The organism is Paenibacillus yanchengensis (assembly GCF_042684845.1).
GTDB lineage: Bacteria > Bacillota > Bacilli > Paenibacillales > Paenibacillaceae > Pristimantibacillus > Pristimantibacillus yanchengensis.
On sequence record NZ_JBHUMH010000057.1, the window covers coordinates 57,672 to 111,491 of the forward strand.

Sequence of the window (53,820 nt, forward strand, 5' to 3'; positions counted from 1 at the left end):
CTCCACATATATCACAAATAAGATGATGATGCATATGTTCGTGATCTTCGCCGCGGAGATCGAATCGAGCAACGCCATCTCCAAAATTCATCTTCGCTACAATATTCAATTCCGCAAGTAACTCTAACGTTCTATAGACGGTAGCTAATCCAATTTCGGGAAATTTTTGTTTTACTAACATATATACATCCTCAGCGCTTAAATGATCTCTTTCGTGCTCTAATAATACACGAACAATGATTTCTCGCTGAGTCGTTAATTTATAGCCATTTTCCATTAAGCTTCGTTTTACTTTATCAATCTCAGTTGATATGCTCATTGAATAGATCCCCCTCTCTTCCACGTACATCACGTCTTCTTTTATAATAATTCTAATCTAATGTTATGCTATTTCAATAAAATGCGCAACCACTTCTCGTCACATTCAAACTTTTATCCGTATTTTCTAATCATTTTTGAACATTTGTGAACAAAAAAACAGTTGAACAGGATTTCCTCCTGAACAACTGCTCTCCTATTTATCTTCGATTATTCACCATTAATAAAGTAGATTACTTCACCAATCGTAATATTGGCTTGCCCTTGCGTAAGATCAGTCATCCACTCAACAAACGATTGTTCATCGTCTACCTCCGGCAAACAGCGTACAATTACACGATCGGTAAATTCCGCTTCCCCCACTCGAGTACCGCGATTATGTAGCTCATTTTCTAATCTACCATACCACGTATAATCAACATCTACTAACACTTCACGATGCAAAACATATTCGATTTCTTCGGCTGCTTCTATGCCAACTACCGCTCCGTCTGTATAAGCCCGAACAAGTCCACCTGCACCAAGCATAATGCCACCAAAATATCGTGTAACGACAACAACAACATTTTTTAACCGTTTATTTTTGATCACTTCCAAAATCGGTTTACCTGCCGTACCGCTTGGCTCCCCGTCATCAGATGCTTTCTGATGTTCGTCCCGCTCCCCTACAACGTAAGCGGAGCAATTATGAGTAGCCATTCGATGCTGTCGTTTAATTTGATCAATAAAAGCAATCGCTTCTGCTTCTGTTTCTACAGGCTTTGCGTGTCCTATAAATCGTGATTTTTTGATAACTATTTCTTCGTTTGCTTCACGTCTTACTGTCGTATAACGTTTCAGCATAATATCATCTCGCTACCCTTCTATCGGGATCTTCTCTTTTACAGACGAGCTTCAAGTTCCGCTTTTTCTTTTTCAAATCCTGGTTTACCAAGTAGTGCAAACATATTTTTCTTATATGCCTCTACTCCTGGCTGATCAAATGGATCAACACCCAATAAGTAGCCACTTAACGCACAAGCTTTTTCGAAGAAATATACTAAATAACCAAATGTATATGGTGTCATATCATTAATATTAACGATCAAGTTCGGAACTTGCCCATCTGTATGAGCTAACAACGTTCCTTCAAAAGCTTTTTTGTTCACGAAATCTAATGTTTTTCCAGTTAAGAAATTCAATCCATCCAAATCATCTTCATCATGACCAATCGATAGATGGTGTGCAACTTCCTTCACTTGAATAACTGTTTCAAAAATATTACGATTTCCTTCTTGAATGAACTGGCCCATCGAGTGCAAATCAGTAGAAAAATCAACCGCTGCCGGATAAATTCCTTTATAATCTTTTCCTTCACTCTCGCCAAATAATTGCTTCCACCATTCCGATACGAAATGTAGACCCGGCTCATAGTTAGCTAAAATTTCAGTTACTTTTCCTTTGCGATATAGCGCATTACGAATTGCTGCATATTGATATGCTTCGTTCTCTGCCAAATTAGGATTCGCGTATTCTGCTGAAGCTGTTGCAGCACCAGTCATCATCGCATCAATATCAATTCCTGCTACCGCAATTGGAAGCAAACCAACAGCTGTTAATACAGAATAACGTCCACCTACATCGTCTGGAATAATAAATGACTCGTATCCTTCTTCAGTAGAAAGCTTTTTTAGTGCGCCTTTGGAAGCATCAGTCGTTGCATAGATACGTTTGCGTGCTTCTTCTTTTCCATACTTCTTCTCTAGCTCTGCACGGAATAGACGGAATGCAATGGCAGGCTCTGTCGTTGTACCAGATTTTGATATGATGTTAACAGACCAATCTCTACCTTCCAATAGCTGCATAAGATGTGTTACATAAGTTGAGCTAATATTATTTCCTGCGAACAATACTTGCGGTGTTTTGCGAGCATCTTTCGGTAATATATTATAAAAAGAATGCGAAAGCATTTCGATTGCAGCACGAGCTCCCAAGTAAGATCCACCAATACCGATAACGATTAGTACTTCAGAATCGGATTGAATTTTGCTTGCTGCTTGTTTAATACGGGCAAACTCTTCTTTATTATAATTAGTTGGCAAATCGATCCAACCTAAATAATCAGAACCAGCACCAGTTCCATTATGCAGTTGCTCATGAGCAAGTTTAACCGCATCTGTAAAATAATCTACTTCATGTTGTCCGACAAACGATAATGCTTTACTGTAATCAAAGTGAACTGCTTTAGTCATGGAAATAAATACCCCCTCATTTTACTTCTATTAAGAATATCGGATTTGTCTTACAAAAACAAGGTTAAAAACTACAAATAACGATTAATAGTATGGTGATATCATCAAATAAACGATTACTCCGCTCAAACTAACATACAGCCAGATCGGCATAGTCCAACGAGCAATTTTGCGATGTTTGTCTACTTGATTGGCAAGCCCACGAAATAACGATAATAATGCCAGTGGCACAACGACAATCGCCAATAATATATGCGTAATTAAGATGAAAAAATAAATCCCTTTGGCAATCCCATCTCCACCGTATGATGTTGATTCAGACAAAAAGTGATACGTCACATACGATAGTAAAAACAATGTGGTAGTGACAAATGCCGCTAATACAAAGCTACGATGCATTCGAATATTTTTCTTTTTAATCGCAAATAACGCAATGACCAAAAACAAAAACGTAAAACTGTTAAATATAGCATTCAACAATGGCAGCATTAACAGATCAAAACCAATTTCTCCACTATAAGCAGGTAGAAAAAATAGTACAGCGACAAGACCGACAATTACAACGGTCAATACCGCCACAAGCGGTGTGTAATTTTTTTCTTTCATCTACGACGTTCCTCCAATGATTTATGTTCACATCTTATACTTTAGCTTAAATCTCACTCCCGTTACAATCGCTTTTTCATCGTTTTTGTCACAATCCCATGAATTGTTACAGAAGAACAGTTCACTTTAGACAATATCCACATATATTACTACAATGAACAATTTAATTAGCCCTGTATGGAAAGGAGCTCTTATGCAAACAAAAATTTTACTTGCTAGCCCTGTTAACCAAAAACCAATCATTTTAGCCTATTTTCTATTTGCTCTGCATTGTTTAGAAAAACAAGATTATCAGCTTGACATCCTTTTTGTTGACGATAACGAAGACGAAGCATCAAGCTTATTGTTAGAGCAATATAAAGAGGCGCGTGAAAATGTAACGATCATTAAGCATGAACAAACGAACGCTGAAAGCTATTATCGTAATGACCACACTCACTTTTGGAATGATAACTTAATTAATAAAGTAGCCACTATCAAAAACAACGTAATAGAATATGCACTCAAGCATAACTATGACGCATTAATGCTTATTGATTCCGATATTATGATCTTTCCCGATACTATTAATCGTCTGTTTGAAACAAATAAACCGATCATTTCTAATATTTTTTGGACGAAGTGGCAACAAAACACCGGTGAGATGCCACAGGTTTGGTTAATGGATGAATATTCATTTTATCGCAAAAATGGTAGTCAGTCAGTCGCTGAACAAGAGGTTTTGCAGCAAACGACCGAATTTCTTCACCAAATGCGTATTCCTGGTGTATATGAAGTAGGCGGATTAGGCGCATGTACTTTAATTAGACGCTCCGCTTTAGAAAAAGGAGTTAACTTTAAACGCATTGATAATGTATCTTTTTGGGGAGAAGATCGGCACTTTTGTATTCGCGCTGTCGCCCTTGGTATTCCATTGCATGTCGATACTTCAGAACCTGCTTTTCACATTTATCGCGAACCCGATCTAGCAGGGGCTGAGCAATATAAAAAGAAAATTTTAGATTACCAAGCTCAACAAACAAAAGCAACAATAAGTTTATGTATGGTCGTACACAATGACGAACAAACGCTGGAAAGATGTTTACATTCCGTTGCTACTTTTGTAGATGAAATAATTATCGTCGATTTGGGCTCTACTGACCGTACAACACAGATTGCCGCTTCCTATACCAACAATATTATTTCTTTCGAAGGAAATTTAGATTATGCCGCCGCCCGCAATTTATCATTTAGCAAAGCTACACAAAAATATGTCCTATGGCTTCACCCTGATGAAGTTTTATTAGAAGAAAATAAAGCTACTTTCAAACAATTACAAGAGGAGCTTGCAACTGCTGTTGCTAATAATATTGATGCTATCGCTTTTCTTACACCATCCACTAGTGAACAATTAAGCGAACGCCCCAAATACTTCCACTCCTATCAGTACCGTTTAATCAAACAAACCAATGAACCGCTATGGACCAGCGCTGCATACGAATATTTAACGTTACCTGACCATTATCAAACGAAAAAAAGCACCGTTAAAATTTCGCGAGAAACTAAAGATGCTCCTAAAAAACGCTATTTACCTATTTATCAACAGATGATCGCTGACAATATCCCACTTACTTCTCGAGACCAATACTATTATGGAAATGAATTAAAATACAATCAACAATATGCAGATGCCATTCATCAGTATGAACGATTTTTGGAACAAAAAGATATACCTAACAGTGAAAAAGCACGAGCGTGCTATTCGTTAGCCGATTGCTATCAAATAGAAGGCGACAAAAATATGCAGTGGTATGCACTATTTCATTCGTTCCGACTCGGTATTCCACAACCGGAAGCTCTATGTCGGATTGGCGCTATGTTGATGGAAGAGAAGCAATTAAAAGAAGCGAGTTATTGGTTGAATGCAGCATTAGATATTATAAAATCCACATCAAATGACAGTGACTTAGCACCAGATAGCTCGTATTGGACGTGGTTTCCAGCTTTGCAGCTTACACTTTGCCATGAACAAATGGGACAATTGGAAGAAGCACTTTCTTATATCGAATTAACCGTTTCTTATAATAATACACTTCCTTTCTTACTCGAAAAACAAGCGCAATTAAAACATGCACTTGATCTACAAAATAAAGATACTACTGATGAAGAGGATATACGTGATGACCAACTCGATGCCTAAAGTAACATTGTCTATGATTGTTCGCAACGAAGCTAATCGCCATTTACGTCAAGCACTAACAAATCATCGCCAATTTATCGATCAGGCTGTCATTATTGACGATGGTAGCAACGATCATACAGTAGCGATGTGCAAAGAAGTACTACACGATATTCCGTTAAAATTAATTTGCAATCCGCACTCTACATTTCATCATGAAGTAGATTTGCGTAAGCAGCAGTGGCAAGAAACCATCGCTACAAACCCAGAATGGATATTAAATTTAGATGCTGATGAATGGTTTGAAAATAACGATGGTCACGCATTAAAACTATTTTTGCAGTCAACAAGTAGCGATGCCATATATTTTCGTTTATTTGATATGTGGAACAATACGCACTATCGAGATGATCACTATTGGAGAGCACATCACTTATATCGTCCTTTTTTAGTTCGCTATAAACCAAATATAGACTATATATGGAAAGAGTCTGATCAACATAGCGGTAGATTTCCTCTATCCATTTCCGACTTCCCTTACCACTTGCATCAACTGCGCATCCAACATTTCGGTTGGGCAAGAGAAGCAGACCGACAAACAAAGTTTCAACGTTATATGGAGCTAGATGGTGATGGAAAAGATGGCTGGTTAGAACAATATCATTCCATTTTGGATGCTACCCCAAACTTAATTCCCTTTGACTAGCGATCCCACTATCTCAATCAACCATTAAAATACCAATAAGAAAAGCCTCTTTACTTGGTAAGTGGAATGATTTCATTCCCTTCAGTAAAGAGGCTTTTTGACGTTACTACAGTAATGCTTTCACTCTAGTAACAATGTTTTCTACTGTAAAACCATATTCTTTTATGACACGATCACCAGGTGCAGATGCGCCGAAGCGATCAATCGCTACGATATCTCCATCTTCCCCAACATATTTGTGCCAACCGAATGGATGTGCCATCTCAATCGCTAATCTTGCTTTTACTTCTGGTAAAATAACCGATTGACGATATGCTTTAGGTTGTTTTTCGAATAGATCCCAGCTAGGCATACTAACAACTCGAGCAGCGATTCCTTCCTGCTCTAATTGTTGCTTAGCAGCCAACGCTAGTTGAACTTCTGAACCTGTCGCCAATAATTGGACTTGTGGCTTACCATTCGCTGCATCTGCGATAACATAAGCACCTTTTTTCACTTGTTCCCGAGCTTCTTGCGCAGTACCTGGCAATATCGGTAAGTTTTGTCTCGTTAGTACAAGCGCTACAGGATTCTCTTTGTTTTCTAAAGCATATGCCCATGCTGCTGAAGTTTCATTAGCATCAGCCGGACGGATAACCGTCAAATCAGGAATAATTCGCAAAGAAGCTAGTTGCTCAATCGGCTCATGAGTAGGACCATCTTCACCGACTGCAATACTATCATGAGTAAGTACATAGACGACTGGCAACTTCATTAGTGCCGCCAATCGAATAGCTGGACGCAAGTAATCGGTAAAGACAAAGAATGTTCCACCGAACACTTTCACACCAGTATGTAAGCTCATCCCGTTCATAGCTGCTGCCATACCGAATTCCCGTACACCAAAGTATACGTTCCGTCCTTCATAACTGTCTGGCTTAAACTGTGTAATACCTTTCATGTGCGTCATCGTTGAACTTTCTAGATCCGCTGAACCGCCAATTAGCTGAGGAACAGATTGCGACAACACTTGAAGTGCATTACCAGATGCTACACGAGTCGATAGCGGATTGCTGCCTTCTTCGTATACTGGCAATTGCTCATCCCAACCAGCAGGCAAGTCGCCGTTTACTGCAATCTCAAATTGCTTTGCAAGTTCTGGATATGCTTCTTTATATTGTACAAACAATTGATCCCACTTAGCATTTGCTTGTTCGCCAGCAGCTTTTATTTCGGCAAAATGAGCGCTAACTTCGTCTGGCACATGAAACTCATGATCTTCTTGCCAACCATATACTTGTTTCGTTAGACGAGTCTCTTCCGTTCCAAGTGGTGAACCATGTGGACCAGCACTACCGCCCTTGCCACCTTTATTTGGACTTCCATATCCAATAACCGTCTTCACTTCAATAAGGGTTGGTTTTCCTTGCTCCGCTTGAGCATCTGCTACTGCTTGTGCAAGCGCAGCTAGATCATTACCATCAGTGACACGTAGCACTTGCCAGCCATATCCTTCAAAACGACTTTGTACTGTCTCTGAATAAGATAAATCTAATGCGCCATCCAATGAAATATCATTCGAATCGTACAGCACAATTAATTTACCCAACTGCAAATGACCAGCAAGTGAAGCCGCTTCGTGAGAAATTCCTTCCATCAAATCACCGTCACCACAAATAGAATACGTATAGTGGTCGATAAGAGAATAGTTAGGTTTATTGTATACAGTTGCCATATGTGCTTCTGCCATTGCCATTCCAACCGCCATCGCTACCCCTTGACCTAGTGGACCAGTAGTCGCATCGACACCTTTCGTGTGTCGGTATTCTGGATGTCCTGGAGTTAATGATCCCCACTGTCTGAAATTTTTCAATTCTTCCATTGGCAACTCGTAACCGCTCAAATGTAACAAACTATAAAGAAGCATCGACCCGTGTCCTGCTGACAGGACAAAACGATCACGATTTACCCAGTCTGGATTAGCAGGATTATGCACCATATTTTTAGCGAATAACTGATAACCCATCGGTGCTGATCCCATCGGCATTCCTGGGTGACCAGACTTCGCTTTTTCAATCGCATCGATAGATAACGTACGAATAGTATCAATCGACAGTTGATCGATTGATTTTTGTTGTTGAATCATACAAAATCCTCCAATTACACTTTTTTCTATTTATATACTTTGCTCATTGTAACACTGCTAATTAATTGAAAACAACCGTCTTATTCTGATGAACCAATATCCGATCTTCTAAATGCCATTTAACTGCTCTAGCTAAAACAACTTTTTCAATCGTACGTCCCATTCGTTTCAACTCGTCTACATTGTGTCGATGCGTTACTCGCTGCACATCCTGTTCAATGATAGGACCACCATCTAACTCCTCCGTCACATAATGCGCAGTTGCACCGATTATCTTTACTCCTCGTTGATAGGCTTGCGCATATGGTTTACCTCCTATAAAAGCTGGTAAGAAGGAATGATGGATGTTAATTATTCGATTCGGGAACTGCTCAATAAATTTTGGAGATACAATTTGCATATAACGAGCGAGTACTATCATATCTACTTTATCCGCAATTACCTCGATTTGCTTACGTTCCGCTTCGGCTTTCGTATCTGCTGTTACAGGTATATGATGATAAGGTATACCGAACGATTCAACTTGTTCCCTCATATCGTTATGGTTACTAATAACCATAGATATGTCTGCATCTAATTCCCCGGATTGCCATTGCCAAAGTAGCTCCATCAAACAATGATCTTCCTTTGAAACAAAAATTGCGATTCTTTTTTTACGACTTGCTCGAAATGTATGCCACTTCATATCAAATCGATCAGCCACTCTTGTGAAATCTTCTACAATAACTGGTAACTCTCGATCCATATCCTTTAACTCAAACTCAAAACGAATAAAGAACATGCCGCCTTCTGGATCCATCGTATATTGATCGGATTGAATAATGTTAGCTCCATGCTCGTATAAAAACTGCGATACTGCAGATACAATACCTGGTCGATCTGGGCAGGAGATTAGCATTCTTGCTCGATTAGCATTTTTATTGTTTACAGCTGCAACTACAGAATTATATTGCGCCGGCATAAATTTCAACTTCCTTTACATTAATTATCCATTACCTTTACATAAATTATTCATTACTTGATAACGAAATAATTTCTTACAAGTCGCTATCTATAAATAAAATGAGTCTATTATCTAAAAGTTAATTTCCTTTAGCAAACCAAGCAGTAAGACGATGATTAACTTGCTCTTCTGTTAATTCTGCATTTAAAACTTGTTCAGCTAAAATCATGTCATACAATCGCTCCATCGGTTCACGCGGATCAGCTTTTCTAGCTTTTGCATCTCCACGTAGCACTTCCCATGTAGATAATATATATTCACGAGCAACAATTTCTTTCGTCTGGAAATAATGCTCTATTTTCTCCACGTCTTCCAAAAAGGATTCGCCAAAGCGTTCCACTACCTCATCACGCATTAAAGCAATTTCCACTTCATACATTGGACGTTGTTTTTTACTATCTTTTCCTATCCAAGGAGTTTCCAATATAAATGGACGCCCTTGCAATAGCTCATGATGAATCACTCGCTTCAATGCAGCTTGTCCTAGCCAACCTGCGCCAAGTGGTGCATGACGATCTTTACTAGCTCCACGACTATTTTTACTATCATTGACGTGAACTACTGCAACTCTATCCAATCCTACTACTCGATCAAATTGTGCTAAAACGCCATCCAAATCATCGATTAAATCATAACCAGCATCATGCATATGACAAGTATCCATACATACAGTTAATCGTTCATTATGTTCAACCTTGTCTATTATAGCTGCAATTTCTTCAAAACTACGACCGATTTCGGTACCTTTGCCAGCCATCGTTTCTAACGCTATATTAACATTTGTTTCCTTTGTTCCTGCCAATACCTCATTTAAACCTTCGGCAATTCGATTAATACCAAATTCCGCATCTTTATCTGTATAAGCTCCAGGATGTAGCACAATATTTCGCACTCCAATATGTGATGTGCGACGTATTTCCTCTTGCAGGAAATTAACTGCTAATTCAAATGTATCTGGCTTGTATGATGCCAAATTAATAATATATGGAGCGTGAACTACTATTTCATTAATTCCCGATTGTTCCATCAACTGTCTGCCTTCTTCAATATAGAGAGCATCAATTGGTTTACGGCGAGTATTTTGCGGCGCACCAGTATAAATCATAAACGTGCTGGAGCCGTAAGATACTGCTTCTGTCGCTGCTGTCAGCAGCCCTTTATCCGAAAATGATACGTGTGACCCAATATTTATCATTAAGTTTTGCTCCTTTACCATTAGTCACACTTTATTTTACAAGGAATGTTCAACAAATGCCACAAATACGTTATAATTCATAATGAGGTGAGATAATATATGAACGGAACTCCAGAATGGTTTATGTACTTTATTCTTTTTTGGGGAATAGTAATGATCGTCGCAATGGCGATCGGCGGTTTTTTCATGTTCCGAAAATTTCTCAAAGTATTACCAAAAAGAGATGGAAAATCAAAGCTCGATTGGCAAAACTATTGGGTAGAGCGAAGCCGTCCGCTTTGGAATGATGAATCAAAAGAGATGCTGGATAAACTTGTAGCCCCTGTTCCTGGACCTTTTCGAGATATTGCTAAACATTCTATCGCTGCAAAAATAGGCGAAGTTGCAATCGGATATGGCGCTGACAAAGTCACATACGACCACTGTGTGGAAGGTTACATAAGAGCAACACCTAAACGTGATTATCGTGTTCTCATGACATTTTTGCATCGTGAAGGCATTGAGTACAAGCAATTTGAACATCTGATTAATAAATAATCACTTGCCAATAATGGGTCACGTTTAGCTTATTTAATGATTAAATTAAAAAATATGCAACCTAATGAGTGTTTGAAACGTCTTAGTATGTGGGAGGTGGTTCATTTTATGAACTCATCAAAGAAAAGAAGACACTCACAAAAAGTAGCAGCCAGTGCATTACTGCTCGCCGTAATGCTTACAGTGTCTGCATGTGGGGATAGTAACAAACCTAAAGAAAACCCAAATCAAATCGAACAGCCAGCTGGTAATGACCAATTACCTGAAGGTAGCGGCATGATAGATTCAGGCGTAGCTAACAATAACGAATCGTCTACGGACCAACCAGTAGATGGTGCTAATAATGGTAGCCAACCAGGTTCCCAAACAAATGAACAAACTGCACCTGGCGACACACCAACAGATAATGGTTCAGCAACATCAGAAAGCCCCGATCCAGTAAGCCAACCTATTCAAGCTACTGGTGAATATGTAGGACAAATCGATTCGAATTCTGTTGAAATAAACGTTAACAACGAACCTTTATCTATGCAGCTCACTGATGAGACTCGAGCTATTATCGAGGAACTAGATAGCGATGTTCCCGTACAACTTGAGTATACAGAACAAGCGCTTAACGATGGTAGCAATAGTATCGTTCGGACGTTACTGAGTATCAAAAAAGCTAATTAAAACGATTGGATAACGCCCATTTCAATCTAAATATTTCACTCGGAGGGACGATTGATGCAAGTACTTATCGCTGGTGGTAGTGGTTTTGTTGGACAAGCTTTGGCAAAAGCTTTATTGCAGCGAGACGATGAAGTGATCATTGTTTCTCGTCACAGTAAACCTGCTTCCAACTTGGTCTATAGTCAATACTATACTTGGGACGACATCACCACTACCCCTTCGCTGATTGAAAATGTACATGCTATTGTTAATTTATCCGGCGCAACGATTAATCAGCGTTGGACCAAAAAAGCAAAACAAAATATTGTTTCCTCCAGATTGTGGTCGGCAAGTAAACTTGCCGACCTACTTTCGTTTTGCAAACATAACCCCGTCGTTGTAAACGCTTCTGGCATTTCTGTATATGGGAACGATTGGGATACGATCTTTCATGAAAATAGTCCTGTAACAACATCAGACTTTTTGTCGCAAGTTGTTCATGCTTGGGAACAAGCAGCAGATCAGATCAATGCTTCTCGACTTATCAAACTTAGAATCGGAGTCGTCCTTGCCCGCAAAGGCGGAGCTTTTCCGCTTATGTGCTTACCTTACCGCTTGTTAGTTGGTGGAAAAATTGGTCCGGGTAAACAACCTATCTCTTGGATTCACTTAGACGATCTGGCACAGCTCATTATATATTGTATCGATCACAATGAAATAAAAGGTGTTGTTAATGGTTCTGCTCCTCACCCAATTACCAACAATGAATTCGGAAAAGCGATTGGACGTGCACTAGGCAAGCCACATTATTTTCCGCTTCCTGGTTGGGCTTTACAACTTGTTCTAGGTGAAATGTCGCAACTATTATTAACGGGGCAGCATGCCATCCCAGAAAAAGCTCTTAACTGCGGATTTAAATTCCAATATCCGACCGCTGATGTAGCCATGAAGCAAATATTTACGAATTCAAACCATAGTTAAGTAGCTATTAATTCATATATAGGACCGTCAATACCTGCAAGTTGTACTTTATCAGCAAGCTGCAAACGATACGATTTGTAAGGTACCATCGGTATCTCGTTTAATGTGCTACCATTTTGCGAGCCTAAATCTTTAATATAATAAGATTCACCTTTACGTTCAACTTCCAAATGAAGTCGTGATACGCCTATCGCATCGTCTTTTATTACAGCCGTTCGACCGACGGTTACTTTCCGCAGGTTAGCCGACAAATTAAATTTTTTAGGTTCTCCAGCCCATGATCTTTGTAAACTAAAACTTTGATCCCGCCCATCACTTTGTTCTGAATCACTTGTTTCTAACATTGATGTAAGCGATAACACTGTTGTAGGTGGTATCGCAGCCGCCTCTGAAGTTTGATCTTTCTGTAGCAGTTCCTCTGCTGGCTTCTCTTGTTTGTGTTGAAATGAACCGTCCCACGCTTGCATCGTACTTATCTGCTGCTCCCTGTTCTGGTTACCCTCTTCGATGGATCTATACGATTGTTTCCTTAGAAAAGAATCAAACTTCTCTTCTGCTATTTCCACTTTCTCCTTTTGCTTTAACACATCAAATTCATCATTATCCCATTCATCTTCTTCATACGTTGATTTAGTTTTTTCTGATCTTGCAATGATGTAAGCAACAGCAATAATAAAACAAGTAAGAGCAATACTTATATATAGTTTAAAATTTGTGAAATCTACAAAATATATAAATCTCCAGACAAATGCAATAAATAAAAACGCTATAACTATCGTTACTCTTTTTCTCTTATCATTAATTACTGACTCTGAACTTTCCCTGTTAAATAATTGCTCTATTTCTGCCTCTACTTCTATTTCTATTTCTTTCCCGTTCACTTCCTCAACTTCTTCTGTTACGTTTACTATTTTGTCTCTATCTCCTAATTTTACATCCTCTTTACGTGTATGCTGTGTAACGTTACGATCTAATTTTTCACGCTTCATTTCATTATTTACTAGAATGCTTTTTTGGATCTCCTCCTTTTCTTGTTTTGTATTTATACTCACAGTTTGAATGCTAGACTTTTCTCGTTGCTCAATTAACCGCAAAGCAGTCGCACGTAACAATTCAATCGGCCAATCGTCTGACTGAAAACATCGCAATATTTGTTGCAAACTTGCACCATCTAGCTGCTCAATATAAAGGGTACAGTGCATAATCAATGATAATAATGATCTATATTCCACACTTTCTTTTACATAAAGCAAAGGCATATACGTTAATTTAATATCATGCCACTGCTCTCCAATATATACAAATTGCTCATGTAGCAAACACCCTTCCAAACGTAGCATATAATCTTCACAACTAGTTAAAGCATCCACTATACCAAGCACTAAATGATAAAATTGATCCATCGTAAATGGCGCTCGTTGTAATCGATGTACTAACATCGAGACACCGTCTAAATTATAAATAAAACTTAACCCACCATCCATCTCCAGCCAATCTACAGGTAATAAAAAAGGGATATTTCCAAATTGTAATATTTGTAATTCTAGTTCCTCTAACTGCGTTCTTACAATACTAGGTGAACGTGTAATAATCATTTTATGTCCGCGATTCATTGTAAAATCTACCATTAATGCTTTCAACTGCGATGTAACACCTCCTACTATAAAAGTTGATATATTTATGGCTGCTTACAGTTCTATAATAGTTATAAAAGCAGGAAAAACAGCGATCATAAACGGAAATGTCGTTCCAGACTTTGCCCATCGTAGCCAAAAATGTTGCAACTGTATGTTACTTGTCCCATACGATATCATCATAAACTGAACGAAACGTTGTAAACGATCCTTCAACGTTCTTCTAATTAAAAGAAGCAAGCAGCCGATAATTCCCGCATACAATATCGAGTAAAAAATAAGTTGCAATATAGCATTTGATCCTAGACAAATACCTGCAACTGCAAACCATTTCACATCACCAGCGCCTATTCCTTGTAACAGATATATTATGAACATAGGTACAAATCCACAGACTAAGCCTAACAAGGCTGTAACTAATCCCGATGTGCCAGATAAACTAATAACAGTTAACCAGCTAGCAATAAAAAATATAATAGCCAATTTATTAGGAATAATTCTCCAACGAACATCTGTATACAAAGCTAGTATTAAAAATAATAGTACAATTAAATTCGTTATCACCGATCACTTCTTTCTTCTAATAGCTCCTTTACTTTACTGTAATTCAGTAGTAGTACACCTTCCTATTTCGTTGTTTTTTCAACTGTGAAATATTTTTCAGCTGCTGTCGCTTCTTCCCCTACTATTTCTGCCACTAATTTCCATAATCCTGGAGTCGTATTACCTGAAACATGCCAAGTAAAGCTAATATTACCCGATCCATCCGTAGTAGCTATTCCTAAATTTCGAGCTTTGCTACGACCACTTTTGTAGTAAACTTGTAAGTTTACAGTAGTGCCTGGGGTTGTCTGAACAACTACAGTTGCTTTCTTGCCAGGCGCTAGCGGTGTCGGTTCAATCGATACAATACGAATAGAACTAGAGTCCGTAGGACTAGTCAAACTATTGGCAGCTACTTCATCAGGTAACCAAGCACGTTCACTTGCTGTCGCTTTCAACAATATCGCTTCATTTAGCAATGGCATTTTCAAAGGATACTCATAAACAACTAGCATAGTAATATGTTGCGATTGACGATCAGTAAGGTCTGGTAATTCCAATCTTTCTAATGTTAAACGTGTAGCATTGATCCAACGGTTATCTGCAAATTGAACTAATAATGGCTGTAGTACTAACTTTCCAGCTTCATTATAAAGCGCTTGTGTAGCTAACTGTTGATTGAATGGCAACAAAGTAGTCAATAGTGAACGAATAGGTTCTGGTAGCCACCGTTCAGCCAGTTGCTGTAAATACGATGTGTCAGCTACTAGTTCCCCATTTTCATTAATGTCTGTGTTAGATTGACGTTCCCCATTTTTCACGACAGGTGTCTGAACATCGTTACTGTTGTTTTTATGTAACTGGTCTATCGGATAATAATGAGCAGCGGTTACCATTACCGCTTGCTGTACAACAGACTGTAATGCCATTTGTACAATGCTAATATGAATAAATACAAAAAATGCAATAAGTAACAATATAATAATTGGTAACACAATGGCAGCTTCAACTACGATGGAAGCGGCTTGATCATTTTTCCTGTTAAAGGATTGTCTTCGTCTAATATGACCAACCGATTGTTTTCGTTGCTTCATAAGTACTTCCTGTTACCTTTCCTGACCAGTTAGAAAAATAACTGACCAATTGACTAACAGCAGGCAAAAACCAGAGTTGCACAGCATAGTTCGCCTCTGTAATAATGCCAGTATCTATTTTAGCTAATTCCAAGCTTGTCGTTTGTTCAATAACAGCAATCATTCTGGCTAGTAAAACTTCATCTGCGGTTGGATGAGCTAACAACATTAAACGTAAGTAATCTTTGTATGTGACATCAATAGGGAGATGTTTCGACATTACCGTATAACCATTTTTTATCAAGCTAATCATATCTTCGATTGTTTTTTCTAATGCATATATAAGTGCTGTAGACAATATTAACAATGGATGAGTGAGTGAACGATACTGTACAAGCCCTTCCATTAAACGAACCATTAACCGAATGGCTAAAATTTCACCATAGGCAGCAGCAACATTTCCTGTCGGGTTATCTAATCCAAAAATAATGTACTCTAATTGCTGATCTGAAAATGTAATCGCCAATGACTCATTGTTTTGCTCTTGCGCATTGTTTAAATCTATTAGCGATTGTAGCTTCTCCGGAGCAAACGATGGAAAGTATAAAGCAGCATATTCCCCGTAATATAATCTTGTTTGCAGGTTTGTTACAATGTTCTCCAGTGATCCATATACCTTTTGTATTTGTCCAGCACTGCTTGCTGCTGTTTCATCTGCATCCACATCACCATAGAACGGTTTACTGGGTTGTAATGAATTTCCATCTACCTCTACCGGTATTTCCTCCTCTACTTTGGATTGATTAAATGCAATATTATTGTTATATCGTCGTTTCACATCTGCAAAAACTTGACGTTCTTCATCTGTAATCTCCAAATTAGATAGCGTTTTCATCATCGACTGTACCCGTTTCATCATTTGATTGGCTGTTTGTTTATTACTTTGTAATTGTCGCTTAACTGATCGCTCCTCATCGTCTTCCTCCCGTTTTAACAGCACTTCTCCAGGAGCATTAAATTGATGGTCATACTCGTTATAAGATTGTTGCAGCTTAACCATTGCAGACTGTAATTCATCTTTGATGAGAACGCCATTAATAGCATATAAGCTACTTTTACTCGAAGGATAACTTTGTAGCACTTGATACAACAATTGGCGCATAGCATTACTATCTTCTACTACACTTTCCCAGCTAGTAGCTTGCAGCTGTAACTCTGCCCGATATTGCTCAAAATAGACTGTCGAACGAGCTAAAGAAATCATATCAGGCTTCGTTGTAGATAATTCCGTTGCAGCTAATTGGGAGTGTGTCGTATCCATTGTATTTTGCTTCGCTTCGGCAGCAATAATATCATTGTTAATCTTTTCGGCTTCTGTTAACCAACGTTTAGCTTTTGCAATTGCTTCCTTGTGAATTGTTAGGCTTGAAGACAATTGATCCGTTAATATTGTTATTATTGCATTTACGTCTTGTCTATAGCTGTCTATTTGCTGTGCAAGCTGGCTAAATAGCTGTACATCCAATTGTTCCGAAGCTTGCTCACTTAACGCTGCTTGTGTCTCTAAATTGTTTAAATAATCATTATATTTAGTAATGACATCTACCAGCAAAATATTTTTTTTATTTGTACTAGATGATCTATTCAAAGCTTGACTTACTTGCGATTTGACCACTTGTTTCGCCACGAATTGTTGCTGCTGCAATATTTTATCTAATTTCTGTTCACGCCATTCATATAACTTTCGCAATTCACTAATTTGATTGACCTGTGTCGCTGTCTCACGTAGTTTTCCAGATAGAGGCATCCACTTTTTCCATAAATCTGCTGCCACATCTATTGGCGCTTTATATTTCATTTCTTCTAATAATTGTCTCCCAAAAACTGCATGTAACCCTAATTGTTCATTGGAGCTGATCGTAACTGTTTGCAGTTGACTATTCAGTAAAGTGAATTTCTGTTTGTTTTGCTGCCAATCTGGTTGATGGTTGTTCACAGTTAGTTCAAATAATTGCGTTGCATCGCTACCACCACGACCAAATAACCGATATTGTTCAAATAGTTGTTTATCATACGCCGATAAGATGGAACGTACAGCAGTTCGACTAATATCTTCCGTATATTTATGAAATAAAGCTAAGCGAGCATAATCAATTAAAAATGCGAAAAACATAAGCAGAGAGGCTAGTACAAGTGCAGCAAATATCGTAATAGTGCCATCCGATCGAAATAATATTGAAAAAACATTCCGCACATAAACCTCCCACTTCCCTAATTATTGCTTTGGTAAGCTATCTATCGTTTCGCTTCCATTTTGCTGCATTTCTAATCCATCAGAAGGATGAGACAAACGTTGCTTATAATAACCGATCAGTTGATAATTCCGCAAAAATTCAACAGGGTCTACTACAACAATCTGTCGTGAGATTGCAGCTAATCGATCATGTTTTTGATACTGTAGTTCGCTTGTAATATAAGAAGTAAACATTTGTGGTTCATAACTAAGTTTTCCACTATAAACGGATAATGGTAACAGTGACAGCCAGTCTACTGCCTTTTGTAATTTCATCTCCTGCACATTAGTTACATTGCCAGTATCAGCTAATGTTCTTACATAATGAGCGTGATTATCTACCATAGAAAAAAGCTGCTGTACGACGCTGCTACTACTAAGTTTACTGTACAAAGAATCGTATTCCGGTTCAAACAAAATACCACTTTGCCATTCACGATTACTGTTATTCCAAATATGGGCGGTTCTATCTGCTGCAACAGACGTCACATAATAAACATTAATCAATTGAAATATATAAAGAGCAAGCACAATAAATAATAAAATGATAGCAAATAATATTGGTAATATAATTGCTGCTTCAATAGTGTAACTGGCTTTCTCATCCCTATACCAACGAGCAACTTTTTGTTTAATTAAAGATGCTATTAGCTTTATCATCCGCTTTATTCATTAATCGACGTAACAACGCCATGATCCAGTCTTTAAATAACAATGCAATTAAAATAATTACTGCAATAATTAAAATGATCTCAATCGTACCAATGGCATCTTCTTCCATCATAAATTCATTCCATTTTCTGCTACTACGTGCTATCCATAACTTCATAGTTCTCTTACCTCTCTTCTTATCGATTTACATTGCTATCATCACTGCTGGAGCAGCAATTAAAACAATCATTGTAAAAAGTAACAATACAAGTGGAAAAACAAGTTTAGAGGAAGCTTCTTCTCCTTTTGTTTTTACTATGTTTTTTCGCGTTTCCCATAGCGATATCGTTTGTTCTTTTAAAGCTACTACTAGCTGATCGCCGCCACGTTTATAATTTAGTAATAAAATAGTAGAAAACGTAGCAATTTCTTGGACTGCACACTGTTTATTAAACTTTTCTAGCACTTGTTCAAACGATTGTCCATGCTGTAAGGCTATCGCTGCTAACTGCCACTGCTGTGGTAATGGTTCTTCTAATTGTTGTGTTTGAAATTGTAACCCTATTTTAATAAACGCTCGTTGAACCGTTTCCCCCGCTCCGATTAACAACACTAGCCTGCTTACAAGACCTGGAAGTGCTGCAACGATTGCTATTTTTCTGCTAGTCACCTGGTTACTAGACTCGACAAATAATCTCACAACAAATAACAATCCGATTACCAATCCCGCAGGTAGTATAATCCATTCCTTCGTCAGAATGCTAACCACACTACAACCAGTAGCAGTAAGATAGCTATAACCAATGGTTAAGGCAAGCCACTGTTTCGTTTGTTCCATTGACCAATCTTCTTCTCGTAAAATGCGTTGTTCTACATGCAGTACATTCAGTCGTAATGGTATGTAAACGTGCCAACTACCGCTATATAACAAATGGTAGAATGGTGCTACTAGCATTATTTCTTTCCATTGTTTGCTACTTATTTTTTTCACTAAATGATCTAATTGTTTTCCTTTACTATCTTCTCTCTGGGTACGCCACTTCATGTTTTTCCAATAGAAGATAAGGAGCGTAATCCAACCGCCGATAAGTACTATCACTGTACTTAATGCAAATAGGTAAATGACTGTCCCCCCTAGTACTAATCGGTTAGCGTTCAATTATAGTTTTATATTCATAATTTTCAAAATAAATATAGAACTTATCACAATAGATATTAGTGCTACCGTTAATACGACGTATCCAATTCCACTATATAATGGAGCCATATAATCAGGCGCAGCAAGTTGTAAAAATCCCAAAAAGACAAACGGTACAACAAGCATAATTTGAGCTTCAAATTTCTTGTGAGCAATTAAAACTGCGATTTCTTGTTCGGTTGCTAATTTGTCCGATATAAGAGCTGCTGTATGCTTCGTTACTTCTATTAAATTACCACCCGAACGTTTACAGGTGACAATCGCTTCGGCAAACTGCATCATTTCCTCTACTTTTGTTCGTTCCGCCATCTGTAGCAATGCTTGCTCCAACGGCTCAGCATGCTGTAGTCGAGTAATAACCCATTGCAATTCTTTTATAATTGCTGTATTCGGATCAGGAAATAGCCAGCTTAAATCAACAACTGCTGTTAGAAATGCATTTTCTACGGATCTACCAGCTGCCAAGGAAGATGTTATCGTATACAACGCTTCTTTAAATTGAATCTGTAGCTGCTGCCGGCGTTTTTTGATCATAGATTTGCAATACATTCTAGGAGCTATAATCCCTAGCAATGAAAAAAGTAATGCTAACCAAATCGATCGATAGAACAAATAAATTAAAATAAAGATGACTATCGATCCTAGTATTGCCGTCCCTATCCACTGCAAAGATGATAATCTATAATGTCCGTAGTCAGTCGCTTGTCGCTGCCACTCTATTCGCTCTTGCTTGCTTACAATATCAAGAGCTAACCAGTTCTTTATTTCGTTTACTTGCAGTTTTTTAACCAATCGCCGCTTTAACATAATCACCACCTATTTTTTATACATCCTCACCAGTATCAGTCTCCTTATCCCATTGATATAGCGGTTGAAGTACAATTTCACCAGCCTCTATGCCAGCGACACTACTAATTTGAGCAACTTTACGGGTTCCATCTCTCAGCCTAATTAAATGAATAATAATATCTAGTGCTGAAGCCATTTGCTTCCGTACAACTACGATTGGCAACTCTACAGCGCTCAATACCATCGTTTCTAGTCTTGATAACATATCCTGTGCACTATTCGCATGTGCGCTAGTCAAGGAGCCAGCGTGTCCAGTATTCAATGCTTGGAGCATATCAAAAGCTTCAGCTCCCCGCACTTCACCAATAATTATCCGATCCGGGCGCATACGAAGTGCAGCTTTAATCAGTTGGCGAATGGTAATCTCTCCTTTCCCTTCTGTATTTGCATTACGCGTTTCTAACGCAACTACATTAGACAATGAACGTAGCTGTAGTTCCGCAGAATCTTCAATTGTAATGACTCGTTCTTGCGAAGGAATTAACTGCGATAAAACGTTAAGAAATGTCGTTTTTCCCGTTCCTGTACCGCCACTAATGCAAATATTTTTACGATCTAGCACTAATTGTTGTAGTAATTGAGCCACTTGTTCCGTCATTGATCCACTGTGCAATAATTGTTGCATCGTTAGTGGATGTTGAGGAAATTTACGAATTGTAACACTCGGTCCTCGCAATGCGATAGGTGGTAATACAACATGTACACGTGATCCATCTTTTAAACGGGCATCTACAATCGGTGTCATTTCATTAACAATTCGATTCACTCCAGAGACAATCATCTGAATAACATCTTCCAGCCGTTCACTACTATCGAACTGTTGCGGTAAGCGAGTGATAATACCATTACGTTCAATATAAATATGATCATAATTGTTAATCATAATTTCGGTAATCGTATGGTCTTCCAACAATGGCTGTAACAAATCCAACCCACGAAAGGAATGGAATAAGCGATGCGTTAGTTGAAATGTTTCTGTAGCACTCCACTTAACGTGATCACGATGTAATATTATTTCTCCTTCAATAATTGCCCATAACTGTTCGTCAGACAAAGTAGAATGCTGCTGTAACTTACTACGCACTTGCAAACGCAACTCATGAAAGTGCGAGTTCATCATTATGAATAGCGGCAACTTGATCCGATAGTAGATGAGCTAGTATCGAATGCACCGTTGCTCGATATAGTGAATTGCTAAAAATAGTAGCCGCTTCATCTGAAGTCCATTCTGCTATATATGGCAATTCAAAATATTTCTTAACCTGACGCTTGGTGGATAACAGAGCAGAAGGAGCTTGCTTATTCATAAAAACATACTCTACATTACCTATCATCGTCCGCATAACGTCGCCATATTGCCTAACAGCTTCGTCGATGATTTGTTGTTGTTTCCAATGTGCTAATTGCTGTTCCTTAGTAAGCCATATAATAGAGCTAGATTGCTGTAATATAGCGAACTCAATTTCTGTTAATACACTAGCTAAGTCAATGACAACTAGGTCATAATGCTCGCTATTTGCTACAGTTTTTATCATTTCGGTCACATCATTAGCTGTTAACAGCTGCCTATCATCTCCATGATGAAATGGTTCGAAATAATCAAATTTCCACTGTTCATGATAATTTTTAGCTGTTATCCATTGTTTACAATGCTGACCGTTGGCTATTTTCTTTGCACTGTATAATAATGCTGACATCCCTCTCTTCCGTTCCCCATCTACCGGATAATTATTCGAATGGTATTTTCGATCTAGCCAATATAACGAACTATTCCAGCGCTCCAAATTAAGATATAATACTCGTTGATCTGCCGCTGCTATAGCTGCCAAGTGTAGCGCAAATGTTGTTTTTCCAATATTTGCTTCGGTCGCATACACTGTAACTACTTTCATTTCCCCTGCAGTTTGATTTACCAAGGCTGATGAGGAGGATTTCGTTTGACTACGCAGCATATAACCTTCTAGCAGTTGTTGTAACAAACTTGGTAGTGGCTGTAATTTCTTCACCGAAAACACAAGTCCATCCACCATCGTAAGCGGAAGATTTTCATTATTATCTTGCCTCACTAACAGCGCTACAGGAATTGTATAAAAGTCCAAACGAAGTCCATCTGCTAATGATTGTTCCATCACTAAAAAATCTTCGCTCCCACCGGCTGTTCTAAATTGCTTGTAAGCCTCCACAGAAGTAAATAGAGACAACGACCACTTCTCCCTAATCGATTGACGCTTGACATACTGTGAAACTCTTCGCAAATAAGTTTCATCCTGCGCTACTAATGCTAGGTGCTTCATATTTGTTCCTCCCACTTATTCTGTAATGTTGTAAAAACGCAAAAAAACACCGCCATGGATAGATAAAAACTATCCACACGGTGCTTCCGCGTTAATTATTTTCTGTTGCCTATAAATTATCACATGATGACTGCTATCGTCAACTATATTTTATAAACTACCAAAAAAATTAGTTAGCTCAATCTGCACACTTTCTTCTGAATCCGAACCATGGATGACATTACTTGCTACATCTGTAGCAAAATCTCCCCTAATCGTACCTGCAGCTGCATTGACAGGATTAGTAGCTCCAATAAGTGAACGAGCATTTTGAATAGCGTTAGTAGCAGATAGCTCCATCGCAAATACTGGTCCAGATATAATATAATCAACTAGCTCTCCAAAAAAAGGTTTCTCTTTTAAGTGAGCATAATGCTTTTCTGCGAGTTCTACACTTACCTGCATCAGTTGCGCTCGTACAAGTGTAAATCCTTTAGCTTCAAAACGAGCAACTATTTTTCCTGTTAATCCACGCGCTACACCATCAGGTTTAATCATAACAAACGTTCTTTCCATCGTAAAACCTCCATAGAATCGATTATATTATTGCTTTATCATTTCTCTTGTTCGGTTAAAATTAAAAATTGTGCGACATCTTGTTCAATTAACATAGCAGCAGCATCCCAAAAATCTGGTTTCGTTAAATCAACCTGCAAATGTTTTTCTGCCAACTGTTCTACGGTCATTCTACCAGTATCTTGCAGCAACGCGACATATCGTTTGGCAAAATCACTTTTATCCTGCTTCGCATATTGATAGAGACCTGCACTGAACAAATAACCAAAGGTATATGGAAAATTATAAAACGGTACATCTGTTAAATAGAAATGCAGTTTAGAAGCCCAAAAATGTGGATGTAATTGCTCTATCGTTCCTAAATAAGCTTCCTGTTGAGCTTGCTCCATCAGTTGGTTTAATTGCTCAACTTGGACAAACCCTTTTGCTCTAGCTTCGTAAAATCTCGTTTCAAATAAAAATCGAGCGTGAATGTTCATATAAAATGCCACTGCACGCTGTATTTTATCTTCCAATAAAGCGATTTTTTCTTCTTTATTTGATGTTGCTTGTAGCGCTCCATCTGACACAAGAAGTTCCGCAAAGGTTGATGCCGTTTCAGCAACATTCATAGCATATTGCTGAGAAAATGGAGCAATGTCCTTCATGACATGTTGATGATAAGCGTGACCTAGTTCATGGGCTAAAGTCGAAACGTTAGACATCGATCCAGAGTACGTCATAAAAATCCTTGTTTCACCAGTTTTAGGAAAGCTCGTACAAAAGCCTCCCGCTCGTTTTCCCGGTCGATCTTCCGCTTCCACCCATTGTTTTTTTAATGCCATCGCTGAAAACTGAGCCATATCACCATCAAATTTTGCAAACTGATCCACAATAAAGTTAGCCGCTTCATCATAACTCATCACACGATTGGAAACAGCTAGCGGCGCTTCAACGTCATGCCAATGAAGTTTGTCTACCCCTAATAATTCTGCTTTTCGTACAAGATAAGGAAGAAGTATTTGCTTTCCTTTGGAAACTGCTGACCACATCGCTTCCAACGTTTCTGCACTCATGCGGTTTATAAATAGTGGTTCTTTTAGTACGGATTGCCATTCACGTTTATTGTATAATTTCAACCGGAAGCCAGATATGCGATTTATCACAGTGGCAAATAGGTCGGCATGTGATGCCCACACCTTTTCCCATTCGGCAAAAACCATTTCACGCTTCGTTCGATCTGCTTCTGATAATCGATTTTGCATCTGACCAACAGATAAAAATTCTGGCTGTCCTTGATCATCTGTCGCTTGAAATTGTAATCGTCCTGCTAAACTATTATAGAACTCTGCCCATCCATGGTATCCGTCAATTTCAAGTTGAGCAGTCCACTCTTCTAGCTCAGGGGCAAGTTTTTGCTGTGCAAGCAGTCGACGTTCTTCTAAATAAAAAGCGATCTCTGCTAATGCTGGATCTAATAACAAATCTCCCCATCGTTCATCCGTTAATTGCAATAATTTCGTATCAAACACAGTAGTCAATGCCGTATAACGAGCGATCAAAGTTGCAATCCGATCTTGCAATTGCTGTGCTGCCGTATCCGCTACATATTGAGCTAACAAACAAGAAACAAACGATTCTGCTTCTCTAATAGTTAACAAACATTGCTGCATAAGTGCAGTAATCTGTACCCATTGTTGTCGCGCTTCTGGCTGATCATCTACCGTAAGTAACATACGAGAAATTGTCTCTAGTTGCTCCTCAAGTTCTCGTAATTCTTGCAGCAACTTTTCGGATGTTGCCCCACCATCGTAAATAGGATCTAGATCCCACTGTAAAGATAAATTGTGTAATTCCAATCTAAGTTCTTCCTCCCTCTACATTAAGATTTGCACATTTTGCGTGCCCATTGTATAACTATAAGTATCTATCATTTTTGTAATTTACTTTTGACTTACTTTAGATGATTATTTCTTTAGTATATACTTTACAACCGGAGGTTTCCACTTATGTCCAGACCATTACAAATTTCAGCCGAAACAGCCCAGTTGTTATCCAAACAACTAGGCGTTCCAATCGAGCATATCATGCATATGCCCAAACATATTTTAGTGCAGAAGCTTACAGAGCTTGCTAAGCAGCAAGCGCAGGAAAAAGATCAAACTAACGATACAGCAAGCAATGAGCAATCCACATGATGATTCCGTTTAATAAAGCGTGGACGTATGAAATTATTGCCAAAGATATTTATGTATCGTCCTGTCCTTTCTGTCACACAGAAAATGTATTGTTACCATTAAAAATCGAGCATTTAAAACTCATTCAAACGGGTCAAAAAAAACTGTTAATATTTCCTTGTTGCTTTAATAAAGTAACATTGATCGATGCCGATCAAGATTACCTACTCACGGATACGGTACTCCGCTAATTCGTTTGTAATAGATGCGAGTAACTTACCATTACTCGTCTTCTGAATTAACAAAGTGATATGCAGGAGCGGACAGGCGCTGCAATATGAGCTGCGTTAGCTCCTCATTCACCTCTAACTCTTGTAGTGCATGTCGCATGCAAGAAAGCCACGCTTCTGCCCTTTGTGGAGTAACAGGAAACGGCATATGCCGTGCTCTCATCATCGGATGCCCATAAGCATCTGAATACAAAGACGGTCCTCCAAAAAATTGGGTTAAAAACATATATTGCTTTTCAACTACAGGCTGTATATCTTCAGGAAATATCGGACTAAGTAGTGGATCTGCTTGTACATTAGTATAAAATGTTTCTACCACGTCGCGTAGTTTTTCTGCTCCCAACATTTCATGAATGGTCGGTTTTTTCTCCCTTACTTCACTCATTACACTCACTTCCTATCATCTATCGTCATCACTTACTTATAATTAACATGTTCCTTGTTATTATAACATAGAAAATTATTTCCATCTCTATTTCTAATCAGGAAGTATGTTATCGCCTTTGGCATCATATAGGTATAAGTACAAGCTATAATCTAGCCAATACTTTGCTATATGAAACGGAGGTTAATAGATTGCTTCGCATGCTCACACACCCCTTATCGATTACTGCATTAGTTGCCTTATTATTCACTTTGTTAATGGCTATATTTCCAGTCGAAACATTACAATCATCTTTACGCGGATTATCTATTTGGTGGGATGTACTATTTCCATCGTTATTTCCGTTTTTTATTATTTCTGAAATTATGCTTGGTATAGGTGTCGTTCATTTTGTTGGTAAACTACTTGATCCGATCATGAAACCACTATTTCGCGTTCCTGGTATTGGTGGTTTTGTATTCGCCATGGGTTACATTTCTGGTTATCCAGTCGGTGCAAGATTAACTTCCCAATTAAGAGAACAAGGGTTAGTAAGTCGAGTAGAAGGAGAACGATTAGTCGCTTTTACTACTACATCCGATCCGATTTTTCTAATAGGAGCTGTATCTGTTGGTTTTTATAAAAATGTTGCAGTTGCTCCGATACTTGCTATCGCTCATTATGGTGGCGGAATATTAATTGGATTATGTATGCGATTTTACGGAAATAGAGTAGTGGCGCATTCGAGTAATGATAAGGAAGTGGAAACGAACAATAAAAATCGACTCTCTTCTGCTTTTGAAGCGATGCATGCTGCACGATTAAAAGATGGTCGCACCATTGGTAAATTATTGCAAGACGCTATCGAATCCTCATTAAAACTAATGTTTGTCGTCGGTGGATTAGTTGTATTCTTCTCTGTCTTAATGGAATTACTAACACAGACGGGGCTAATGCAAGTTGCCGCACAGTCTTTACGTCATCTGTTTACACTTGTTGGTATGCCACCTTCGCTTGCAGACGCTATATTGCATGGATTATTTGAAGTTACGCTTGGCGCACGTAGCGCTGCCGAGGCGCATACATACGACACTTCTGGCAGTTCTATTCATCTAATGCTCGTTCATCAAGTAGCAATAGGCGCATTTATTTTATCTTGGGCTGGTCTATCAGTACATGCACAAATCGCAAGTCTACTAAGTAAAACAGATATGAGATACGCCCCCCTATTATTTGCCCGCCTTATTCATGGCATCATATCTGCTCTTCTTGTTTATCTATTATGGAATTGGCTTGGCGTTTAGCCGCTACTAATAAATCAGTTGGTTTATCTTTTTTAATCTGTTGATTGTTTTTATATAGAAATTCCATTATCATTTATAGATAGAAGAGATATTGTATCGGGAAGGAGATTTTCATTGAATTATACCGTTATTGACCGAGGTGACCAGTTGTCCAAGCAACTCGCCGAACAATTCCACCAGCTTGTAGCAAATATAGGCTTTTCGCACCAACCAGACAATCCGGATCTTGTACTGTCTATTGGTGGCGATGGCACATTGTTACAAGCTTTTCAATCGTATACAGATCGGTTAGAGCAAGTAGCTTTTATCGGGGTTCACACGGGACATCTGGGCTTTTATGCAGACTGGAAAGCAGATGAACTGGAGAAGTTAGTGGAGTTTATGGCTAATGCGCAACCAACCTACGTTCGTTATCCACTACTTGATATAGAAGTACAACAAGCGAAAAAAACAACGTCTTATCTAGCACTAAACGAATTAACGTTAAAAGGTGTCGATCAAACATTAGTTGCTCAAATCAATATTAATGATGAACTGTTCGAAATGTTTCGTGGTGATGGAATTGTCATTTCGACACCGTCAGGCAGTACCGCTTATAATAAAAGTGTTGGCGGAGCAATTGTCCATCCTTCATTCGAAGCATTACAATTAGCTGAAATTGCTTCCATCAACAATCGGGTATTCCGAACGCTTGGTTCATCCACTCTGTTACCGAAACATCATCATTGTGATATTATTTCTAGAAAAGAGCAACGATTACAGCTAAGTATCGATCATATGGCAATTACAGACGAAGATATCGTATCCATCCGTTGTAGTGTCTCTGATCAAAAAGTAAAATTTGCTCGTTATCGCCCATTTCCATTTTGGGATCGAGTACGAGAAGCATTTTTAGGTTATGAATATAACGAATAGCAAACAGGCAGTGCATCATGATGCACTGCCTGTTTTTTATAGGATCAACTTTCGTTCCCACTATGTCCAGCACCGGTTGCTACTGTTTCCCGCTCTGCACGCTGGCTTTTACGATTACGTTGACCTTTTCGATAATAGAAATCTTTTCGATTTCTTTGTTTTTTACTTGGCACATCGATTTGTTGCTCTTGCAACTCATCCGTTACTAGTTCAGGATCAACTTCTACTGACTTTTTCACGGGCGAGTGACGCTTATTCGAAGACATTTTAGCTGGCACTTGTTCTTTTGGTTCGCTCATCGCTTCTTCCTCTGTACCCTGTACAGATTCCACACCCAGTACTAATAGTTCATCCTCAGTTTGACTCGCTACATCTGATTCTTGTTTACTACTATGTTTCTTTTCTAACAAAAAATAAGCACAACCAAAATTGCAGTATTCATTAATATAATCAGATATGCTGGAATATAAACTTTCCTTGGCAGCTTTGGGAGTTTGATCTCGAAAAAATCCTTTCAAACGTAGCTGATTGTAACCCCAATCACCGATAATATAATCATACCGATCCAACACTTCGCTATACCGATCTCGAAACGCTTCAAAATTCCAGCCATTTCTATTTTCATACACCAGCTCAAAAGATTTATTTCCTATATGAATCAAAGCCATATTAGCACCTCACCTATATCAACATACTACAATCATTACGCTATTTTTACTGTGCATGATTAGTTGTTTCTGATCTTTCTTCCGCTGCTAAAGCAGCATCTGTCTGCTCATGAGCATGATACGAACTACGAACTAATGGTCCAGATTCCACATGGCGGAATCCTCTTTTCATTCCTTCTTCCTTTAGCAAAGCAAATTCATCGGGATGAACATAACGCTTAACAGAAAGGTGTTTGGATGACGGTTGTAAATATTGTCCTAATGTTAATATATTAACATCGACTGCACGCAAATCATCCATTGCTTGCAATATTTCATCCCATTCTTCCCCTACTCCTAACATAATACTCGATTTAGTCGGAATTTTGGGATTCATTTGTTTAGCTTGTGCTAGCAATTCCAACGAACGACGGTATTTTGCTTTGGCACGAACACGATCAGACATCCGCTCCACCGTTTCAATATTGTGGTTTAATATATCTGGCTTGGCATCCATCACCACTTGCAATGCATCCCAATTTGCCATAAAATCTGGAATTAAAACTTCAACACGACAAAACGGCATTCTTCTGCGAATTGCTTTGATTGTCTCCGCAAATATTAACGCACCACCATCTTTTAAGTCATCTCTTGCTACTGACGTAACAACGCAATGTTGTAGCCCCATCTGCTCTGCTGCTTCTGCTACACGTTCTGGTTCTTGCAAATCTAATTCTGTCGGCAAACCTGTTTTCACCGCACAAAACCGACATGCTCTCGTACAAATGTCACCTAGTATCATAAAAGTAGCTGTTCTATTCGCCCAGCATTCATAAATATTAGGGCAGCGTGCTTCTTCACATACACTATGTAACGTTTTGGATCGCATCATGTCTTTAATTTCGGCATAATTTCCGCCCGTAGTCAACTTTATTCGAAGCCAATCCGGTTTAGGCAACTTCTCTTGCTGTTTCATCGTTTAAACCTGCTTTCATTTTCATTTATATATTTTCATCCGTTACTCCATAAATTAATTACACCGTATATTATAACACGTTTTTTAAATTAAATAGCTATAACCTGAAATTTGTATCCATCATTTAGAGTAGAAAAAAGAACATGTGGCAAGCTAACTGTAGTGAATGATGTTACTTGGAAAGGATGATTCCGTTGAAACAGAGTAAAGTATTGCTCACCTTATTATTGTTAACTTCTTTTCTTTTTGCAAATAACGATCGTGTTACTGCCACTTCACTTACATATAACAATACCAACCAACAAGTGAAGACTACGACACCTTTATCCATTTCGGATGAAAAAAAACAATTATATGAACAACTAGAAGCTGTTACACTACTCCCTTGGTACTGGTTAGCTGCAATTGATCAATATGAAAGATCGCTAACAAAAGTAATGCCAAAAATAAGGCAAGCAACTGGTCAAATAAGTGCTATCTTTATTGATGAAAGCCGTTGGGCTGGTCCGCTTAATCCTAATCAGCAAGATGAACAAATATTATCCATTCAATGGTTTGGTGGAATAGGAAAAGATGGTGATGGAGACGGGCTAGCAAAACGAACGAGTGACCTTGACCTCCTCTATACGGTCAGTAGTCATATTACATCATTTGGTTTGCACGAAGATCAGCTTGCAAATGGTTTATGGCATTATTACAAAAATAGCCGTTCTGTCCAACGGGTGCAACAATTTGCAGCTATTTATCGTCAATTTGGACATTTAGATTTACAGGAACGAGCCTTTCCTCTACCTACTAATGCTGTCTATTCTTATAAAAACACATGGGGATTAAACCGCAGCTGGGGTGGTAAACGGACGCATGAAGGAACCGATCTATTCGCAAGAAATGGTACTCCTGTACGTAGCACTGCATATGGTATCGTCGAAATAAAAGGATGGAATCGCTATGGCGGTTGGCGCGTTGGCATTCGTGATTTGGATGGTTTTTATCATTACTTCGCTCATTTGAGCGGCTTTGAAAAATCACTGAACAAAGGAGATATCGTAAAGCCAGGTCAAATTATCGGCTGGGTTGGCAGTTCTGGTTATGGAAATCCTGGTACGCAAGGTAAGTTCCCACCGCATTTACATTACGGTATCTACAGTGATCGTGGCTCAGCAGAATGGTCTTTTGACCCTTATCCACTTCTCAGAAAATGGGAGCAAGCGGATAAGCAAAAAAGAATTAATAACTAATTACTACGTATAATCAACAACGTCAAAAGCTCAACGGGGCTCTCTAATAAGTCCTAAAACGAAAAGAAGCTGAAAGGAAAAATGTATTGTTTTTCCTTTCAGTGTGATCGTTTGAATACGCTAAAGCGTCTTTTAGAATGAACCTTTTCTTCAAGTTCCCCCTAGAGTAAGTGTCGATTGCCTGGTATAATGTTCCGTAGTAGTCAAAAAGCCAAATTTATACGTTTTTTCTTATGAAATCCTACGTTACCAACCACTTCACAAGTCCTTTATACGTTTTCTCGTACAAAATCTACGTTACTAGCCACTTTATATGTCCGTTTATAAGTTTTTTCGTACAAAACCTACATTTCTAGCTACTTCACACATCCGTTTATAAGTTTTTTCGTACAAAACCTACGTTTCTAGCTACTTCACACATCCGTTTATACGTTTTTTCGTACAAACAGCTGCCAGTGGTCTGTTTTTCACTGACTATCTGGACAGCCCTGCTTATTGTTAATTACTTTGTACATTTTCATTATTCATTTGATTGTCTTCCGGCAGTTGCGGTTGCGTCATTGTGCCAGATGCAGCTTCTTCCTCTGTAGGAACTGCTATCCCGTCGCCTACGCCTGGTGATATCGGAACTGAAATACTAGGAGCTTGTGGCGCAGATTCTCCAATCGGCTGCCCTGTGCCGTCATAATAATACATAGGAACGTCTCCTACAACGAGTAGATACGATATTGGAATATCTGTCTCAACTAATTCCGGTTCTGCATCAAATGGAATAATAATCGATACTTCAGCCATTACATGAATGTACACTTCTACTAATATCATATTAATGCCCGCATTTTTCTGTCTCGTACTTAGTTCGACTTTGACAGCTCCAGCTGGTTCAAAGCGAACCGGAACTCGTGGACCAAAAGATGAAATAATCGCACTGTTCAATGCATGACCTATGGGAATATATTCCGGAATGTGTTTAATATCCGTCAATGTAGTTTGAACCGTATCAATAGTAGCAGAAGTAATCCGCATATGTTCCCCATAATTAAGCATAAACCCCGATATTTTCCCATTCCCATTCATTTTCCACTCAATTAATTTTTCGGAATTAGAATTTCGAGCCACTTGATCGGTTATCGCTTTATTGATCGATTGTGTCGCAAGCTGCTTTACCCTTACTTTTGCGATATGCATCAACGGTGGGCGCAAGTTTTTCTCAATAAAAATAAAAGCAGGAACAGACAGCACCAGTAATATACACATTGCTATTAAAACGATATGTCTTTTTTTTATTTTTTTTGGTGGCTGCTTATTTGCTGTTGCTGGAGTCCATTTCCAGGCCATTGTTTTTGGTTTACGAATAGTAGATGATGGACGTTTAGGCAATCGTTTCAACGAAATTACAGGTATCTTTGCCCCCCACTTACGATAACTCGTTTTTTTCGGTTTACTACTACTTTTCCATACTTGCTGCGACCAAGTTGATTTTTTGATCGTATTTGGAAAAGTAAATCGTTTTTTTCCCCACTTGGTCATCCTCTCAGTCACACTCCTATGTCGTAAAATAACGTATTCTCGTCCGGTGCTTTATACATGCTATGCTTGTAACAACAAAAATAGGTCAACCATTATTTGGTTGACCTGATCTAATTACTGCTCTTATTCTACTTCAATATGTATCTTATTTATAATAATGACTTTATATATTGTAGATTAGTTTGTAACAACTGCTCCGTACTTCCCGAAGCGCTGAAATCTTCAAAACTTAACCAGCCATTGTAACCAATCGCCTTTAAGTCAGCAATCACTTGTGGCCAATGAACTACTCCTTTAGCAACCGCACACCAGTTCGCTTCCCATACCGGATCATGCTTGTTATCGACCACTTCAGGCAGTCCTTGCTTAGTCCACATCACAGGTCGCTTTAACCATTCTGCATTTTTTATGTGAACATGTGCCAAATATTCCCCAAGAATGCCTAATGCCATCCGATATTGCTCATGCCCTTCAAACACCATATTTCCCGGGTCATAAATTACTCCAACATATTGCGAATCTAAACCATCTAACAATCGCCTTGCCGCCGTTGCACTTGGAATAATTTGGTTATGATGTGTTTCGACTAATCCTTTTATACCATATATTTTCGCTAATCGAACTACTTCTTCCAAAAAACCTCTTGCTTCTCTCCATTGCTCCTGATAACTTTTGGATCGAATATAGGTTGGCACTCCTACTCGAATAGATGGAGACCCTAGCTGCTGTGCCGCTTGCATTGCTTGCTCTGTCGCTGCCAAATCACCGCAACTAATATACGCTGCCAAGTTAGTAACAGTCAAATTAGCCTGATCACATTGTTGTTTAATACTAGCAAGCTCTGTTGGTGTACTGTTTTTATCAACGGTACTCCAATTATTTCGCCAAAATGATGGTTTCTCATCTTTGTATTGCGATGGGATAGCGGCGTATCGCCACTCCACACCGTCATAACCGTATTGCTGTAGTAATTGAATCGTTCGTTCAACCGAACAATCTGGCATCATAACAGTAAAGACTGAAAACTTCACCAAACGTCACTCTCCTCGCTATAGGTATACAAAAGTAGGGCTGTCTTACTATCCTTTACATTTTAACATATTGCTCCATTCCCTATTTAACTCTGATTGCCCTTTTCTTATACGATCTGTATACTTTTCACTTTTTTAAGCTGTACGTTTTATATCTCATCCGCTATGATAGATAAGAATTCAATGTAACATAACATCATTTACAAACATATTGTTCATTTTTATTTACAGTTAGGAGATATTTTATGTCTATTAATCGCCGTTTAATGACCGATATTGACTTTGAAGAAGCTACTTTAAAAAAGCAATTCATTCGAGTTTTTAACAATAATCAACTGGTGGACTCTCGTACCCAGATTGTCCGCTTTGACGATCAAACTGTTGTTACACAGTCCAGTCCCATTGATTTAAACTACTATGATCGTAATGCTTGTGAATTTTACGTTCTACGATCGTAACAACCTATCATCGTTACTTTTTTCGCACCTATTTTAACGGCAGACGATAGATCGCTTTATTTTCCAAACCACGTATAAAAGGCGTCCATTCCTCAGTCTCTGGCGTTGTATGTAGCGTGTCTTCAACCATTTGTAGTTTTGCATCAATAGCGTCAATGTAATGAAGCGCTACTGCTTCTGGCAATTGTGGCTGGATTGAACTCCCCCACTCTGGCAAGTTATGGTGAGATAATACGAGGTGCTGTAATCCTAGTACTTCTGGAGCATCAAGTGCAATCTCAAGCTTCATAGCTGCTTCTGTAATCCAGCTCACTGCCAAATGAATGTGCCCAAGTAATTTTCCTTGATTGCTATAATCCGATACAATACCGTACGATGAATTCATCTCCGCTGGCTTCGCAATATCATGCAAAACGATACCTGCCAACAACAAATCTGCTCGTAAAAAAGGACGCTGTTCGCAAACAAATTTTCCAAGCTCCAACATACGTACCATATGATAAGCAAGCCCGCCATAATAAGCATGGTGGTGCGTTTTAGCAGCTGGTGCAGCGTATAGTTCATCTTTTACTTTATTAAAACAATACGTAGTAATCGCCTTTATCTCCGCATGTTCCATTTCTGATATCACTTTTTCTATCGTTGTCACAAGTTGCTCCGTACTAATTGGTGCAGAACGAATAAAATCTGTAATCGAAACGTTATCCTCCTCTTCTGCTTTTCGAAGGCGAATAATTTTCACTTGTAACCTTTCACGATACGTTTGTACAAGTCCTTGCACTTTTACTACCGTCATTGGCACAAATGTCTCCACATCTAATTTGCTGGCATCCCAAAGTTTTGCTGATATATAAGAGCTGCTATCCGACAATACAATATCCAAATACTCTTTCGGCGCACCGCCGCTCGTTTGCTTTACTTCCACTTCTTTCAACAAATAAAACCCCGTAAATTCATCCCCACTTACAAATTGTTTAATTAACATCATTTACCCTCATTTCTATCAATATCACTATCCATCACAAATAGATACCTATTTCATAGTGTATAGGAAGCTACATTTTAATCAAGTAAAATAGCTCATTGTTCCTCTTCATTATAATCCATGTAGCTTTTTAAACTGTTCAGGACTCATCCCACTATACTTTTTAAACACTGCACTAAAATAACTAGCATTATCATAACCAACTTCTTGCGCAATTTCATACAACTTTTTGCTTCGCTTCTTAAACATCAATCGTTTACTAAATCGAATTCTCTCTTGATTAATATATTCCATCGGGCGCATCGCTAATGTTTTTTTAAATAACCGGCACAAATATTGCTCCGACATATGAGCTGCACTTGCTATCTCTTGTAAGTTTAAATTACGATGCAAATGATTGTGAATATACTGTAATGCTGGACGAAGCCGTTCCTCATCATGTATTTCATTCGCTGATCCTATCAGTTCTTTCTTCAAATCAAGTAACAACGTATAAATTAACTTTGAGCGATTTATCTCTGCATCATTATCCTCATCATCTAACATTAACAACTCTTGTAATGACTGTAAAATGGTAGTTGTTTTTAACTGGCTAATTCCTGACCCATTAATTCGAGCATATGATAATAATTGCCCCGCTTCTCGTCCGTTAAACGCTACCCAAGCAACTTCCCACTTACTACTAAGTGGCACATAACGATGAGGTACTTCTGGAAACAACACGAATAAATCGCCTGGTCCAACTACTTTCTCATCATTCAAATATTGCAGCTCTCCTTTTCCACTTAATACTTGATGAATTTGAAAATCAGGAAATCCGAACGGACGAACCGTTTCATCTTGATGCTCCCAATATCCAACGGAAGTTACATACAGCGGAAGCAACAGTGATTCTTCTATTCGAGGAAACGACATCTTACTTTTCATCTCAGCAACTCCGTTTCAAATAGTAATAGAAATTAGCAATATCGTTTATTTAATTAGAAATACATAACTATTATACTGACAATATAAGAATATAATAAAGGAGTTGTCATCATGCGTCAAAAATTTCAATACGTACCGCCAGCTAATGGTTATCCAGAATGGAACAACAACCCAGAAATATTCGAACTAAATAGATTACCGGCTTATGCTCATATGATGCATTTTCCAACAGAACAAGAGGCTTTACTTAATGATCACCACACTTCATCATTGCAACTTAATCTAAATGGGTCATGGAAGTTCGCCTATGCAGAAACACCTGAACAACGAATCAAAAACTTTTATGAAATGAATTATGACTATAGTGATTGGGCTTCTATTAAAGTACCTGCTCATTGGCAAATGGAAGGATACGATTATCCACATTATACGAATAAAAAATATCCGTGGAGTGTCTCAGAACCTGATTTGAAAGCTCCATTTGCTCCGACAAAATATAATCCTGTTGGTTCCTATATCCGTACCTTTACAGTACCTGATCAATGGCAAGGACAACCCGTATTTATTAGTTTTAAAGGGGTAGAGTCTGCTTTTTACGTTTGGGTGAATGGTGATTTGGTCGGTTATAGTGAAGATACTTTTACTTCCGCCGATTTCGATCTAACACCTTACCTTGTAGCCGGAGAGAACAAACTAGCGGTAGAGGTTTACCGCTGGTGCGATGCAAGTTGGCTTGAGGATCAGGACTTTTGGAGAATGAGTGGTATTTTCCGTGATGTTATTTTGTATACGACTCCTAACGTATCTATTAACGATTTTTCCGTAAACGGTCTACTTGATGACCACTATCAAGACGGAGAACTTGCTGTCAACGTTTCGATCCAAAATTATAATTCAACAACGATGGAGCCCGTACAACTAGTTGTCAAATTATATGATGATCAGCAACAATTATTAGAAGAGCGAGTAATCACTATCCATAATGGCATCGCCGATCAAGCATCGTATCATGTATCGATTCCTGTAAGTAAGCCAAATCAATGGAGTGCCGAATATCCGCACCTCTACCATGTTGTTCTAGCTTTGCGAGATGCAGCTAATCAAACGATTAGTGCCGTTGGTTGTCGCACTGGTTTCCGTAGGTTTGAATTAAAAGATGGTTTAATGAAAATAAACGGTCAACGAATTGTATTTAGAGGTGTTAATCGACATGAATTTGTACAGGACAAAGGTAGAGCCATTGGTAGAGAAGAAATGATTCGCGATGTGAAACTAATGAAAGCTTACAATATAAATGCTGTTCGAACGTCTCATTATCCTAATCAGTCCACTTGGTATGAATTATGTGATGAGTATGGTCTTTATGTCATAGACGAAGTAAATTTAGAAACGCATGACACATGGGTCTACGGTCAAGGAACAGTTAATGAAACTAACGTACCAGGTAACAATCCAGCTTGGACGAGCAACGTCATTGATCGCAGTAACTCGATGCTACAACGGGACAAAAACCATCCCTCGATTATTATTTGGTCACTAGGAAATGAATCATTCGGTGGTACTAATTTTATCGAGATGTACAACTTTTTCAAAGAAAAAGATGCTACACGCTTAGTCCATTATGAAGGAGTATTCCATGCTCGTGAGTCTGATGCTGCTAGTGATATGGAATCTACCATGTACATTAAACCAGCAGAAGTAGAAAAGTATGCCCTTTCTAATCCAAAAAAACCTTATATCATCTGTGAATATAGTCATGCTATGGGGAACTCTTGTGGTGGGCTTCATCTTTATTGGGAGCTATTTGACAAATACGACATATTACAAGGTGCTTTTATTTGGGACTGGATTGATCAAGCGATTTTAACTAAAACAGAAGACGGTATCGAATATTTAGCATATGGCGGCGATTTTGGCGAGCAGCCACACGATGGAAACTTCTGCGGTAATGGACTGATCTTTGCTGATCAAACCGTCACTCCGAAGCTTGAAGAAGTAAAAAAATGCTACCAGCATATTAAAATAGAAATGAGCGATTATAAACAAGGAATCGTTCAACTAACGAATCGCTATTTATTTACTAACTTAAACGAATATACGTTAGTTTGGACCGTAACTTACAATGGTGAACAAGCACAACAAGGAACGATGGTTCTTGATGTGTCTCCTGGACAAACCGTCCAATTACAAGTGCCTTTTGAACAACCAACAGTAATAGACAAAGAAGCAATTCTGACTGTTTCTATTGTAAAAAATCAAGCAACGGACTGGGCAGAGCAAGGACATGAAGATTCTTGGGAGCAGTTTATATTAACACCATATCAACCAACCTTGCCACTAGCTACTACAAAACAGAGCGATCCACTATCAGTGAATGCGGCTGAGCAAACTTTACAAATTAGTGGCACTCATTTTTCTGTAGCATTTGATCGCACTAGCGGTGATCTGCAATCCTTTGTACTTCATGGAGAAGAAAGCTTGCTTGAACCAGTGAGACCTAACTTTTGGCGAGCTAAAATCGATAACGACCTTGGTAATAAATTACCTATGCGAGCAGGCATTTGGCGAGACGCACACGAACAGCGTACTTTGTTAACTTTCGATTTTATGATAGAAGGTAACTCAGTAAAAGTTACAAGTTTCTATCAGATCAATACGTATCCTATCTCTACATTAAAAATCGAATACCGTATTCGTCCGCAAGGGCTAATCGATGTAAACTATGCATTCACACCAGGAGCAGGTCTTCCAGAAATTCCTGAAATCGGCATGATGTTCGTCTTAAAGCATACGTTTGATACTATCTCTTGGTATGGTCGTGGTCCTCACGAAAACTATTGGGATCGTAAAACTAGCGCACGCATTGGGCAATTCAGTGGTACTGTGGCGGAACAATTCACACCGTATATTCGACCACAAGAATGCGGCAATAAAACAGATGTTCGCTACGCAAGCATCACTGCTAGCACTAATGGCACTGGCTTGCAGTTCGAAGCTGCTTCTATTCCATTAGAAGTAAACATACTTCCTTGGTCACCTGCAGAACTTGAAACACATGATCATTTGCATAAGTTGCCAACCAGTACGAAAAGTGTTTTACGTATCAATTACAAACAGATGGGTGTTGGCGGGGACGACAGTTGGGGAGCAAAAACACACGAGCAATTCACCTTGTTAACCAATCGTGCTTATCAATATAATTTTACTATTGGCATAATCGACTAACTAAGATACGATTCGCATGTTACATTCATTTTAAAAAAACTCTGCATCTTCGCGTAGCACGATGCAGAGTTTTTCCTGTTAATGAGATTCAATCATTGTCATTATTTTATCCATATTTTCATTCACTTTTTTCAAACTTAAGTAATCAATTTTTTCATGATAAGCATCATTATTCTCTGCTTGCTCTTCAATTGACAGCGATTCGAACTTATCTATATCACCGCTTGTTTCCATTAAGTAGTTATTTTCTGCCGTGTTCTCCATATTTGCTACAATTGTTTTTGCTTGTCGTATTCGTTCAAGTAGGTATTTCTCATCGTAATGATCATCATTCATTTCTGCTACCAGATGTTGCAACAATTGATTTAACTCCATTAACTGATTAGCAGCTTGATCGTTTCTTTCCATATGATCAGTAATTTGCTTCGATGCTTGTAACAATTCTATCATTCGCTCTGTTCGCTGCATCTTAACTTTCCCCTTTCCTTTCCATTTTGTATTAGTAGTGTGCTTCTATTTTCCTTACTTATACCAAAAATGAAGCGAGCCCATTTTTTTATAACCTGTGTAACAATCGTAAATTGAATTTTTGCGTATGACATTAATTATTAACTGTAGCTACCTATTGAGGAAAACAGTACAGTAGCTATATAGACCATCTTATTTAATTACATGATTGAAAGGATGAATAGCGTGAATTTTCATGAAGCTGAGCAAATAATAACGATGGAGCATGCCAACACAACAGTAATAGTCAATAAGCAAGATCTAACCGTATCCATTCAAACAAACGATGCCACTTGGAAAACAAATAAGGAAGCCGCACGACTAACGATTGGATTTGACAAAAAGTCACAACATGTTATTACTTTACAATCTGCCTTAACCAAACAGTTTAGTTATGTAGAATCTGGGACATTCCACAGTATCCAAATAAAACTCGAGCATTTCCTATTGCCGACTGAAATATCACCTATTACCGTCATCATATCCGTACAATTAAATACTTATGATAGCGATGTCATCTTTCAAACCCACCTCGTCCACAGTGATCATGTTGCCGAAACCGTTTGGCCGGGAGCGTTTTCTTTTAACGGCTCGAATGAACACGATTACACAGTCCTACCTGCGATGCAAGGATATATTTTGCCAGCTACTTGGGATAAGCCCGTTCGACGATACCACGGCGGTGTTATTTATGACAGAGATGGCTATATGCCTTGGTGGGGACAAGTAAAAAACAATAACGGATATATCGCTATCATAGAGACAGCAGATGATGCTCGGCTTACAATGGAGCATATTCCACATCTTCACAGCGAAATGGAAACGATCTGGATTCACTCTTTAGGTAATTTGCGGTATAATCGCAAATTGCGTTATCGCTTTCAAGCAAATATGAATTATGTAACGATGGCAAAAATATACCGTAACTACGTAAAAAGCTATGGTAACTTAAAAACGTTACAAGAGAAAATAGCTACAACACCACAGCTTGCCAAACTACAAGGAAGCGCTATCGTCCACACTTCCGTGCATACGTTTGTCAAACCAGTTTCTGATTATTATGATACTGAAAATCTTGAAAATAACGACAAAGTAATTACCTTTGCCGAAAGAGCTGAACAGTTAGTACAATTAAAAGCGCGATATGGGCAGTCGATTTATGTTCATGTAGATGGTTGGGGGCTAGCCGGATACGATAATCAGCATCCCGATGTTATACCACCAAGCCCACGTGGCGGAGGATATGAAGGAATGAAATCACTACAAAATACGTGTAAAGACAACGATATTTTGTTCGCTATCCATGACAATTATCGTGATTTCTACCACGATGCAGCCAGCTATAACGATCAACTGACCATCAAAAACCAAGATGGAAGTGCTGAATATTGTGATATATGGGCTGGTGGTGCACACAGCTTTTTATGTACTACATTTTCCAAAGACTACGTGCAACGAAATTATAATCAACTGGCAGCAAATAATGTACAGCCAGATGGTGTCTACATTGATGTATTTGCCGTTGTGCCAGGGGACGAATGCTACGATCCTGCGCATATGATGAGCCGAACCGCATCGTTAGAACATCGAGCTTCTTGCTTTGAAGAAATTCGTGCTCGCAATATGATCATTAGCTCGGAAGAACCAGCAGATTGGGCAATTCCTCATCTAGATTTGGTTCATCATGCTCCTTATGCGCTATATCCCGGACCTGGTGGTGGTCCAGCTATGGGAATTCCCGTTCCTTTATTTTCACTTGTATATCACGACACTATCGTTGTACCTTGGTCATTAGGGCGTGGCGACTGGGGCATTCCCGAACAAGATTTAGGATACTTACATGGATTACTTCATGGCGGTGTACCATACTTGTCGATTGAAGCAACGGACGAGGAATTAAACATCGTGCGATTACTTGCAAACTTACATGCTACAGTAGGTACGTTAGAGATGACTAATCATTCCTTCGTCGATAATAACTATCGGAGACAACTCACTACTTTTGCTAATGGAACAATAGTGGAAATCGACCTAGATGAAGACACGTTTGTTATTGTAGCGGAAGACGGAACTACGATCACTTCCATCAACTAACCCTTAATTACTAGCGTCACTAACATATAACCTTTCAACGCAAAGCGATATTTTCTCCATACAAAAACGCTATATTGAGCATATCTATACAGGGACCTACAGTTGCATCCACCCCTGAATATTGCTCAATATAGCGTCTTTTCATTTTATCGCTTCCCACTCCGTCTGCCAGTACGAAACTCTGTAGGTGAAACACCATAAAATAACGTAAACTGTTTCGTAAAATGGTGAACGGAAGAAAATCCGAAATCTTCCGCAACCATCGTCACCGTACGATTACTTTCTAACAAAGCGGTTTCAATATTTTTCATCAAAGCTCGCTGCCAATACTTTTTTGGAGACATTCCCGTAGCTTGTTTAAACAAGCTATACAATTGTGTTTTTTGCAAATCACATTGTGCTAACCACGCACGATAACCTTTATTATTCGTCGCTTGCTTTTCTACTTGATCTAACAGTGAAGCAATGCGATAATCCGCAAAAGCAGTATGTTCTGTTGATAAAACTACCATCTCCCAAATAATTGTTCGCAGCAAATGATGAACGATAGCAGTGTCATACGGAGATTGCTTATCAAACTTTTCAACTACCTGTACAATAGTCTGGCTTAAAAAAGAATAATAAGGAATGTTCGTAACATACGCAATATGCGAAAATTCTTCTTTATGTCTAATATCCGTTAACAACGACGGATCAAAATCAGCTCTATCCCAAATAATATGATGTGGCGTAAAGCGCTTTTCCCAAGGATCGATATACAAATTATATGTTTCTAGCAAATAATCTGGTTTAGCATAAAAAGCATGTTCCAATAAAGGTGGTAGAAAAATCAAATCGCCTTTTTTAAGTGGGTATACTTTTTCTGCCACCGTAATCGAACCACTCCCACCTGCTACCAAATGAATAGCATAACAATAACCCATTCTAAATGACTCTACGTCATTACGTGCAAGCGGGAAGCGATAATAATGTGCGGCACGAAGCGATGGATCCAATTCTAATAAGGCTGTCATGGTCAACCTCGCCTTTTTTATCTCATCATGACATAATTGCAGTGAGTAGTAAAGTGACTACAATTGACGTTCTAATCTCTCAGCCATCCAATCATCGAGCGTAATAACCTTCTCTGGAGCAATATAACTTCGAGCCAAAAATCCCGCACCATGACCAATCATCGGATCTTGATCTGTCGGCTGATAACGTAAATCTACACTCCAGCGAACTTCCGTTGAATTATTCGGAGTGGACATGTGCAAACAACGATCGTTGAACAAAATAGCACTTCCTGCCGTAACTGGTAAAACTACCGTTTCTGTATTGCCCAACTGTTCCTCTTTTAAAGCTGTATAACCTGTACCCGTCGTTGTTTCTTGGTGCCATTTCAACACTTTTTTCCGATGAGTACGTGGTTTAATATGCAAACATCCATTTAATTCAGTAGCATCTACAAGCGGAATCCATACTGTAATAACCGGATTGGCATTAGCATCTGGCCAGTAGGACTTATCTTGGTGCCAAGGAACTGCACCCGCTGCTACTTTCGGCACTTTTGGACGGACATTATAAACTGGATTCGAAAATAATTCACCACCGATTAAAGATTCTACCGCATCTAATATTTTAGAATTACTCATTAACGTATAATAGCCTGGAATTCGATCGCGCCAGCTCCGACCATATTTTAAAAAGTGATCATGTGATAAATCTTCGAATATTTCGGCTAATCTAGTTTCAAATGGAGAATTCTCTCTTTTATCCGTTATTAAGCCATCGGAATAAAGATCATTCGCAATCATATCAACTTTCTGCATCATCGCTTCTCTAGCCGGTGCTAACTCTGCTTCGGTTAACAAGTTTGGTAACACCAAGTACCCTTCCAGATCATAAAACTCACGCTGTTCTTGTGTCAAACTTCCACCAAATTCAAATATATTCATCGATTTACCCTCCTACAACAACGGTTTTAATAGTAGTAATGTGATATTTATTACATCTCTATCGTAGCATCTGTTGTAAGCGTTGTATTTGTTTCATCGTTCATCTATTGATCAAATCTTCCGGTAAATTTAATGAAATTTAAACAGACTGCGCTATTGAGAATAAGAAATAAATAAAAAAGACTGGAAATTGGCAAGGCAGATCGCCGACCATTTTCCAGTCTTTCGTTAGTTAAATTTCCGCTGTCTCATTGCTTCGAATAACAGGATCGTACTTGCCATCGCCACATTAAGTGATTCAGAATCACCTGCCATCGGAATAATAAGCGATTCATTAGTCATTTGTTGTAATTCTGGTGATAAACCTTCCGATTCACTGCCCATTAACAGCCAAGTTGGATTGGTCCAATTATAGCTATAGCAAGTGTTAGTTGCTGCCAAACTTGTTCCAATTACATTCATCCGGTGCTGTTTCGCTTCCTGCAATAAAGTGAATAAATCCGCTTCAATAATAGGCAGATGAAACAACGATCCCATCGTGGAACGAACCGTTTTGGGATTATAAAGATCAACACAGCCTCTTCCTAGTATGACGGCATCGGCACCAGCAGCATCGGCACTTCGAATAATCGTCCCTGCATTACCTGGATCGCGAATACCATCCAATAAAATAACTAAGGAATCCTGTTTATATAAAGCTGCTGTATGTGTTTGCAATTTACCAACGATAGCAAATACTGGCGGCGCAGTATCTGTACCAGTACATTTGGCAATTGCTGCAGCTGATGCTTGCACCCACTCTGGAGTTGCTGCTTGAGTGGCTTGTACAGCATGTTTTGTAGTTGGGACAAATGGTAGTAGTTCTTTCGGTATCCCTCGATCAACATCATAAACGACAACCGATACGGCAGCACCAGCTTTCAGTGCCTCCAATACAAGATGTACTCCTTCTACAATAAACTGACCGATTCGATCTCGATATTTTTTCTCTAATAAAGATGCCCATTGTTTCACTCTCATATTATGTGGTGAAGCGATATAGGGATGATTTGTTAACATGCTTGCAGCAACCTTCCGTACATAATGAACTCTTATTATAACATGAAGTTACATTATCACAATAATAAAGAGATATCTTAGTAATATCAAGGGCACAAGTTGGTTTAATCCAAACAAACACGTGTTAATGATACGTATTGCAAGTTTACACGTACCATTAGCACGTGTTATAATAAAGATAGAAAGGAGGGCATCATGAAGAATATCACTTCCCGGGAACTCATTAAAATAATTGAAAACGACGGTTGGAGATTGGTCGCCATAGTGGGAAGTCATCATCAGTTTAAACATCCAAGCAAGTCAGGGAAAGTGACTATTCCTCATCCCAAGAAAGAACTTGCACCAAAGACCATTAAAACAATACTCAAACAGGCAGAGCTCCTATAAGGAGTCCTCCAAGGAGGTTTATATAATGTCAAGTTTGTACCTATATCCGGCTGTTTTTGAACCGAACGAGCACAATGGATTTACAATTACATTTCCCAATCTTCCGGGATGTGTCACAGAAGGCGATGACATTGCTGATGGGTTACGTATGGCTCAGGAAGCACTGGCACTGCATTTGTACGGAATGGAACGTGATGGCGATCCTATCCCAAAAGCATCCAGCCCCAATAGCAAACTCATTCCAGTTGATGCGGCTGAAGGTACTTTTGTTAACATTATCTCTGCAAAAACAGCACCTATTCGTGACGAGTTGCAGAATCGTGCGGTTAAAAAGACCTTAACCATTCCTCAATGGCTTAACGACGAAGCGGAAGAAGCTGGTCTTAACTTTTCCCAAACGTTGCAATTTGCCTTGAAAGAAAAGCTTGGTATCACAGAGAAGCAACCGTAATGGTTGCTTCTTTTGTCTATATTTTTTTAAAAAGGGCATAATAAAGCAATCGTCTAATGTACTATGGGAGGTTTTCAATTAATGGTAAATATTAATTTACGTCAAGCTATTTTATTACGTGTTTATGGAAAAAGTGAAGAAGAATTACAACAAATTATCCATGATTCCATTGACTACAAAGAAGAAGCATTACCAGGTCTAGGTGTATTATTCGAAATGATATGGAAAGAATGCGACGAATCAACCCGGCAGCAACTAATATCCCATCTACACAAACATTTGGCTAATATTCCAATCGATAGTACCACATCATTTGACTAACTGTTTGACAAGTGAATTGTTCCACTGTTTACGGCAACTTTTTTCACCAAAACTAATAATTTCCAATCGCTTGCTCGCTTGGATTCGTTTGATAGACCATCTTACCGCCTACAATAGTAGTCGTTATCCACGGAATTTGCTCATAACGATCAACGAATAACAAATCAGCGTACTTACCAACTGCTATAGAACCACATTTTTCTGCTATTCCCATTGCTGCTGCAGGATGTAAACTAACCATTTTCACTGCAGCAGGTAAACTTAATACTTGCTCATCGGCTAATTTAAAAACAGCAGCTAGTAGAGATGAAGGATGATAATCCGAACAAATAATATGAGCAGCATGCTGCTTAATTGCATCGGTAGCTCGTAAGTTCAAATCATGGGAACCGCCTCTTACAATATTAGGCGCTCCTACACATATATACATCCCCTGTTCGGTAGCGTACTGAGCAGTTTGCAAATCAATCGGAAACTCACTAATTATAGCTCCACGACTTATCGACTTATCCACCTGTTCTTGCGTATCGTCATCATGCGATGCTATAGCAATACCTTTGTTTTTGGCCGCTTGAGCTAGTTCTTGTAATGCCTTCCAATCCACTTGCGTTCTTCTCTCTTGCAATTCTGCCACAATCGCACCTACTTCATCACGTGTAACACCTTGATTTTTCATCACATAACGTTCAAAGGAATCAGGCTTACGATATTGTCCCTGTCCAGGCGAATGATCCATAAAAGAGAGAAAGTCAATTTTATTCGTTTCAATATATTGTTTGGCTAATTTCATTCCAGTTAAATGCGACACTTCATAACGCAAATGAATTCTATTTCTCACCATCGCTCTTTGCTTACGATATGTATTAATCCACTCCACCATCTGTGCTAATTTATCTTCCCCGCGCAAACTTAATCCTACACCTAATGATAGAGAATGATACATCGTTGTAATGCCATACAGCGGTAGTTTTCGTTCGAATTCCATAAAAGCAAACGGTAATGGAAACAATGTATTAGGTCGTGGTTCTACTTCTTTCTCAATCGTATCACAATGAATATCGATCATCCCAGGCAATACATACTGCCCTTGAGCATCGATGATCTGGAGTTTCTGAGCAAAATTAACTGTAAATTGTTCCTTCCAACGCATCATTTCTTCTGTACTATCAAAAATTTCAATGATTATTCCATTATGTATAGCAAGAGCAACTTGTACAATTTCTTCTGCTAATACAAGTTGTCCGTTTATTATTAACGTTACTTCGTTATACTCGATTTCCATTCATAAATCCCTTCTTTCTTTTAGTAATTAATTACAACATCTTACAGTATATCATAACAAAAAACTGCTCACTTGTCTGATAGACGAGAAGCAGTTTCCATGAGAATTATTTTATTTTTATATTTAAGAATTCAAGTCTGATTCCTTCGGTATATATTGAAATATTTCACCTGTTTCGAGTGAGGAAATTAATCGCTCCAACCAGTTGTAATATTGCAAAGCTTCCGTTATTTTCTGCTGATCTGTGCTTACAATTAACTGTAGTTGTTCATCATCTGGATACTTTTCTATTAACTGCTCAAGCTCTTGCAATGATTTACGAAGTATTGTCATATTCTGTTCCACTGCTTTACGCCAGCGAATCGAAAAATAATCACTAAAGTTTTGATGCCAATCCGGTACGACTTCATAAAGATCTTTACGCGAACCTCTACCCCATACCTTATTAATCATTTTCAAATTTTGCAATGTTCGCATACCCGTACTAATTGATGTTTTACTCATTCCCATAGCGGAACTCATTTCATCTAGTGTTACAGGTTGTTCATTAAAATACATTGTTCCATACAAATGACCAATCGACATCGTTACGCCGTACAAATCCATGTTTTTACCTATGGAATCAATGACTCTGCTACGTACCGTTTGTAGTTTTAATAGTTGATCCTCTGATAATAGCGCAAGTTCATCCATGTTAATCCTCCCGAAAGCGACCTAAGCCGCTACTACTTCCCTTCTCATTGTAAGCTACAAGCACAACATAGTAAAGAATACACTATATGGGCATACTAGCGAAAAAGGGAGTTAAACGTAGTATACACTATAATAAGTTTGTAAAGTTTAAACTGTACGGACTATACGAGCTGTCAGACACTTTGACCATTACTGCCAAATCAATCTACACTTGTATAGTCACGTAATTCACGTGTTTATGACAGAGGGGGGCACTTTATGAGCATCATAGAAGCGAGAAAGCTAACAAAAATTTTCGGGTCCGATCCGAAAAAAGCGATCCCGCTCCTTGAACAAGGATGGACAAAAGATAAAATTTTAGCTGAAACCAAATTGACAGTTGGAGTGAATCAAGCCAGCTTTTCTATTGATCCAGGACAAATATTTGTCATTATGGGATTATCCGGGAGCGGTAAGTCAACGCTAGTTCGATTGTTGAATCGACTAATCGAGCCTACAAATGGTCAGCTACTATTTAACGGAACGGACGTACTTAAAATGTCTGCCGAACAATTGCGTCAATTTAGACGAAAAAACATTGGTATGGTCTTTCAAAAGTTTGCACTTTTTCCACATCGAACAGTAGTGGAAAACATTGAGTATGGATTAGAAATTCAAGGAATACCAAAAAAAGAACGACGCACAATGGCGATCGAATCGTTAGAATTGGTTGGACTGCACGGTTATGAAAATAGCTATCCGAATCAATTAAGTGGTGGTATGCAGCAACGCGTTGGGTTAGCACGTGGGCTAGCGAACGATCCAGAAGTATTATTAATGGACGAAGCGTTTAGTGCACTAGATCCACTTATTCGCAAAGACATGCAAGATGAATTAATTCAATTACAAGCGAAAATGCAAAAAACAATTGTATTCATTACCCATGATTTGGATGAAGCACTACGCTTAGGCGATCGTATCGCGCTAATGAAAGATGGAACAATCGTACAAATTGGCACTCCAGAAGAAATTATGATGAATCCGGCAAACAAATATGTGGAGCGTTTTATTGAAGACGTAGATTTATCTAAAGTGCTAACTGCTACTCACGTAATGAGCAAAGCCGAAACAATTACACCAGACAAAGGTCCTCGAGTCGCTCTACAATTTATGAGAGATAGAGGCGTATCCAGCTTATACGTTGTGGATCGATCCAAAAAATTATTAGGAGCTATAACTGCGGAACAAGCAGCGAATGCGATTAAAGTTAATGAGAATTTAGAAACAGCAATGAAACCATTGAATATAATTCCTACCACTTCACCAGATACAGCCATTAACGAACTGTTTGAAGTGATGGGTCAAAATAAACTCCCTGTTGCCGTTATTGATGATGAAGGAAAATTAAAAGGTGTCATCATCAAAGGTCTCGTATTTGCGGCATTAGCAGGTAATAACGGAATAGGAGATGAAAATTAAATATGAATCTTCCTAAACTTCCGCTTGCCTCATGGATTGAAGCTATTGAAAAATGGCTCGACGTCAACTTTGGTCCTTTTTTCGATGTAATCAGAATTAGCATTGATTATGTTGTAAATTTAATTAACGCTTCACTCATATATTTTCCAGCAATTGTAGTTATAATTATCTTTTCTGCTTTAGCGTGGTATTTAGGAAAATGGAGAATGGGTGTTTTCACAGCCATTGGATTATTGCTCATCGATAATTTAGGTCTGTGGAGCCAAACGATGCAAACACTCGCTCTAGTACTTACCGCAGCCGCCATTTCGATTTTGGTAGGTGTGCCAATTGGAATATTATGTTCTGCTAGTCGTTCCATCCAAAAAATTGTAACACCTATTTTAGACTTTATGCAGACAATGCCTGCGTTTGTCTATCTGCTACCTGCCATTACATTTTTCCGTCTTGGTGTCGTACCGGGGGTTATATCTTCCATTATCTTTGCGATTCCGCCAACGATTCGTTTAACCAATCTAGGTATCAGACAAGTACCTGAAGAACTGGTGGAAGCAGCTGATGCTTTCGGTTCCACACCTTCTCAGAAACTGTTTAAACTACAGTTACCATTAGCAATGCCAACTATTATGGCAGGAATCAACCAAACAATTATGCTATCACTATCGATGGTAGTTATCGCCTCCATGATTGGTGCCCAAGGTGTAGGAGCATTAGTATATCGTTCTGTTACACAAGGGAAAACAGGTGTTGGCTTCGAAGCTGGATTAGCTATCGTTATTATCGCGATAATTTTAGACCGTCTAACCCAACAAGTCATGAATAAAACCAAAAAAACATCTGATTCATAAAATTCTAATTTTAATTATAATAAGGAGTGGTTATTTTGTTTAAAAACAAGAAAAAATGGACAGTACTATCTAGTTTACTCGTTATCGTTGCTTTACTTGCAGCATGTGGCGGTGGCGGAGGTGGAGCTGGCAACAGTAATGCAAATGGTAATAATGGTGGCTCATCTAATCCTTCCCCTAATGCTTCAAAGGAAATTAAACTAGCTTATGTGGCTTGGGATTCAGAAATTGCAAGTACAAACGTTGTCCGAGAAGTATTGGAACAAAAGCTTGGATATAAAGTAACTATGCTGCAAGTAGATGCCGGTCCTATGTGGGCTGGAATCTCTGACGGAAGTGCTGACGCTATGGTCGCAGCTTGGCTTCCAACTACTCACGAAGAGTACGTAAAAATGAACGAAGGTAAGTTCGAAGATTTGGGAGAAAACATGAGTGGAACAAAACTAGGTTTTGTTGTGCCAAGTTACATGGATATCAATAGCATCGAAGACTTAACAGATGAAATTGGTTCTTCATTGAACTACACCATTACTGGAATTGAGCCTGGCGCTGGAATTATGGGTACTGCCGAAAAGGTATTTGAAGAATATGGACTAAAAGATAAATGGACGTTGTTAGAAAGTTCATCAGCTGCTATGACAAAAGAATTAGAGCGTGCTTATGCCGCTGAAGAACCAATAGTAGTTACTGGTTGGACCCCACACTGGAAGTTTGCTAAAATGGATCTCAAATATCTAGAAGATCCCAAAGCTGTCTTCGGTCAAGATGAAAAAATTCACACTATCGTTCGTACTGGTCTAAAAGAAGATGCTCCAGAAGCTTACGCATTTTTAGACAAATTTAACTGGGAAGCAGCAGATATGGAAAAAGTAATGATCGATATCGCTGAAGGAGTATCTCCAGAAGAAGCTGCCAAAACATGGGTAGATGCTAACAGCGATAAAGTCGATAGCTGGTTAGCTGAATAACAACTCGAATTAACGTTAAGTTAGGGAATCCTTTCGATTTTGAATCGATCTCCCTAGCTTTTTTTTATTGCAGCTATGGTACACTATATCCCGTTTCAACCTTTCAAATCGTATCCCTCTGGCTCAGTAACAATAGGGCAATACTTAAATATTCCATTCAACTTTTTAATGACTTAAAAATTTATAGATTTAAAACTTACTATTTAAAATCCAGGATTTAAAAAAAATAAAAATATAACAATGTAAAAGTTTAAAAATTTATGAGGTTATCATTTAAACATGATTAGTATTTTGACGGCTACTCAACGAGATAGCAGATTACTTATGTGAGATTTACTTTTGCACCAAGACATACTGAGTTGAGCCAACCGTTGAAAAATAGATATTTGTTGCGCTATAGCAAAATAATAGAAGCACACTTCATCGTAGTATAATTGTAGGTACTTGTTACCAATCGTCGCTCCATACGTTTGATTAAAACGATGCATTATCGTATCGAATGCTCTTTGAATTACTTTTCTTTTGTAGTAGGACATTCGTGGAGCATGAGTTACAGTAATTTTGTTTGCAAAGTGATTCTTTTTAAACGCTTCCACATATGGAGTCAATACACGATTACCATAACACGAACTGACCATATACTTAACTGGTATTTGTTTAATTTTCATTTGCTGTAAAGTTGAGCTGTAGGATGAGTGATTAGATTCGCTCATTTCAAATGCTATCATAACAGCTTTATGTTGTGGTGCACGTTCGAACATAATGCCATACGTATTTTGTTTATTATGAACACACTCTACTTGCACACCGCTAGGTTCAACAGTATCTGTTCCACTATTATTCATCTGATGTGCATTATTAACTGCTTTAATATTATTTATTTTAGTAGTATGTATTATGTTTTTTTCACAATCATTAGCTACCATAGGTTCACCCAATAAACAATTAATGTCTGTTTGACTAATCGTTTGACGAATTTTACGGTGTAATGCCCAAGCCGTCTTATAAGTTACTTGCAACAACAAATGTAGTTGAAATGCATTTACACCTACTTGATCTAATGACAGAAAAAAGAATGCGGCGAGCCATTTTTGTAAAGGAAGTCGTGTTTGTTCCATAATCGTACCCGCAGTTAACGTCGTTTGGTGTTGACAATGATAACATTGGTAAATAGGCATTTTTCGCGTTGTTATTTTGCTAGCGGCTACATTATGACACCTCGGACAACGAAATCCGTTAGGCCACTTTTTCTTACATAAAAATATATAGCAAGCTTCCTCGTCAGGAAACTGTAGCACAAAGTCGTTCCACATACAAAGTAATTCTTCTACATATGGATATTCGGACATCCGCTGACGATTGCGAATATATGGCACACGAAAGAGTATTGCTAATATTTCCTCCTTATTGACCATCCGTATACCCTCCCTTAAACTTTAATTAAAAACAGAGAACATTTGTTCTTATTCATAATTATATTATATAGAACAAATGTTCTCTCGTCAATGCTTTCTATACAAAAAATTATTGCTTTTTCTCCCTCCTTTTCCGCTTACTTTTATCTGTTTTATTACATATTTTTATATTTTTTTACATTTTTTTAATTATTTGCCTCTGCATTTCTTCTACTTGTCTGCTACTTTTCTTCTATCTTCCTACACAATTTCTATTCATTCACTTTTATTTTTACTAATAATTCATTTATGTTTTTCCAATCTTTTTTCTATCTTTTTCCATTTTAATCCTTTTTTTCTTCTAATTTGCTTCTACTTTTACGGTAGTGTTATTTCAAACTTTTCATAATTGTAATCAGATCGAGAATTCCTTCCTATTAATGCTTTTTGTAAAATAAGTTAGTGTGAGGTTTCAAATAGACTTGGGTGAGGGATAGATAAGGGTATTAATATGTATTTCTAACTGAATCTTTATCTGTCCATTTGTATTTGTATTTATATCTGTAGGAGAATATATTTAAGTTGGTATATAAAGCAAATATTGAGTGTTTTTTGATACTCCCTCAATTTGAACGGGATTACTCACGATGCTCGCTTATTCGCAGGATCTCAGATAACTCGGATGAGATGGAACGACATGAAGGGATAGAAACCGTTAGTAACAATGGATTGGAGCAGTCCATGGTCATGCGGGAATAGAAGAACGGAAAGTTC

The 53,820-nt window shown here is 38.4% G+C and carries 52 protein-coding genes (1 of these 52 cut by a window edge); 19 read left to right on the top strand and 33 right to left on the bottom strand.

Annotation, left to right across the window (positions count from 1 at the left end; genetic code table 11):
- The 4 genes from fur to ACFSTH_RS15480 form a co-directional block, all read right to left on the bottom strand.
- A protein-coding gene (gene fur, locus ACFSTH_RS15465) for a ferric iron uptake transcriptional regulator (protein ID WP_377769437.1) crosses the window boundary here: on the bottom strand, positions 1 to 319 show its 5' portion. 155 nt of this gene lie to the left of the window's left edge; 319 of the gene's 474 nt are visible here — the first part of the coding sequence; the start codon lies at positions 317 to 319; its stop codon lies beyond the left edge, outside the window.
- A 209-nt stretch (positions 320 to 528) separates the two neighbouring features.
- Entirely contained in the window at positions 529 to 1,161 is a 633-nt protein-coding gene (locus ACFSTH_RS15470; RefSeq protein ID WP_377769438.1) for a YigZ family protein, read from the bottom strand.
- Between the two features lie 38 nt (positions 1,162 to 1,199).
- On the bottom strand, positions 1,200 to 2,549 hold the full coding sequence (locus ACFSTH_RS15475) for a glucose-6-phosphate isomerase (protein ID WP_377769439.1): 1,350 nt from the start codon (positions 2,547 to 2,549) through the stop codon (positions 1,200 to 1,202).
- Positions 2,550 to 2,633: 84 nt separating this feature from the next.
- Entirely contained in the window at positions 2,634 to 3,155 is a 522-nt protein-coding gene (locus ACFSTH_RS15480) for a DUF420 domain-containing protein (RefSeq protein WP_377769440.1), read from the bottom strand.
- A 193-nt stretch (positions 3,156 to 3,348) separates the two neighbouring features.
- Here ACFSTH_RS15480 and ACFSTH_RS15485 point away from each other — a divergent pair, with 193 nt between their 5' ends.
- Entirely contained in the window at positions 3,349 to 5,334 is a 1,986-nt protein-coding gene (locus tag ACFSTH_RS15485) for a glycosyltransferase (protein ID WP_377769441.1), read from the top strand.
- Complete coding sequence (locus ACFSTH_RS15490) at positions 5,315 to 6,019, top strand: glycosyltransferase (protein WP_377769442.1); 705 nt, start codon at positions 5,315 to 5,317, stop codon at positions 6,017 to 6,019. The genes ACFSTH_RS15485 and ACFSTH_RS15490 overlap by 20 nt, the downstream gene beginning before the upstream one ends.
- A gap of 106 nt (positions 6,020 to 6,125) precedes the next feature.
- Here ACFSTH_RS15490 and tkt read toward each other — a convergent pair whose 3' ends face one another.
- From tkt to ACFSTH_RS15505, 3 genes are all read right to left on the bottom strand, one after another.
- Positions 6,126 to 8,144 (bottom strand): transketolase, encoded by a 2,019-nt coding sequence (gene tkt, locus ACFSTH_RS15495; protein ID WP_377769443.1) that lies wholly within the window; start codon positions 8,142 to 8,144, stop codon positions 6,126 to 6,128.
- 61 nt (positions 8,145 to 8,205) lie between these two features.
- Complete coding sequence (purU, locus tag ACFSTH_RS15500; RefSeq protein ID WP_377769444.1) at positions 8,206 to 9,105, bottom strand: formyltetrahydrofolate deformylase; 900 nt, start codon at positions 9,103 to 9,105, stop codon at positions 8,206 to 8,208.
- Positions 9,106 to 9,226: 121 nt separating this feature from the next.
- Positions 9,227 to 10,342 carry a deoxyribonuclease IV gene (locus ACFSTH_RS15505; RefSeq protein WP_377769445.1) on the bottom strand — a complete coding sequence of 372 codons (1,116 nt, stop codon included), beginning with the start codon at positions 10,340 to 10,342 and terminating at the stop codon, positions 9,227 to 9,229.
- A gap of 99 nt (positions 10,343 to 10,441) precedes the next feature.
- Here ACFSTH_RS15505 and ACFSTH_RS15510 point away from each other — a divergent pair, with 99 nt between their 5' ends.
- The 3 genes from ACFSTH_RS15510 (at position 10,442) to ACFSTH_RS15520 (ending at position 12,511) form a co-directional block, all read left to right on the top strand.
- Positions 10,442 to 10,879 (top strand): DUF2621 family protein, encoded by a 438-nt coding sequence (locus ACFSTH_RS15510; RefSeq protein WP_377769446.1) that lies wholly within the window; start codon positions 10,442 to 10,444, stop codon positions 10,877 to 10,879.
- 108 nt (positions 10,880 to 10,987) lie between these two features.
- A complete protein-coding gene (locus ACFSTH_RS15515; RefSeq protein WP_377769447.1) occupies positions 10,988 to 11,551 on the top strand; it encodes a hypothetical protein in 564 nt (187 codons plus the stop codon).
- Between the two features lie 54 nt (positions 11,552 to 11,605).
- Positions 11,606 to 12,511 (top strand): TIGR01777 family oxidoreductase, encoded by a 906-nt coding sequence (locus tag ACFSTH_RS15520; RefSeq protein WP_377769448.1) that lies wholly within the window; start codon positions 11,606 to 11,608, stop codon positions 12,509 to 12,511.
- On the opposite strand, the gene ACFSTH_RS15525 is transcribed toward ACFSTH_RS15520, so the two are convergent.
- The 12 genes from ACFSTH_RS15525 to ACFSTH_RS15580 form a co-directional block, all read right to left on the bottom strand.
- A complete protein-coding gene (locus ACFSTH_RS15525; protein ID WP_377769449.1) occupies positions 12,508 to 14,151 on the bottom strand; it encodes a DUF6382 domain-containing protein in 1,644 nt (547 codons plus the stop codon). The two genes, ACFSTH_RS15520 and ACFSTH_RS15525, sit on opposite strands and share 4 nt — an antisense overlap.
- Positions 14,152 to 14,199: 48 nt before the next feature.
- Positions 14,200 to 14,709 carry an A24 family peptidase gene (locus tag ACFSTH_RS15530; protein WP_377769450.1) on the bottom strand — a complete coding sequence of 170 codons (510 nt, stop codon included), beginning with the start codon at positions 14,707 to 14,709 and terminating at the stop codon, positions 14,200 to 14,202.
- Between the two features lie 62 nt (positions 14,710 to 14,771).
- Positions 14,772 to 15,782: a hypothetical protein gene (locus ACFSTH_RS15535; RefSeq protein WP_377769451.1), complete on the bottom strand. Its 1,011-nt coding sequence runs from the start codon at positions 15,780 to 15,782 to the stop codon at positions 14,772 to 14,774.
- Positions 15,748 to 18,015: a hypothetical protein gene (locus ACFSTH_RS15540; protein ID WP_377769452.1), complete on the bottom strand. Its 2,268-nt coding sequence runs from the start codon at positions 18,013 to 18,015 to the stop codon at positions 15,748 to 15,750. Before ACFSTH_RS15540 ends, ACFSTH_RS15535 begins: the two co-directional genes overlap by 35 nt.
- Positions 18,016 to 18,036: 21 nt before the next feature.
- Positions 18,037 to 18,714, bottom strand: coding sequence for a TadE/TadG family type IV pilus assembly protein (locus ACFSTH_RS15545; RefSeq protein WP_377769454.1), 678 nt, complete (start codon positions 18,712 to 18,714; stop codon positions 18,037 to 18,039).
- Positions 18,686 to 18,883 carry a Flp1 family type IVb pilin gene (locus ACFSTH_RS15550; RefSeq protein ID WP_377769455.1) on the bottom strand — a complete coding sequence of 66 codons (198 nt, stop codon included), beginning with the start codon at positions 18,881 to 18,883 and terminating at the stop codon, positions 18,686 to 18,688. Before ACFSTH_RS15550 ends, ACFSTH_RS15545 begins: the two co-directional genes overlap by 29 nt.
- Before the next feature lie 27 nt (positions 18,884 to 18,910).
- On the bottom strand, positions 18,911 to 19,864 hold the full coding sequence (locus ACFSTH_RS15555; protein WP_377769457.1) for a hypothetical protein: 954 nt from the start codon (positions 19,862 to 19,864) through the stop codon (positions 18,911 to 18,913).
- A complete protein-coding gene (locus ACFSTH_RS15560; RefSeq protein ID WP_377769459.1) occupies positions 19,865 to 20,710 on the bottom strand; it encodes a type II secretion system F family protein in 846 nt (281 codons plus the stop codon).
- Between the two features lie 16 nt (positions 20,711 to 20,726).
- Entirely contained in the window at positions 20,727 to 21,872 is a 1,146-nt protein-coding gene (locus ACFSTH_RS15565) for a CpaF family protein (protein WP_377769461.1), read from the bottom strand.
- Positions 21,850 to 23,046 (bottom strand): hypothetical protein, encoded by a 1,197-nt coding sequence (locus ACFSTH_RS15570; protein WP_377769463.1) that lies wholly within the window; start codon positions 23,044 to 23,046, stop codon positions 21,850 to 21,852. Before ACFSTH_RS15570 ends, ACFSTH_RS15565 begins: the two co-directional genes overlap by 23 nt.
- 150 nt (positions 23,047 to 23,196) lie before the next feature.
- Positions 23,197 to 23,601 (bottom strand): nucleoside-diphosphate kinase, encoded by a 405-nt coding sequence (gene ndk / locus ACFSTH_RS15575; protein WP_377769465.1) that lies wholly within the window; start codon positions 23,599 to 23,601, stop codon positions 23,197 to 23,199.
- 38 nt (positions 23,602 to 23,639) lie between these two features.
- Positions 23,640 to 25,439, bottom strand: coding sequence for a M3 family oligoendopeptidase (locus tag ACFSTH_RS15580; protein WP_377769467.1), 1,800 nt, complete (start codon positions 25,437 to 25,439; stop codon positions 23,640 to 23,642).
- 150 nt (positions 25,440 to 25,589) lie between these two features.
- Here ACFSTH_RS15580 and ACFSTH_RS15585 point away from each other — a divergent pair, with 150 nt between their 5' ends.
- Positions 25,590 to 25,778: a YycC family protein gene (locus ACFSTH_RS15585; RefSeq protein WP_377769469.1), complete on the top strand. Its 189-nt coding sequence runs from the start codon at positions 25,590 to 25,592 to the stop codon at positions 25,776 to 25,778.
- Positions 25,778 to 26,008, top strand: a complete 231-nt coding sequence (locus ACFSTH_RS15590; RefSeq protein ID WP_377769514.1) for a hypothetical protein — start codon at positions 25,778 to 25,780, stop codon at positions 26,006 to 26,008. Before ACFSTH_RS15585 ends, ACFSTH_RS15590 begins: the two co-directional genes overlap by 1 nt.
- A 31-nt stretch (positions 26,009 to 26,039) precedes the next feature.
- Here ACFSTH_RS15590 and ACFSTH_RS15595 read toward each other — a convergent pair whose 3' ends face one another.
- A complete protein-coding gene (locus ACFSTH_RS15595; protein WP_377769470.1) occupies positions 26,040 to 26,432 on the bottom strand; it encodes a globin domain-containing protein in 393 nt (130 codons plus the stop codon).
- Positions 26,433 to 26,632: 200 nt separating this feature from the next.
- Here ACFSTH_RS15595 and ylbJ point away from each other — a divergent pair, with 200 nt between their 5' ends.
- On the top strand, positions 26,633 to 27,715 hold the full coding sequence (ylbJ, locus tag ACFSTH_RS15600) for a sporulation integral membrane protein YlbJ (protein ID WP_377769515.1): 1,083 nt from the start codon (positions 26,633 to 26,635) through the stop codon (positions 27,713 to 27,715).
- Positions 27,716 to 27,829: 114 nt separating this feature from the next.
- Positions 27,830 to 28,630, top strand: a complete 801-nt coding sequence (locus tag ACFSTH_RS15605; protein ID WP_377769471.1) for an NAD kinase — start codon at positions 27,830 to 27,832, stop codon at positions 28,628 to 28,630.
- Between the two features lie 44 nt (positions 28,631 to 28,674).
- On the opposite strand, the gene ACFSTH_RS15610 is transcribed toward ACFSTH_RS15605, so the two are convergent.
- On the bottom strand, positions 28,675 to 29,298 hold the full coding sequence (locus ACFSTH_RS15610) for a YutD family protein (protein WP_377769473.1): 624 nt from the start codon (positions 29,296 to 29,298) through the stop codon (positions 28,675 to 28,677).
- Between the two features lie 46 nt (positions 29,299 to 29,344).
- Positions 29,345 to 30,253, bottom strand: coding sequence for a lipoyl synthase (gene lipA / locus ACFSTH_RS15615; RefSeq protein WP_377769474.1), 909 nt, complete (start codon positions 30,251 to 30,253; stop codon positions 29,345 to 29,347).
- A 185-nt stretch (positions 30,254 to 30,438) separates the two neighbouring features.
- Here lipA and ACFSTH_RS15620 point away from each other — a divergent pair, with 185 nt between their 5' ends.
- Entirely contained in the window at positions 30,439 to 31,491 is a 1,053-nt protein-coding gene (locus ACFSTH_RS15620; protein WP_377769516.1) for a M23 family metallopeptidase, read from the top strand.
- Positions 31,492 to 31,989: 498 nt separating this feature from the next.
- Here ACFSTH_RS15620 and yunB read toward each other — a convergent pair whose 3' ends face one another.
- Positions 31,990 to 33,021, bottom strand: coding sequence for a sporulation protein YunB (gene yunB / locus ACFSTH_RS15625; protein ID WP_377769475.1), 1,032 nt, complete (start codon positions 33,019 to 33,021; stop codon positions 31,990 to 31,992).
- Positions 33,022 to 33,170: 149 nt separating this feature from the next.
- The gene (locus ACFSTH_RS15630) at positions 33,171 to 34,052 is read right to left on the bottom strand and encodes a sugar phosphate isomerase/epimerase family protein (protein ID WP_377769517.1); all 882 of its coding nucleotides are present in this window, start codon (positions 34,050 to 34,052) and stop codon (positions 33,171 to 33,173) included.
- Positions 34,053 to 34,297: 245 nt separating this feature from the next.
- Here ACFSTH_RS15630 and ACFSTH_RS15635 point away from each other — a divergent pair, with 245 nt between their 5' ends.
- Entirely contained in the window at positions 34,298 to 34,510 is a 213-nt protein-coding gene (locus ACFSTH_RS15635; RefSeq protein WP_377769477.1) for a hypothetical protein, read from the top strand.
- A 28-nt stretch (positions 34,511 to 34,538) separates the two neighbouring features.
- Here the strand turns inward: ACFSTH_RS15635 and ACFSTH_RS15640 are convergent, their stop codons facing one another.
- Both ACFSTH_RS15640 and ACFSTH_RS15645 read right to left on the bottom strand, forming a co-directional pair.
- A complete protein-coding gene (locus ACFSTH_RS15640) occupies positions 34,539 to 35,498 on the bottom strand; it encodes a 3'-5' exoribonuclease YhaM family protein (protein WP_377769478.1) in 960 nt (319 codons plus the stop codon).
- A 108-nt stretch (positions 35,499 to 35,606) separates the two neighbouring features.
- Positions 35,607 to 36,422, bottom strand: a complete 816-nt coding sequence (locus ACFSTH_RS15645) for an AraC family transcriptional regulator (RefSeq protein ID WP_377769479.1) — start codon at positions 36,420 to 36,422, stop codon at positions 35,607 to 35,609.
- A 111-nt stretch (positions 36,423 to 36,533) separates the two neighbouring features.
- On the opposite strand from ACFSTH_RS15645, the gene ACFSTH_RS15650 reads away from it, so the two are divergent.
- Positions 36,534 to 39,647 (top strand): glycoside hydrolase family 2 TIM barrel-domain containing protein, encoded by a 3,114-nt coding sequence (locus tag ACFSTH_RS15650; RefSeq protein ID WP_377769481.1) that lies wholly within the window; start codon positions 36,534 to 36,536, stop codon positions 39,645 to 39,647.
- Between the two features lie 78 nt (positions 39,648 to 39,725).
- Here ACFSTH_RS15650 and ACFSTH_RS15655 read toward each other — a convergent pair whose 3' ends face one another.
- Complete coding sequence (locus ACFSTH_RS15655) at positions 39,726 to 40,115, bottom strand: hypothetical protein (protein ID WP_377769483.1); 390 nt, start codon at positions 40,113 to 40,115, stop codon at positions 39,726 to 39,728.
- Positions 40,116 to 40,340: 225 nt separating this feature from the next.
- On the opposite strand from ACFSTH_RS15655, the gene ACFSTH_RS15660 reads away from it, so the two are divergent.
- Positions 40,341 to 42,248, top strand: coding sequence for a DUF5696 domain-containing protein (locus tag ACFSTH_RS15660; protein WP_377769484.1), 1,908 nt, complete (start codon positions 40,341 to 40,343; stop codon positions 42,246 to 42,248).
- A 146-nt stretch (positions 42,249 to 42,394) separates the two neighbouring features.
- Here the strand turns inward: ACFSTH_RS15660 and ACFSTH_RS15665 are convergent, their stop codons facing one another.
- The 3 genes from ACFSTH_RS15665 to ACFSTH_RS15675 all read right to left on the bottom strand — a co-directional run bounded on the left by ACFSTH_RS15665 (position 42,395) and on the right by ACFSTH_RS15675 (position 45,244).
- On the bottom strand, positions 42,395 to 43,261 hold the full coding sequence (locus ACFSTH_RS15665; protein ID WP_377769485.1) for a helix-turn-helix domain-containing protein: 867 nt from the start codon (positions 43,259 to 43,261) through the stop codon (positions 42,395 to 42,397).
- A gap of 57 nt (positions 43,262 to 43,318) precedes the next feature.
- Positions 43,319 to 44,185, bottom strand: a complete 867-nt coding sequence (locus tag ACFSTH_RS15670; protein ID WP_377769487.1) for a phytanoyl-CoA dioxygenase family protein — start codon at positions 44,183 to 44,185, stop codon at positions 43,319 to 43,321.
- Between the two features lie 228 nt (positions 44,186 to 44,413).
- The gene (locus tag ACFSTH_RS15675; RefSeq protein WP_377769488.1) at positions 44,414 to 45,244 is read right to left on the bottom strand and encodes a TrmH family RNA methyltransferase; all 831 of its coding nucleotides are present in this window, start codon (positions 45,242 to 45,244) and stop codon (positions 44,414 to 44,416) included.
- Positions 45,245 to 45,439: 195 nt separating this feature from the next.
- Here ACFSTH_RS15675 and ACFSTH_RS15680 point away from each other — a divergent pair, with 195 nt between their 5' ends.
- The 3 genes from ACFSTH_RS15680 to sspI all read left to right on the top strand — a co-directional run bounded on the left by ACFSTH_RS15680 (position 45,440) and on the right by sspI (position 46,403).
- Complete coding sequence (locus ACFSTH_RS15680; RefSeq protein ID WP_377769490.1) at positions 45,440 to 45,631, top strand: type II toxin-antitoxin system HicA family toxin; 192 nt, start codon at positions 45,440 to 45,442, stop codon at positions 45,629 to 45,631.
- Positions 45,632 to 45,656: 25 nt separating this feature from the next.
- A complete protein-coding gene (locus tag ACFSTH_RS15685) occupies positions 45,657 to 46,082 on the top strand; it encodes a type II toxin-antitoxin system HicB family antitoxin (protein ID WP_377769491.1) in 426 nt (141 codons plus the stop codon).
- Between the two features lie 81 nt (positions 46,083 to 46,163).
- Positions 46,164 to 46,403, top strand: a complete 240-nt coding sequence (gene sspI / locus ACFSTH_RS15690) for a small acid-soluble spore protein SspI (RefSeq protein WP_377769492.1) — start codon at positions 46,164 to 46,166, stop codon at positions 46,401 to 46,403.
- A 52-nt stretch (positions 46,404 to 46,455) separates the two neighbouring features.
- Here sspI and ACFSTH_RS15695 read toward each other — a convergent pair whose 3' ends face one another.
- Together ACFSTH_RS15695 and ACFSTH_RS15700 are read right to left on the bottom strand one after the other, a co-directional pair.
- Positions 46,456 to 47,685 carry an alpha-D-ribose 1-methylphosphonate 5-triphosphate diphosphatase gene (locus ACFSTH_RS15695; RefSeq protein ID WP_377769494.1) on the bottom strand — a complete coding sequence of 410 codons (1,230 nt, stop codon included), beginning with the start codon at positions 47,683 to 47,685 and terminating at the stop codon, positions 46,456 to 46,458.
- 123 nt (positions 47,686 to 47,808) lie between these two features.
- Positions 47,809 to 48,378 carry a GbsR/MarR family transcriptional regulator gene (locus ACFSTH_RS15700; protein ID WP_377769496.1) on the bottom strand — a complete coding sequence of 190 codons (570 nt, stop codon included), beginning with the start codon at positions 48,376 to 48,378 and terminating at the stop codon, positions 47,809 to 47,811.
- 258 nt (positions 48,379 to 48,636) lie between these two features.
- On the opposite strand from ACFSTH_RS15700, the gene ACFSTH_RS15705 reads away from it, so the two are divergent.
- From ACFSTH_RS15705 to ACFSTH_RS15715, 3 genes are read left to right on the top strand one after another with little or no spacing between them, the layout of a single operon-like run.
- On the top strand, positions 48,637 to 49,836 hold the full coding sequence (locus ACFSTH_RS15705) for a quaternary amine ABC transporter ATP-binding protein (RefSeq protein WP_377769498.1): 1,200 nt from the start codon (positions 48,637 to 48,639) through the stop codon (positions 49,834 to 49,836).
- A 2-nt stretch (positions 49,837 to 49,838) separates the two neighbouring features.
- Positions 49,839 to 50,684 carry an ABC transporter permease gene (locus tag ACFSTH_RS15710; protein WP_377769500.1) on the top strand — a complete coding sequence of 282 codons (846 nt, stop codon included), beginning with the start codon at positions 49,839 to 49,841 and terminating at the stop codon, positions 50,682 to 50,684.
- 35 nt (positions 50,685 to 50,719) lie between these two features.
- Positions 50,720 to 51,652 carry a glycine betaine ABC transporter substrate-binding protein gene (locus ACFSTH_RS15715; RefSeq protein ID WP_377769502.1) on the top strand — a complete coding sequence of 311 codons (933 nt, stop codon included), beginning with the start codon at positions 50,720 to 50,722 and terminating at the stop codon, positions 51,650 to 51,652.
- Positions 51,653 to 51,954: 302 nt separating this feature from the next.
- Here the strand turns inward: ACFSTH_RS15715 and ACFSTH_RS15720 are convergent, their stop codons facing one another.
- Positions 51,955 to 53,067 (bottom strand): transposase, encoded by a 1,113-nt coding sequence (locus ACFSTH_RS15720; protein WP_377769504.1) that lies wholly within the window; start codon positions 53,065 to 53,067, stop codon positions 51,955 to 51,957.
- Positions 53,068 to 53,820: the final 753 nt, after the last annotated feature.

Excerpts from the sequence above, each read along its gene's own strand:
- ACFSTH_RS15470 (WP_377769438.1), bottom strand. The coding sequence starts at position 1,161 with ATGCTGAAACGTTATACGACAGTAAGACGTGAAGCAAACGAAGAAATA.
- ACFSTH_RS15475 (WP_377769439.1), bottom strand. The coding sequence starts at position 2,549 with ATGACTAAAGCAGTTCACTTTGATTACAGTAAAGCATTATCGTTTGTC.
- ACFSTH_RS15480 (WP_377769440.1), bottom strand. The coding sequence starts at position 3,155 with ATGAAAGAAAAAAATTACACACCGCTTGTGGCGGTATTGACCGTTGTA.
- ACFSTH_RS15485 (WP_377769441.1), top strand. The coding sequence starts at position 3,349 with ATGCAAACAAAAATTTTACTTGCTAGCCCTGTTAACCAAAAACCAATC.
- ACFSTH_RS15490 (WP_377769442.1), top strand. The coding sequence starts at position 5,315 with ATGACCAACTCGATGCCTAAAGTAACATTGTCTATGATTGTTCGCAAC.
- tkt (WP_377769443.1), bottom strand. The coding sequence starts at position 8,144 with ATGATTCAACAACAAAAATCAATCGATCAACTGTCGATTGATACTATT.
- purU (WP_377769444.1), bottom strand. The coding sequence starts at position 9,105 with ATGCCGGCGCAATATAATTCTGTAGTTGCAGCTGTAAACAATAAAAAT.
- ACFSTH_RS15505 (WP_377769445.1), bottom strand. The coding sequence starts at position 10,342 with ATGATAAATATTGGGTCACACGTATCATTTTCGGATAAAGGGCTGCTG.
- ACFSTH_RS15510 (WP_377769446.1), top strand. The coding sequence starts at position 10,442 with ATGAACGGAACTCCAGAATGGTTTATGTACTTTATTCTTTTTTGGGGA.
- ACFSTH_RS15515 (WP_377769447.1), top strand. The coding sequence starts at position 10,988 with ATGAACTCATCAAAGAAAAGAAGACACTCACAAAAAGTAGCAGCCAGT.
- ACFSTH_RS15520 (WP_377769448.1), top strand. The coding sequence starts at position 11,606 with ATGCAAGTACTTATCGCTGGTGGTAGTGGTTTTGTTGGACAAGCTTTG.
- ACFSTH_RS15535 (WP_377769451.1), bottom strand. The coding sequence starts at position 15,782 with ATGAAGCAACGAAAACAATCGGTTGGTCATATTAGACGAAGACAATCC.
- ACFSTH_RS15545 (WP_377769454.1), bottom strand. The coding sequence starts at position 18,714 with ATGATAAAGCTAATAGCATCTTTAATTAAACAAAAAGTTGCTCGTTGG.
- ACFSTH_RS15550 (WP_377769455.1), bottom strand. The coding sequence starts at position 18,883 with ATGAAGTTATGGATAGCACGTAGTAGCAGAAAATGGAATGAATTTATG.
- ACFSTH_RS15560 (WP_377769459.1), bottom strand. The coding sequence starts at position 20,710 with ATGTTAAAGCGGCGATTGGTTAAAAAACTGCAAGTAAACGAAATAAAG.
- ACFSTH_RS15565 (WP_377769461.1), bottom strand. The coding sequence starts at position 21,872 with ATGATGAACTCGCACTTTCATGAGTTGCGTTTGCAAGTGCGTAGTAAG.
- ACFSTH_RS15570 (WP_377769463.1), bottom strand. The coding sequence starts at position 23,046 with ATGAAGCACCTAGCATTAGTAGCGCAGGATGAAACTTATTTGCGAAGA.
- ndk (WP_377769465.1), bottom strand. The coding sequence starts at position 23,601 with ATGGAAAGAACGTTTGTTATGATTAAACCTGATGGTGTAGCGCGTGGA.
- ACFSTH_RS15585 (WP_377769469.1), top strand. The coding sequence starts at position 25,590 with ATGTCCAGACCATTACAAATTTCAGCCGAAACAGCCCAGTTGTTATCC.
- ACFSTH_RS15590 (WP_377769514.1), top strand. The coding sequence starts at position 25,778 with ATGATTCCGTTTAATAAAGCGTGGACGTATGAAATTATTGCCAAAGAT.
- ACFSTH_RS15595 (WP_377769470.1), bottom strand. The coding sequence starts at position 26,432 with ATGAGTGAAGTAAGGGAGAAAAAACCGACCATTCATGAAATGTTGGGA.
- ylbJ (WP_377769515.1), top strand. The coding sequence starts at position 26,633 with ATGCTCACACACCCCTTATCGATTACTGCATTAGTTGCCTTATTATTC.
- ACFSTH_RS15610 (WP_377769473.1), bottom strand. The coding sequence starts at position 29,298 with ATGGCTTTGATTCATATAGGAAATAAATCTTTTGAGCTGGTGTATGAA.
- lipA (WP_377769474.1), bottom strand. The coding sequence starts at position 30,253 with ATGAAACAGCAAGAGAAGTTGCCTAAACCGGATTGGCTTCGAATAAAG.
- ACFSTH_RS15620 (WP_377769516.1), top strand. The coding sequence starts at position 30,439 with ATGATTCCGTTGAAACAGAGTAAAGTATTGCTCACCTTATTATTGTTA.
- yunB (WP_377769475.1), bottom strand. The coding sequence starts at position 33,021 with ATGACCAAGTGGGGAAAAAAACGATTTACTTTTCCAAATACGATCAAA.
- ACFSTH_RS15635 (WP_377769477.1), top strand. The coding sequence starts at position 34,298 with ATGTCTATTAATCGCCGTTTAATGACCGATATTGACTTTGAAGAAGCT.
- ACFSTH_RS15640 (WP_377769478.1), bottom strand. The coding sequence starts at position 35,498 with ATGATGTTAATTAAACAATTTGTAAGTGGGGATGAATTTACGGGGTTT.
- ACFSTH_RS15645 (WP_377769479.1), bottom strand. The coding sequence starts at position 36,422 with ATGAAAAGTAAGATGTCGTTTCCTCGAATAGAAGAATCACTGTTGCTT.
- ACFSTH_RS15650 (WP_377769481.1), top strand. The coding sequence starts at position 36,534 with ATGCGTCAAAAATTTCAATACGTACCGCCAGCTAATGGTTATCCAGAA.
- ACFSTH_RS15655 (WP_377769483.1), bottom strand. The coding sequence starts at position 40,115 with ATGCAGCGAACAGAGCGAATGATAGAATTGTTACAAGCATCGAAGCAA.
- ACFSTH_RS15665 (WP_377769485.1), bottom strand. The coding sequence starts at position 43,261 with ATGACAGCCTTATTAGAATTGGATCCATCGCTTCGTGCCGCACATTAT.
- ACFSTH_RS15670 (WP_377769487.1), bottom strand. The coding sequence starts at position 44,185 with ATGAATATATTTGAATTTGGTGGAAGTTTGACACAAGAACAGCGTGAG.
- ACFSTH_RS15675 (WP_377769488.1), bottom strand. The coding sequence starts at position 45,244 with ATGTTAACAAATCATCCCTATATCGCTTCACCACATAATATGAGAGTG.
- ACFSTH_RS15680 (WP_377769490.1), top strand. The coding sequence starts at position 45,440 with ATGAAGAATATCACTTCCCGGGAACTCATTAAAATAATTGAAAACGAC.
- ACFSTH_RS15685 (WP_377769491.1), top strand. The coding sequence starts at position 45,657 with ATGTCAAGTTTGTACCTATATCCGGCTGTTTTTGAACCGAACGAGCAC.
- sspI (WP_377769492.1), top strand. The coding sequence starts at position 46,164 with ATGGTAAATATTAATTTACGTCAAGCTATTTTATTACGTGTTTATGGA.
- ACFSTH_RS15695 (WP_377769494.1), bottom strand. The coding sequence starts at position 47,685 with ATGGAAATCGAGTATAACGAAGTAACGTTAATAATAAACGGACAACTT.
- ACFSTH_RS15700 (WP_377769496.1), bottom strand. The coding sequence starts at position 48,378 with ATGGATGAACTTGCGCTATTATCAGAGGATCAACTATTAAAACTACAA.
- ACFSTH_RS15705 (WP_377769498.1), top strand. The coding sequence starts at position 48,637 with ATGAGCATCATAGAAGCGAGAAAGCTAACAAAAATTTTCGGGTCCGAT.
- ACFSTH_RS15710 (WP_377769500.1), top strand. The coding sequence starts at position 49,839 with ATGAATCTTCCTAAACTTCCGCTTGCCTCATGGATTGAAGCTATTGAA.
- ACFSTH_RS15720 (WP_377769504.1), bottom strand. The coding sequence starts at position 53,067 with ATGGTCAATAAGGAGGAAATATTAGCAATACTCTTTCGTGTGCCATAT.